The 57,671-nt window shown below is 65.3% G+C and carries 46 protein-coding genes, 1 tRNA gene and 2 pseudogenes (1 of these 49 running past the window's edge); 28 read left to right on the top strand and 21 right to left on the bottom strand.

All coding sequences use genetic code 11. The features are described 5' to 3' along the window. Nucleotides 1-1,389, top strand: the 3' portion of a protein-coding gene (locus AC5Y7D_RS23845; RefSeq protein WP_499928306.1) for a DUF6777 domain-containing protein. It extends 714 nt beyond the left edge of the window; only the last 1,389 of its 2,103 coding nucleotides appear in the window; the start codon falls outside the window, past its left edge; it ends in the stop codon at nt 1,387-1,389. 356 nt (nt 1,390-1,745) lie between these two features. After that, nucleotides 1,746-3,899 (top strand): DUF6777 domain-containing protein, encoded by a 2,154-nt coding sequence (locus tag AC5Y7D_RS23840; protein WP_499928305.1) that lies wholly within the window; start codon nt 1,746-1,748, stop codon nt 3,897-3,899. A 213-nt stretch (nt 3,900-4,112) separates the two neighbouring features. On the opposite strand, the pseudogene AC5Y7D_RS23835 reads toward AC5Y7D_RS23840, so the two are convergent. Together AC5Y7D_RS23835 and AC5Y7D_RS23830 are read right to left on the bottom strand one after the other, a co-directional pair. Then, a pseudogene (locus AC5Y7D_RS23835) lies at nt 4,113-4,330 on the bottom strand (cytochrome P450); the annotation flags it as partial. A gap of 255 nt (nt 4,331-4,585) precedes the next feature. Further along, nucleotides 4,586-4,762 carry a hypothetical protein gene (locus AC5Y7D_RS23830; RefSeq protein WP_499928304.1) on the bottom strand — a complete coding sequence of 59 codons (177 nt, stop codon included), beginning with the start codon at nt 4,760-4,762 and terminating at the stop codon, nt 4,586-4,588. A 166-nt stretch (nt 4,763-4,928) separates the two neighbouring features. On the opposite strand from AC5Y7D_RS23830, the pseudogene AC5Y7D_RS23825 reads away from it, so the two are divergent. After that, nucleotides 4,929-5,354, top strand: a pseudogene (locus tag AC5Y7D_RS23825) (integrase core domain-containing protein); the annotation flags it as partial. 496 nt (nt 5,355-5,850) lie between these two features. Continuing rightward, entirely contained in the window at nt 5,851-6,588 is a 738-nt protein-coding gene (locus AC5Y7D_RS23820) for a M15 family metallopeptidase (protein ID WP_499928320.1), read from the top strand. 5 nt (nt 6,589-6,593) lie between these two features. Here the strand turns inward: AC5Y7D_RS23820 and AC5Y7D_RS23815 are convergent, their stop codons facing one another. Then, on the bottom strand, nt 6,594-8,219 hold the full coding sequence (locus tag AC5Y7D_RS23815) for a serine/threonine-protein kinase (RefSeq protein ID WP_499928303.1): 1,626 nt from the start codon (nt 8,217-8,219) through the stop codon (nt 6,594-6,596). Nucleotides 8,220-8,539: 320 nt separating this feature from the next. Beyond that, on the bottom strand, nt 8,540-9,382 hold the full coding sequence (locus tag AC5Y7D_RS23810) for an endonuclease/exonuclease/phosphatase family protein (protein WP_499928302.1): 843 nt from the start codon (nt 9,380-9,382) through the stop codon (nt 8,540-8,542). 151 nt (nt 9,383-9,533) lie between these two features. Between AC5Y7D_RS23810 and AC5Y7D_RS23805 the strand changes: the two genes are divergently transcribed. Continuing rightward, nucleotides 9,534-10,019 carry a DUF456 domain-containing protein gene (locus tag AC5Y7D_RS23805; protein WP_499928300.1) on the top strand — a complete coding sequence of 162 codons (486 nt, stop codon included), beginning with the start codon at nt 9,534-9,536 and terminating at the stop codon, nt 10,017-10,019. Between the two features lie 29 nt (nt 10,020-10,048). Here AC5Y7D_RS23805 and AC5Y7D_RS23800 read toward each other — a convergent pair whose 3' ends face one another. Both AC5Y7D_RS23800 and AC5Y7D_RS23795 read right to left on the bottom strand, forming a co-directional pair. Continuing rightward, nucleotides 10,049-10,213 carry a hypothetical protein gene (locus AC5Y7D_RS23800; protein WP_499928298.1) on the bottom strand — a complete coding sequence of 55 codons (165 nt, stop codon included), beginning with the start codon at nt 10,211-10,213 and terminating at the stop codon, nt 10,049-10,051. Between the two features lie 435 nt (nt 10,214-10,648). Continuing rightward, nucleotides 10,649-12,058: a sensor domain-containing diguanylate cyclase gene (locus tag AC5Y7D_RS23795; RefSeq protein WP_499928296.1), complete on the bottom strand. Its 1,410-nt coding sequence runs from the start codon at nt 12,056-12,058 to the stop codon at nt 10,649-10,651. A 496-nt stretch (nt 12,059-12,554) separates the two neighbouring features. On the opposite strand from AC5Y7D_RS23795, the gene AC5Y7D_RS23790 reads away from it, so the two are divergent. Then, nucleotides 12,555-13,514: a hypothetical protein gene (locus tag AC5Y7D_RS23790; protein ID WP_499928294.1), complete on the top strand. Its 960-nt coding sequence runs from the start codon at nt 12,555-12,557 to the stop codon at nt 13,512-13,514. 56 nt (nt 13,515-13,570) lie between these two features. On the opposite strand, the gene AC5Y7D_RS23785 is transcribed toward AC5Y7D_RS23790, so the two are convergent. Both AC5Y7D_RS23785 and AC5Y7D_RS23780 read right to left on the bottom strand, forming a co-directional pair. Beyond that, a complete protein-coding gene (locus AC5Y7D_RS23785) occupies nt 13,571-13,807 on the bottom strand; it encodes a hypothetical protein (protein ID WP_499928292.1) in 237 nt (78 codons plus the stop codon). Nucleotides 13,808-13,813: 6 nt separating this feature from the next. After that, nucleotides 13,814-14,929 carry a hypothetical protein gene (locus AC5Y7D_RS23780; RefSeq protein ID WP_499928291.1) on the bottom strand — a complete coding sequence of 372 codons (1,116 nt, stop codon included), beginning with the start codon at nt 14,927-14,929 and terminating at the stop codon, nt 13,814-13,816. A 195-nt stretch (nt 14,930-15,124) separates the two neighbouring features. Here AC5Y7D_RS23780 and AC5Y7D_RS23775 point away from each other — a divergent pair, with 195 nt between their 5' ends. The 9 genes from AC5Y7D_RS23775 to AC5Y7D_RS23735 all read left to right on the top strand — a co-directional run bounded on the left by AC5Y7D_RS23775 (nt 15,125) and on the right by AC5Y7D_RS23735 (nt 23,742). After that, nucleotides 15,125-15,412, top strand: coding sequence for a hypothetical protein (locus AC5Y7D_RS23775; RefSeq protein WP_499928289.1), 288 nt, complete (start codon nt 15,125-15,127; stop codon nt 15,410-15,412). Then, nucleotides 15,409-16,074, top strand: coding sequence for a hypothetical protein (locus AC5Y7D_RS23770; protein WP_499928287.1), 666 nt, complete (start codon nt 15,409-15,411; stop codon nt 16,072-16,074). Before AC5Y7D_RS23775 ends, AC5Y7D_RS23770 begins: the two co-directional genes overlap by 4 nt. Nucleotides 16,075-16,360: 286 nt before the next feature. Beyond that, nucleotides 16,361-16,648, top strand: coding sequence for a hypothetical protein (locus AC5Y7D_RS23765; protein WP_499928286.1), 288 nt, complete (start codon nt 16,361-16,363; stop codon nt 16,646-16,648). Between the two features lie 972 nt (nt 16,649-17,620). Further along, complete coding sequence (locus AC5Y7D_RS23760) at nt 17,621-19,792, top strand: phage/plasmid primase, P4 family (RefSeq protein WP_499928284.1); 2,172 nt, start codon at nt 17,621-17,623, stop codon at nt 19,790-19,792. 315 nt (nt 19,793-20,107) lie between these two features. Further along, nucleotides 20,108-20,941, top strand: a complete 834-nt coding sequence (locus tag AC5Y7D_RS23755; RefSeq protein WP_499928282.1) for a hypothetical protein — start codon at nt 20,108-20,110, stop codon at nt 20,939-20,941. 163 nt (nt 20,942-21,104) lie between these two features. Further along, nucleotides 21,105-21,314 carry a hypothetical protein gene (locus tag AC5Y7D_RS23750; protein WP_499928281.1) on the top strand — a complete coding sequence of 70 codons (210 nt, stop codon included), beginning with the start codon at nt 21,105-21,107 and terminating at the stop codon, nt 21,312-21,314. Further along, nucleotides 21,311-22,018: a recombinase family protein gene (locus AC5Y7D_RS23745; RefSeq protein ID WP_499928279.1), complete on the top strand. Its 708-nt coding sequence runs from the start codon at nt 21,311-21,313 to the stop codon at nt 22,016-22,018. The genes AC5Y7D_RS23750 and AC5Y7D_RS23745 overlap by 4 nt, the downstream gene beginning before the upstream one ends. Next, nucleotides 22,015-22,350, top strand: coding sequence for a hypothetical protein (locus tag AC5Y7D_RS23740; RefSeq protein WP_499928277.1), 336 nt, complete (start codon nt 22,015-22,017; stop codon nt 22,348-22,350). Before AC5Y7D_RS23745 ends, AC5Y7D_RS23740 begins: the two co-directional genes overlap by 4 nt. Before the next feature lie 3 nt (nt 22,351-22,353). Next, entirely contained in the window at nt 22,354-23,742 is a 1,389-nt protein-coding gene (locus AC5Y7D_RS23735) for a tyrosine-type recombinase/integrase (RefSeq protein ID WP_499928275.1), read from the top strand. Here the strand turns inward: AC5Y7D_RS23735 and AC5Y7D_RS23730 are convergent. Both AC5Y7D_RS23730 and AC5Y7D_RS23725 read right to left on the bottom strand, forming a co-directional pair. Further along, nucleotides 23,739-24,788, bottom strand: coding sequence for a hypothetical protein (locus AC5Y7D_RS23730; protein WP_499928273.1), 1,050 nt, complete (start codon nt 24,786-24,788; stop codon nt 23,739-23,741). The genes AC5Y7D_RS23735 and AC5Y7D_RS23730 overlap by 4 nt on opposite strands. A 178-nt stretch (nt 24,789-24,966) precedes the next feature. Beyond that, nucleotides 24,967-25,040, bottom strand: a tRNA-Gly gene (locus tag AC5Y7D_RS23725). Between the two features lie 505 nt (nt 25,041-25,545). Between AC5Y7D_RS23725 and AC5Y7D_RS23720 the strand changes: the two genes are divergently transcribed. The 5 genes from AC5Y7D_RS23720 (at nt 25,546) to AC5Y7D_RS23700 (ending at nt 31,508) form a co-directional block, all read left to right on the top strand. Then, the gene (locus AC5Y7D_RS23720) at nt 25,546-26,211 is read left to right on the top strand and encodes a VldE C-terminal domain-containing protein (RefSeq protein ID WP_499928271.1); all 666 of its coding nucleotides are present in this window, start codon (nt 25,546-25,548) and stop codon (nt 26,209-26,211) included. Nucleotides 26,212-26,243: 32 nt separating this feature from the next. After that, entirely contained in the window at nt 26,244-26,816 is a 573-nt protein-coding gene (gene dcd / locus AC5Y7D_RS23715; protein ID WP_499928270.1) for a dCTP deaminase, read from the top strand. Between the two features lie 86 nt (nt 26,817-26,902). Then, nucleotides 26,903-28,495, top strand: coding sequence for a DUF7159 family protein (locus tag AC5Y7D_RS23710; protein ID WP_499928268.1), 1,593 nt, complete (start codon nt 26,903-26,905; stop codon nt 28,493-28,495). A gap of 72 nt (nt 28,496-28,567) precedes the next feature. Further along, nucleotides 28,568-30,094: a DUF7159 family protein gene (locus AC5Y7D_RS23705; protein WP_499928267.1), complete on the top strand. Its 1,527-nt coding sequence runs from the start codon at nt 28,568-28,570 to the stop codon at nt 30,092-30,094. Between the two features lie 82 nt (nt 30,095-30,176). Then, entirely contained in the window at nt 30,177-31,508 is a 1,332-nt protein-coding gene (locus AC5Y7D_RS23700) for a UDP-glucose dehydrogenase family protein (protein WP_499928265.1), read from the top strand. Here AC5Y7D_RS23700 and AC5Y7D_RS23695 read toward each other — a convergent pair. The 4 genes from AC5Y7D_RS23695 to AC5Y7D_RS23680 form a co-directional block, all read right to left on the bottom strand. Next, nucleotides 31,498-33,273 (bottom strand): N-acyl-D-amino-acid deacylase family protein, encoded by a 1,776-nt coding sequence (locus AC5Y7D_RS23695; protein ID WP_499928263.1) that lies wholly within the window; start codon nt 33,271-33,273, stop codon nt 31,498-31,500. The two genes, AC5Y7D_RS23700 and AC5Y7D_RS23695, sit on opposite strands and share 11 nt — an antisense overlap. Before the next feature lie 39 nt (nt 33,274-33,312). Further along, entirely contained in the window at nt 33,313-33,939 is a 627-nt protein-coding gene (locus AC5Y7D_RS23690) for a TetR/AcrR family transcriptional regulator (RefSeq protein ID WP_499928261.1), read from the bottom strand. Between the two features lie 191 nt (nt 33,940-34,130). Beyond that, on the bottom strand, nt 34,131-35,462 hold the full coding sequence (locus AC5Y7D_RS23685) for an RNA-dependent RNA polymerase family protein (protein WP_499928259.1): 1,332 nt from the start codon (nt 35,460-35,462) through the stop codon (nt 34,131-34,133). After that, entirely contained in the window at nt 35,455-37,545 is a 2,091-nt protein-coding gene (locus tag AC5Y7D_RS23680; protein ID WP_499928257.1) for a hypothetical protein, read from the bottom strand. Before AC5Y7D_RS23680 ends, AC5Y7D_RS23685 begins: the two co-directional genes overlap by 8 nt. Nucleotides 37,546-37,601: 56 nt before the next feature. Between AC5Y7D_RS23680 and AC5Y7D_RS23675 the strand changes: the two genes are divergently transcribed. Beyond that, nucleotides 37,602-38,378 (top strand): ribonuclease T2 family protein, encoded by a 777-nt coding sequence (locus tag AC5Y7D_RS23675; protein WP_499928256.1) that lies wholly within the window; start codon nt 37,602-37,604, stop codon nt 38,376-38,378. Nucleotides 38,379-38,578: 200 nt separating this feature from the next. Here the strand turns inward: AC5Y7D_RS23675 and AC5Y7D_RS23670 are convergent, their stop codons facing one another. Together AC5Y7D_RS23670 and AC5Y7D_RS23665 are read right to left on the bottom strand one after the other, a co-directional pair. Further along, nucleotides 38,579-40,555 (bottom strand): PE domain-containing protein, encoded by a 1,977-nt coding sequence (locus AC5Y7D_RS23670; RefSeq protein ID WP_499928255.1) that lies wholly within the window; start codon nt 40,553-40,555, stop codon nt 38,579-38,581. 130 nt (nt 40,556-40,685) lie between these two features. Next, nucleotides 40,686-41,171 (bottom strand): winged helix-turn-helix transcriptional regulator, encoded by a 486-nt coding sequence (locus tag AC5Y7D_RS23665; RefSeq protein ID WP_499928253.1) that lies wholly within the window; start codon nt 41,169-41,171, stop codon nt 40,686-40,688. Nucleotides 41,172-41,268: 97 nt separating this feature from the next. Here AC5Y7D_RS23665 and AC5Y7D_RS23660 point away from each other — a divergent pair, with 97 nt between their 5' ends. Further along, on the top strand, nt 41,269-41,970 hold the full coding sequence (locus AC5Y7D_RS23660) for an SDR family oxidoreductase (protein WP_499928251.1): 702 nt from the start codon (nt 41,269-41,271) through the stop codon (nt 41,968-41,970). An 8-nt stretch (nt 41,971-41,978) separates the two neighbouring features. Then, nucleotides 41,979-42,404: a tautomerase family protein gene (locus tag AC5Y7D_RS23655; protein ID WP_499928250.1), complete on the top strand. Its 426-nt coding sequence runs from the start codon at nt 41,979-41,981 to the stop codon at nt 42,402-42,404. Nucleotides 42,405-42,489: 85 nt separating this feature from the next. On the opposite strand, the gene AC5Y7D_RS23650 is transcribed toward AC5Y7D_RS23655, so the two are convergent. Then, nucleotides 42,490-44,472, bottom strand: coding sequence for a PE domain-containing protein (locus AC5Y7D_RS23650; RefSeq protein ID WP_499928248.1), 1,983 nt, complete (start codon nt 44,470-44,472; stop codon nt 42,490-42,492). 227 nt (nt 44,473-44,699) lie between these two features. Between AC5Y7D_RS23650 and AC5Y7D_RS23645 the strand changes: the two genes are divergently transcribed. From AC5Y7D_RS23645 to rfbA, 3 genes are read left to right on the top strand one after another with little or no spacing between them, the layout of a single operon-like run. Continuing rightward, nucleotides 44,700-45,455 carry a maleylpyruvate isomerase family mycothiol-dependent enzyme gene (locus AC5Y7D_RS23645; RefSeq protein ID WP_499928246.1) on the top strand — a complete coding sequence of 252 codons (756 nt, stop codon included), beginning with the start codon at nt 44,700-44,702 and terminating at the stop codon, nt 45,453-45,455. A gap of 11 nt (nt 45,456-45,466) precedes the next feature. Then, on the top strand, nt 45,467-45,841 hold the full coding sequence (locus tag AC5Y7D_RS23640) for a nuclear transport factor 2 family protein (RefSeq protein ID WP_499928244.1): 375 nt from the start codon (nt 45,467-45,469) through the stop codon (nt 45,839-45,841). Nucleotides 45,842-45,857: 16 nt separating this feature from the next. After that, on the top strand, nt 45,858-46,724 hold the full coding sequence (gene rfbA, locus AC5Y7D_RS23635) for a glucose-1-phosphate thymidylyltransferase RfbA (protein ID WP_499928242.1): 867 nt from the start codon (nt 45,858-45,860) through the stop codon (nt 46,722-46,724). A 24-nt stretch (nt 46,725-46,748) separates the two neighbouring features. Here rfbA and AC5Y7D_RS23630 read toward each other — a convergent pair whose 3' ends face one another. The 4 genes from AC5Y7D_RS23630 to iniR all read right to left on the bottom strand — a co-directional run bounded on the left by AC5Y7D_RS23630 (nt 46,749) and on the right by iniR (nt 55,590). Further along, a complete protein-coding gene (locus AC5Y7D_RS23630) occupies nt 46,749-48,134 on the bottom strand; it encodes a PE family protein (protein ID WP_499928241.1) in 1,386 nt (461 codons plus the stop codon). A 120-nt stretch (nt 48,135-48,254) separates the two neighbouring features. Further along, nucleotides 48,255-49,544, bottom strand: coding sequence for a pyridoxal phosphate-dependent aminotransferase (locus AC5Y7D_RS23625; RefSeq protein WP_499928239.1), 1,290 nt, complete (start codon nt 49,542-49,544; stop codon nt 48,255-48,257). 30 nt (nt 49,545-49,574) lie between these two features. Continuing rightward, nucleotides 49,575-52,586: a (Fe-S)-binding protein gene (locus tag AC5Y7D_RS23620; RefSeq protein WP_499928237.1), complete on the bottom strand. Its 3,012-nt coding sequence runs from the start codon at nt 52,584-52,586 to the stop codon at nt 49,575-49,577. 592 nt (nt 52,587-53,178) lie between these two features. Beyond that, nucleotides 53,179-55,590 (bottom strand): isoniazid response ATPase/transcriptional regulator IniR, encoded by a 2,412-nt coding sequence (gene iniR / locus AC5Y7D_RS23615; protein WP_499928235.1) that lies wholly within the window; start codon nt 55,588-55,590, stop codon nt 53,179-53,181. A gap of 252 nt (nt 55,591-55,842) precedes the next feature. Here iniR and AC5Y7D_RS23610 point away from each other — a divergent pair, with 252 nt between their 5' ends. Both AC5Y7D_RS23610 and AC5Y7D_RS23605 read left to right on the top strand, forming a co-directional pair. Beyond that, the gene (locus AC5Y7D_RS23610) at nt 55,843-56,403 is read left to right on the top strand and encodes an Rv0340 family IniB-related protein (RefSeq protein ID WP_499928233.1); all 561 of its coding nucleotides are present in this window, start codon (nt 55,843-55,845) and stop codon (nt 56,401-56,403) included. A 279-nt stretch (nt 56,404-56,682) separates the two neighbouring features. Continuing rightward, on the top strand, nt 56,683-57,671 hold a 989-nt coding region (locus AC5Y7D_RS23605), incomplete at its 3' end, for an IniB N-terminal domain-containing protein (RefSeq protein WP_499928231.1).

Here is a 57,671-nt window from a genome sequence, read left to right as displayed (position 1 = left end):
TTACCCAGCCAGACCCCCGCCGCTCGGCAGGCCGGCATCCCGGCGGGGATGGACGCGGTGATCCAGCGTGCGATGGCCAAGAACCGCGATGACCGCTACCCGAGCTGCGCCGCGCTGGCCGGCGCTGCGCAACACGCGCTGGACACGGCAGCTGACCTGACCATGCCGGCATCCCGCCCGGGCGCGCGTGGCGAGGTTTCCACCCAGTTACGGAGCGCTGATGCGGCGCGACCGGTGGCCCGCTCGAAGCGCAAGTGGTTGATCGCGTCGCTGGTGGTGCTGCTCATCGCAGCCGTGGGTGCCGGTGTGGTGCTGCTCCGTAACGTATTGTCGCCCAAGGTGACTGGCGCGGAGTTGGTTCTCACCGCGGCCACCGACCCGGGTGCGGATCCGTTCATGCCGCCCGCGGGCTCGCCGCCGCCGAGCAACACGCAGCCGCCGCCCACCCTGCCGCCCCGCGGTGACGGGACCCCGGTGGCCACCCAGCCGCTGCCCGGTGACCGCGAGGGCCTCTACGGTGGCACCCTGAACAACGCCGAGTGTGACCGCGACAAGATGATCGCGTTCCTGGGCAGCCACCCCGCTCAGGCCGCCGCGTTCGTGGCTGCACTCAACACCGACCCGAGCCTGTCCTGGAGCGGCACGCCCCCGCTGACGCCTGCCGACATCCCGACGTACCTGCGCGAACTCACCCCAATGCTGCTGCGACTCGACACCCGGGTCACCAATCACGGATTCGACGGAAGACATCCCACCACCCTGCAATCGGTCTTTCAGGCCGGCACCGGGGTGTTCGTCGACGACCACGGGGTTCCCCGCGTCCGCTGCTACTGCGGCAACCCGCTGACCGCGCCGGTCGCGTTGACCGGCGATCCGGAACCTGTCGGCGCCGCCTGGGCGGGTTATCGCCCCGCAGCCCTGGCCGCGGTCCAGCCCAGTCCGGCGACCATCACCACCTTCGTTCTCGTCGACGTCGTCACCGGCCGGGCCTTCAACCGGCCCGCCGGCACCAACGGCAGCAACGACACGCCACGCAGCCAACCCGTCCCGCCACCCCAACCCGCGCCCAGCACGCCCGGCGCCGGGCCAGGGCCGACCCAACCTGAGATCGACGGCACCTACCTCTTGCACTACCTCACCAAGTCCTGCGGACCGCTGGGCACTGACGCGACCATCACCATCACCCACCAAGGCAGCAGCCTGACCCTGGTGCCCACATCAGGGACCACCTTCACCGGCACCATCAACGCCGACGGATCGTTCGTGCTCAGCGCCGAAGGAATCACGATGCGGGGTGTCTTCGTCACCCAAGGCGGCCACACCGTCATCCGCGACGGCACCTGGCAGCACCCTGCCTGCGGCGGCACCTTCGAGGGCACCAAGCAGTGAACGGCAGCCCGGGATCGCTTCCGCAACTGCACTCTTGAGCGCGCCGTCACGCGCTCCCGCACCCCGAGCCCTCCGATGTGGAACATCGGCGCGACCGTGATTGTCCATTGCCGCGGCTCAGATCTGTTGTCTCTGAACGCCTTCCGCTCAATCGCCGGTTGCGCATTCATCACCGGAACACCGAGCCGGTATGCGGCGCCAGGCTAAAGCAACTTGTGAGCTGTGCCGGTCATATCGCGGGCCGGGCGTTCAATCGTCGGCCACGAAAAGGGGGTGCCAAAATTCTGTTGAATTGCCGATGCCGGGCGCGGCGGGTGGCAGGATGTTTGGGCAGGCCTCTCGTTGAGGTGGTGGTGATGGGGCACCAGCGGTTGCAGCCTGGTGAGATCTTCGCCGGTTACCGGGTGGAGCGGCTTCTCGGTGTCGGCGGGATGGGCGCGGTCTACCTGGCCCGCCACCCGAACCTGCCGAAGCTCGTCGCTTTGAAGTTGCTCAGCCGGGCCATGACCGACGACGACGTGCGTGCTCGTTTCCTGCGCGAGGCCGACCATGTCGCGCGTCTGGACCATCCCAATATCGTCGCCGTCTACGACCGGGGTGACCAGGACGGGCAGTTGTGGATCGCGATGCAGTACATCGACGGTTCCGACGCTGCCGAAGCGGTACGCGAGCGGCCGTTGCCCGCGGCGCGCGCCGTGCGCATCATCGCCGAGACCGCCAAGGCACTGGACTTCGCCCACAAAGCGGACGTCCTGCACCGCGACGTGAAACCCGCCAACATCCTGCTCACCCGACCCATCGCAGGCGAGCCCGAACGGGTCCTGCTCGCCGACTTCGGCATCGCCAAAGCCCTCGACGACCGTACCGGGATCACCGCGACCGGCATGTTCCACGCCAGCCTGCAGTACGCGGCGCCCGAACAACTCAACGCTTCGATCACCCTGGATGCCCGCGCCGACGTGTACGCCCTGGGCTGCACCCTTTATCACCTGCTGACCGGATCGGTGCCCTACCCGGGCCACAACCCCGAACAGCTGATATACGGACACCTGCACCTGCCTGTCCCGCTACCGAGCCGGACCCCCGCCGCTCAGCAGGCCGGCATCCCGGCGGGCATGGACGCCGTCGTCCAACGAGCGATGGCGAAAGACCGCACTCAGCGCTACCCCACCTGTGGTGCCTTGGCTGCCGCCGCACAACGCGCGCTGGACTCGACGGCGGGGGAGGCCACCGTCGCGGGCCCGCTCGGCACGCATCCGTCCGAGGGGGTTTCCACCCAGCTGCGTCAGGGTCCGCCCCCGCAGCCGAAGCCGCCCCGGGCCGCCGCCGTTTCTCCACCGGCGAGCCGGTCGAAGCGCACGTGGTTGATCCCCGCCGTGGTGATCCTGCTCATCGCAGCCGTAGGGGGCGTGGTGCTATTCCGAAACGTGTTGTCGCCCAAGCCAGCCGGCGCGGAGTTGCTGCTCACCGCGGCCACCGATCCCGGGGTTACCCCGTTCATGCCTCCCGCGGCGTCGCCGCCGCCGACCAACACCAAGCCGCCGCCCACCCTGCAACCGCACGGCGGCGGCACCCCGGTGGCCACCCAGCCGCTGCCCGGTGACCGCGAGGGCCTCTACGGCGGCACCCTGAACAACGCCGAGTGCGACCGCGACAAGATGATTGCCTTCTTGATTACCCATCCCGCCCAGGCCGGCGCTTTCGTCGAAGCGCTCAATACCGATGCCAGCCTGTCTTGGACCGGCGGACGCCCCCTGACCGCCGCCGACATCCCCACCTACCTGCGCGAACTCACCCCAATGCTGCTGCGACTGGACACCCGGGTCACCAATCACGGATTCGACGGAACACGTCCCACCACCCTGCAATCGGTCTTTCAGGCGGGCACCGGTGTGTTCGTCGACGCCCACGGGGTTCCCCGTGCCCGTTGCTACTGCGGCAATCCCCTGACCGCGCCGGTCACGTTGACCGGCGATCCGGAGCCCGTCGGCGCCGCCTGGGCCGGCTACAACCCCGCAGCCCTGGCGGCGGTCCAGCCCAGTTCGGCGACCATCACCAACTTCGTTCTCGTCGACGTCGTCACCGGGCAAGGCTTCAACCGGCCCGCCGGCACCGCCGGCGCCGACGACACGGTCCGCGCCCAGCCCGTACCACCACCTGAACCGGCACCCACTGCCGGGCAAGGGGCGCCAGCGGCGATCGAAGGCACCTACCTGTTGCACTCCCTCACGACCTCGTGCGGCCAGATGCCCCCTGACGAAACCTTCGCCGTGGCCCGTCAAGGCAACACGCTGACCTTGGGTCCATTCAAACTTGGGGCCGTTTACACCGGCCCCCTTAACGCCGACGGATCATTCTCGACCCGCAGCAGCTGGGGCGGAAGCTCGATCGGGGGTGTCTTCGCCACCGAGGGCGGCCGCACCATGATCCGTGACGGGACATATGACGCCGACCCGACAACCGAGAATCCCAGGGGCTGCCGCGTCACCTTTGAGGCCACCAGGCAGTGATCTCGTCGAGCACGCTTGCGGCAGCCCGGGACTTCGCCCAGTTGTGATGATGAAGGGCCGCGCGATACAGGTGACGTCTTCAGCGCACAGGTCTCTGCTTGCCCGGGCGCGGTGAACACCCCGGCACCTCCGCTGCGAATGCGACCGTCTGCAGCGGAGGCCGGGACGTCGCACCCGCACCCAGTCGTGGCGCGACTCCCTCACTACTCGTTATCAGGCGCCGTTGGTGCCTTCAAGCTTCCCAGGTGTGAAGGTGACCGGGATCGACGTCAGTCATTCGAGAAATTCGATGTCAGACGTGTGACAGGCCCCGCAATCTGCATATCGGGCATCCGGAGCATCAATTCTTCGAACAGGACCCGCAATTCGAGCCGGGCAAGGGGGTTGCCGAGGCAGAAGTGCGCTCCGCCGCCTCCGAATGCCCCATGCGGAGGCTTCACTCCCTCTTCGAGCTGCACGACTGCTGATCGCGTTGCGGCGCAAGAATTCCGCAAGAATTGCGCGAACCTCCGGCAAGTGACCGCTCGTAGAACTAACAACATGTTGCGATTAACAATTTTGGGTCTGACCACGGTTGGCTCTCTGTTCATCGGTTCGGAACTGGCTGCAGGTAGCGCTCAAGCTGATCCCGCTCCGATGGTCTGCCAGGATGGAAGCACGTTAGCCACCCCGACCAACAGCTGCACCTACCAATGGTGCCCAGGCTCACCGATCCTGAAGAACATGCCCAATTGGGACATGAACGTCTGCCACCCTTGGTATTTCGACGAGAACAGCCCGCTGACCAACTCGACCATCATTGAAGGATTTCCGCCGCCGTATCCGCCAGCGCCGCCATGCATACCCCTTGTCACAAGACTCATTTGCGAGTGACTGTAGGTGCGGCCGCTAGCTCTTGCGCGATCGCGCCGGATTCCACAACTCACTGCGCGTCACGGTGTCTGACTGTTGTCGCGCGGGCGCAGCTCCGGGGCAATAGGCACCACGTCCTGCAGCGTGCGCAGCTCAGGAACCCGTGGCGGCGTGAGAGAGGGCCCGCGGGTCCCGCAGCGCCGTAAGGAGAGACGCGTGACCGGTATCGGTGTCGCTATGGGGGCGATATCACCGATTCGTCCGAACGTGATCTGGGCGATGGACTTCCAGTTCGGCACCACCGCCGATGGCCGCACCTTGAAGATGCTGAACGTGATCGACGAGTTCACTCGATTCAACAGCGCCGGTACACTTTTCATCGATCCCGGTTCGCCCTGGCAGAATGCATGGATCGAGTCGTTTAATGGCAGGCCAGGCGATAAACTGCTCAACTACTTGCGGTTTGACTCGCTGCTGGAAGCCCGCATGAACATCGAGGACTGGCGCTGCGACTACAACGCCAACCGACCACACCGATACCTGCCCCAACAAGCCAACCCCGCCACCACCTACACCGCACGACCCAAAGCCAGACCAGGCTAACGCCTCGATACCCACCACCGCGTAGGCACCGATCGCATCGACCAATACGAAAAACTCACCCTGCGCCACGCCGGCCGCCTAGACAACCTCGGCATCGGCCGAACCCACGTACTGGTCCTCGTCCAAGACCTCAACATCAGAATCATCAACGCCACCACCGGCGAACTCCTCCGCCAGCTAACACTCGACCCCGCCAGGGACTACCGACCACGCGGCACCCCCACCGGTCGCCCAAAAAAACGAGGGTTCGGACTATGCCGATGTCTTGATACATCACTTGAAGCCGATAACGGGAATAGGACCCGCGTACTCACGCTTGGGAAGTATCTCGCTGTGCGAATATGCGAGCGGAAACGGCTGGTAGACGGGCTGCTGGGACACCGCGAAAATCGGCAATACCTGCGACAACGTGCGCGGCTCGCTTCGCGATCGTGATTGACCGCTCGACGAGGCTGATCGAGGATGGGTGATCGTGCGTCGGCTCGCTATCGTCCTGATGACCGTGGCTTGCAGCGCGGGCTGCGGGTCGCCAGGGGGTGGTCCCGCGGCGCCGGGTTCGACAACCGTCACCCCAGCTTCTGGTGCGATCGCGACCGGCTCCACTCCTGCATCCCCGACCAACGGGGTGCCCCCGGTTTCCCCAGAGGCGCGCGCGGTGGGTTTCGTCGACGTTCGGACGGCCGTTCCCAATGCGATCATTGATCTCCGCTACGCCACGTCAAACAATTTCGTACACGCGCCCTTGTATCCCGCCGATGCCCGGTGCCTGGTGCACGAATCCATGGCGCCGGGTCTGGCTGCGGCGGCGGGGGCTTTGCATCAGGGAGAAGCGTTGGTCTTCTGGGACTGCTACCGGCCGCACGACGTGCAGGTCCGGCAGTTCCAGGCGGTGCCCGATCCAAATTGGGTGGCCCGCCCGGGCCAGTTTTCGCGCAGCCACGAGGCGGGGCGCTCGGTTGACCTAACGATCGCGAACGCCCAAGAACAGTGCCCGCCAGGAAACCGCGTGGGCGGTCTGTGCCTGACCGACATGGGCACAGACTTCGACGAATTTTCTTCTCGTGCAAATGCCTTCGCAACCCAGGGGGTCAGTGAAACCGAGCAGGCCAACCGCGCCCGGCTGCGCGAAGCCATGGGCATCGGTGGGCTGACCCCATACTCAGGCGAGTGGTGGCACTTCGACGGTCCCGACGCGAACGTCGGGCGCCCGATTATCAACGTTCCCGTGAACTGAGCCGGTTATCGGATCGCCGAACGGCGCATGGTCGCGTAAATCGTGAAGGTCCGGTGTTGCGACGCCGAGTAGTAAGTGGATGTATAGGAAAGCGTGCCATCGTCGCGCGGGGTGAGAGTGACCTCCGCTGGCACACAGCTGCCGCGCGTGATCCGTTCGGAGATCAACCGCATCCCGTTGTCTCCGACGCCATGCTGGGTCCATGTGCCCGCGCAGCCGATTTGGGGATAGCTGACGGTGCCGGTGAGCTGTGCACCGTCAACGATGTCGGCGTTCACGTCGAAGCCGGTTTGGTCGCCGGAGACGGGTCCGGACCAATCGCCGCTCAGCGACGTAGTGGCCTCGGTCGGCTTGGTGGAGGATGACGTGGGAGACGTGGCCGCGGGAGGGTTGGAGACGGACGACGTTGGAGCGGAGCCCGGCGTTGATGCCCCATCGCCGGAGTGCTCGCTGGCGCCGTTACGTCCCGCAAAGACGGCGGCGGTCACAATCACGGCGGCCAGCACCGCGGCAGCCCCGAGGCCGATCGCAACCTTGCCGCGCGTCGAAAACCCGCGGCCTCGAGCACCTGCTGGCGGTGCCGGACCTTCCGCAGGCCGCACCGGCGGGCTCGGGTGGCTCGGCGCGCTTGGGCTGCCCAAATAGGTGGGCGCGGCGGCCCACACCGTATCCGCGTGCCCGGCGTCGCCGACTACCCCAGCAGGCGGGCGCTGCAACTCGGTGTTCAGCTCGGCGTGCGGCGCGGCCATGGTCGGCGCTGCCGGGGACGGGATGGGCCGCGGCACTGGGGTGGTGATGGCGTCTTGGGCGGCGCTCGCCAACTCCAGGGTGGTGGCGTAGCGCTGGCCGGGGTCTTTGGCCATGCCGGTGGCGATCACCTGGTCGAGCAGTGGCGGCAGGCCCGCGTGCATCATCGATGGCCGCGGCGGCGGCATGGTCAGATGAGCGGTGATCTGTTGCTCGATGCTTTTGCCGGGAAAGGGCTTCGACCCGGTCAGGCACTCGTACAGCACGCAGGCCAAGGCGTAGATGTCGCCGCGGGGATCGTTCTGGCCGCTGCTGATGCGCTCGGGGGCCATGTAGGCCCAGGTGCCGATCACTGTGCCGGCGCTGGTCAGCGAGGTTTCGCCGACGGCGCGGGCGATGCCGAAGTCGATCAGGTAGGCGAAGTCGTGCTCGGCGACAAGGATGTTCGACGGCTTGACGTCGCGGTGCACCAACCCGATCCGGTGCGCCGCGTGTAGCGCCGAGGCGATCTGGTCGATGATCGCTAGTGCCCGTGCCGGCGGCAGGGGGCCGTCGGCCAGCATGCTGTGCAGGTCGCGGCCCCTGATCAGCCGCATGGTCACAAACAGGCGTCCCTCGATTTCCCCGAAGTCATAGATCGGCACCACATGGGGCTCGTCGAGTCCGGCGGCGGCGTGAGCCTCCCGGCGAAACCGCTCCTGATAGACATCGTCGTCGGCGAATTCTTCCGGTAACACCTTGAGCGCCACGGTCCGATCCATCACGGTGTCATAAGCTCGCCACACCGCGCCCATGCCGCCGCGGCCCAGCAACTCGATCAACCGGTAGCGTCCGAATGGCGTGCCCTCAGCCAAGGGCCCCGGCGGTGTCTGCGTAGTGTCCATCCGCTCGCCCCATTCGACGGAGTTCCCTTGGTCTGGCCGCACGCCGGTGAGCGCCATGACCGACGTCAGGATCGCCTGTCTCGTTGTTGCCCGTGCCTGTAATTCTTTCGCGGCATGGCGGATGGGTGTAGGGCCGATTGTCCCTCGGTGCGGTGACCATTTTGGTGCGAGCCGGTGCAACCATCGACCCGACCAGGGACTACCAGGAGCGCCCTGCGGCCGCCCAGTGAAAAAGCCCTGAACCCCAAATGCAGGTTCAGAGCTATTCCACTGTCCTGAAACATCACATGGAGCCGATGACGGGAAGCGGACCCGCGTATTCAGCTTGGGAACGTTTCTAGCGGTCTCTCGGACGCGACTTCGTTCTGCAAGGGGGCAGGGCACGCTAATTGGGCGACGACACCGAAATGATCGCTGGGCCAGACACCGCGGCGCGGCGCGTCGCACACGACGGCCGCGTCGAGCACCTCGCCCGCGCCGTCAGCGGTGCCCACGCCTACGAAGATGTAGTCGATGCGCTGATCCGGTGTCGGGTCCTGCGCCGTGTACGGGTTGGTGTTGTTCCAGGTGAAGCCAAGCTCACCAGGATGGGCCACCTCGAAGGCGTCAAACAGCTGAAAGCTGCGACCGTCCAATGCGTGCGGGCCGCCAATGAATAGCACCTCGGGAGATTGCGGGTGGGCGTTGAAGTCGCCACAGACAATCGGGGGGAAATCGCTAGAGCCCGTTCCGACGAAATCGGCGAGTTGACGGACCTGCCTCTCGCGCACCCAGCCCTCGTCCAACCGGTAAGACAAGTGCGTTGAGGTGACCGACACCAGACGGTTGCGAACGCGGACATCCACGGTCAGCGCGCCGCGAGGCTCGATATTTGAGGCCCCCGCCAGGGTCAGCTGGAGCGACCGCGAGTCGACGATCGGCCAGCGGCTCAGGACCGCGTTGCCGAAATCGCTGCGGCCGGAGCGGACGTATGCGGCGGCGTACACCGCGTTCATCCCGATCTGCTCGGCCAGCCACGTCGCCTGACACAATTCCGGTGACCGAGTCACCTCCTGCAACGCGACCACATCAGGGCGAATCTCGGTGAACCAGTCGACGAGCGCGTGCTTGCGCTCCTCCCAAAGGTGATCGCCCCAAATGTTCAACGTCAGCACCGTCAGCACATCGTCCTGATCGGGTGACGTCACCCCTCGACCCTATGTGGCACGACCTCTACGCGGAGATGTTGGCGCCCCGGCAACGATCAGCGCCTGGCTGGGCATAGACCCGTAGTGATGATCCCCTGGCAGCGGCCACTAGAGATACGTTGAGAACATGAGTGCTGCCGGCATCGTCCTCGTAGCACTCGCGATCGCCGTCGGAATCATCGGCATCGTGGTGCCGCTATTGCCGGGCACGCTGCTGGTGTTCGGCGCGATCGTGGTGTGGGCCGTCGTCGAGAACAACATCACCGCGTGGGTGACGCTCGGCGTGGTGGCCGCGCTGCTCGGTGTGGCGACATTGATCAAATACACCTGGCCGGTGAAGCGGATGCGGGCCGCCGACGTGCGCACGCTGAGTCTGATGGCGGGCGCGGTTGTGGGCCTCGTTGGTTTCTTCGTAATACCGGTGATCGGCCTGGTGATCGGCTTCGTGCTGGGTGTCTACGTGGCGGAGCTGGCCGCCCGCGGAGACCAGCGGGTGGCATGGACCTCGACGAAGCACGCTGTGAAAGGTGTCGCGTTGTCGATGGGTGTCGAGTTGGCTGCCGCACTGCTCGCCACCGTCGCGTGGGTGGCTGGGGTGTACCTAACTCAGTAGGCGCCTGGCTGACCAGGGCGTTGGCGTAGCTACCCCGAACTGAAGGCCGTGTATTCGGCGTTGGGGATGGGGCCGTGGATGGTCTCGTCGGAGATGCACGCCGGCATCAGGGCGCTCGGAATGAATTCGTAGTTCGGAAGTGTTGCGCCGCTGCGGTATTCGACACCCGCCTTCCATACTGAGATGGCGGCCAAGTCGAAGTCGATGGGTTCACGATCAACACCAACTGAACGGCGGGGCGGGTGCCGCAGCCGTGCTCCAGGAGGTTTCGGATCGTGCCCTCCAGGTCGGCGGCGTCGAGAACTGTTGAACCGCTGACGAGGTAGTGAGTGCGTTGCCATCAAACAATTTCCGAGATATGCCGGGGGCGCCATGCCGTCGGAATTCCATAAGCCGTAACAAATGTGACTCCACTCATTGAGTTGTGTTGCGGGGTCGAGCAATCGACGCAGTACATTCCCAGTTGTGGGCTTGTTGTCTGCCTCGAACACGCGGGTGACTGGGGCCGTGATCTGCTCGGCGGTCGCCTCGCGCAGGATTTTCCAGGTGGCTGCGACGCTCGGTGCGCTGTCGGCCCCGGCGCAGAGTCCCAGCTACGACAACGCTGCCTATGCGGCGAGGTTCGGAGGTTACAGAGGCCCGGCGACACGCCCTCGGCCTTCTTGTTTGGCTTGGTACATGGCTCCGTCGGCCCGTCGCAGTGCGTCCTTCGTTTGACCGGGGGCGATCATGGCGATTCCGATGCAGACGCTGCCAGCGGTGTTGGCTTTGACTATTTCGTTCACAGTCTGGGCAATTTTCTTGGCCTGGCCGGTGGAGGTGTGCGGCAATAGGACAGCGAATTCGTCACCGCCGATGCGGGCGAAGATATCAATGAGGCGCAGTCTTCGGCTGATTGTCCGGGCAATGGTTTTCAGGTATTCATCGCCAACGGCATGCCCGCCATCGTCGTTAACCTGCTTGAGGCCGTCGACGTCGATCACGAATACTGCCGCCTCGTCCTCGTAGCCGTGGCGGCGGGCCAGCGCCTCGTATCGGGCAAGTTCTTCCTCGAACCGGGCGCGGTTGAACACCCCGGTCAACTTGTCGCGGGTTGCCTGCCGTCTGAGTAGCTCCTCATCGCGCTTACGGGCGGAGATGTCCTCGATATGGGCTATGAAGTGCATCGGATGACCAGCCGCGTCACGCACGATGGAACCCGCGAGATGGACCCAGATGAGGTGACCGTCTTTGGCGTAGTAGCGCTTGTCCATCTGATAGCTGCTGATCTCGCCATTCAGCAACCGGGTCGCCTCGCTCACGTCCGTGTCGAGATCATCAGGATGGGTGATGTCCTGAAATGTCAACTCGGTCAGTTCATGCTCTTGGTAGCCGGTGATATCGCAAAGCGCCTGATTGACCCGCTGAAAGCTACCGTCCAGACCGACGACGGCAATCCCGATCGGCGCGTTGGCGAACACCGCCTCGAAGGTGGCCTCACTGCCGTACTGGGCAACTCGCGCCGCAGAAAGCGCCGTCATATCGCGAACGAAGACATGGAAGGTCAACTGCGGTCCGGAGCCGACTGCGCTCACGAGCGCCTCGACCGGCAGTTCGGTGCCGTCTTTGTGGCACAACTGGTGTGCGGAAACTTGACCGACCACCGGGGAGAGGCCGGCTTCCGCATAGCTCTGGATGTCCCGGGAGACCCACTCCTGCTGATCGGGGGTGATGACCAATTCCGTCAGCAGCCGACCGATTGCTTCGTCCCGGGTCCAGCCGAACATCTGGACCGCCGCCCTATTCCACTCCAGGACATGACCGCTCGCATCAAGCGCCCAATAGGCATCCACCGAGGAGTCCAGCACAGCGCGAAGGAGGTCGTCCCGTTGCGATGAAGTCCCCAGTTCGCCGTTTGCGACGAGACCTGATCGACGCGAGCCACTCTCGCATCCATAAAACTCTTCGGGCCTTCGACCAGGGACGAGCGCCACAGCCCCATCATCCAACCTGTGTCGATATCCGCCCAACGAAATAGAAAAGTTCGTGACATTGGTCATCTGCGCGGAGGTGCCCTCCGGCCTACCACTGATGAAGAGAAGTCCTATTGTCCGTAATCGCGATGCGAGAGTCGACTGCGCGGCCTGGCCTCGCCTCCGCCAAGCAGCCGCATTTACATATACGCGCCCACACCTGTGTCTCTTGCTCGGTGGCGTCGCGCGGTTACGGGACCGTTAGGGGACCAGCGGGCCGCGAGCGCGGCGGCAAGGCGCATATGCCCTGATAGATGTGGAGCCGATGACGGGAATCGAACCCGCGTATTCAGCTTGGGAAGCCCTTTCTACGCCCGAACGGGTGAGCGAAAGCCGCTGGTAGACGGGCTGCAGACGCCGGGTCGAAACTGCGGCGACCTGCGCGTTTGGCGGCTTCGGGTAGGGGCCGAGTTGTCGCCGAGTAGGCGGGCAGTTGGGTCTGGTCGGGGGTACGGACGGGGTACCGAAGACACGCACGCTGACACGCCCAGTTATGTCGGTAGCCGCTGGGAGAATGCTGGATATGAGCGCGGTCTCCGACTTCCTGACCCAGCCGGGTTTCTGGTGGGGTGTGCCTCTGGGCGCGGTCGTGACCGGAGTCGTCGCCCCGATCATCACGGCCCGGTCGGTCCGCGCCAGCGACAAGCGGAAGGCCAACCAAGAACGCGAGATGGACGACCGAAAGGCCGAACGGGAGGACTTACGGTCAAACCGGCAGATACTCCGCGAGGCGGCGAACGCGTTCAGCGAGGTCTGCTCGTCGGTATTTGAGAAGGCCATCGACTCCAAGGGTGTGTTCAACACGGTCATGGATTTCGTGCAGAACATGAACGAGATTCCCGACACGAAGGTGATGGACAAACTGGAGTACGCCGTGGACCTGATGGATGAGACCAAACGGATCACCACTGCTTACAACCACCTCCGCGTTGTCGCGCCGGTGGCTGTTCTTGAGAAGGCGAGCGCACTTAACGTCGCGGTGATCGCTCTCTGCAAAGCCACCACCGTCCCACTCGCCAAGCCGCCGTTGATGCAGCAGGCAGGAAAGGCGATGGAGGACTTCACGAATGCGGTGCGTGCTGAGCTAGGGCTTGATCCGTTCACCGCCGAGGACGTGAACCGTGTGGGCACGACGTACATGGAAGTGCTCACAAAGCAGATGAACGACTACATTAAAGAGACGCAAGACGAGGCTCGCCGCCATGGCTTCCTGGAGCCTGGGTCCGTTGAGGTTACGACCCTCACAGCGGGCGACCTCAACGAAGATCATGTTGGGAAGTTCTTGGGCTTCCACGAGCCGCGTACGGGCGTCAACTACGGCGCAAAGATTCTTGAAGTGACGCGCGATGAATCTCATCGGAATCCTGGAATATTGTTGAAGATTCGTCACTCTGCGATACCGGGCGTTTCTGGATCGCGTGATGAACGGATGAGGCTGAAATTCGATCAGCCAGTGCAGCTTGTCGACGTACCGACCGAGTAAACCGCTGGGTCAGCCGGTCGCGGGCGACGGGCCAGCGAAACCCGCGACCGGCCTGCTCATTGGGCGATCACATCGCCGGGGTTCCCCCGCGCCTCACTGCGGCGAGCGCGACGCGGCGGGTCGACCATGCTGGGAGCCTTGGGCCGGTATGCGCCGACGTCTGCCGGGGTCGCGTACTCCGCGCCTGGCGGCACCGGCCCCGGCCCCCATGAGAACTCGGTGGCACCAGTGTCCTCGGCACCGCGAGCATGCGGATGTGTGCGGTCGCCGTACCAACCCTTCTTGAAACCCATGACCGTTTAACGGTGCGCGACGATCACGGGCGCAGTGTAGTTCGCGTTATTGGTGATCTGGATCGCGACGGCTGCGCCCCGGTGCCGAACGCCGGTGCCGAAGCTGCGGACGTAGAAGTGTTCAGTGATGGGGTAGGGGCCGACGCCGGGGATGACTCGCAATCCGTCGTAGGCGCTGTTCCGATGGACGCGGAAGCCGACCGGGTTGTCGTTGGAGTTGGCTCCACCCGTGGCGGCAATGATGACGTAGCCCTGGGGAATGAAATAGGACTCGATGAGCAGCGCGCTACCGTACGAGCCGGTGACAGGCTGGCCCGCGTAATCCGGTGGCGGGGTTGCGCCCTCGACGTGCTCGTTGGTGAGCCGTGCGGGTGCGTTGCTGCTGACGACGAAGTCGAACTTCGGCAGCGGGCCGCCAGTCCGGTACTCCACCCCGGCGCGCCACGACGTGATCTTGGACGCGACAACATCGTCGGGATGCATCAGGAGCAGGAACCGGCCCGACTGCGCGCCGTAGCCGTGCTCCTTGACGTGGGAGATGCCGGACTCGACATGGAGGCTGTCGAGCGCCGTTCCCAGTGTGGTGAGGTAGTGCTTGTGGTCGGCGGTGAACTTCTTGCCGAGGTAGTCGGGCGGCTGCATGTCGCCGTTGTACAAGCCGTAAACCGTTTGGCCCCAATCATTCACGCGCACTGCGGGATCGAGTAGCCGCTGCACAATCGACCCGTTCACCAGCTGGTTGTCGCCGGCCAAGATACGGGCGACGCGGTTGACTACCTGCTCGGAGTCGGCCTCACGCAAGTAGCGCCACGACATACGGCTGGCGATGTCGAAGTCCTTGAAGCTGAACCCCAGTGAGAGGTACGACGGATCTGCAATACCAACGGGCACACCAAATTCCGTGGCCTCTTCGAACAGAGGCAGTTCGGCGCTCTGGGGAACAACGTCCGCAACGTTGGTGGTCTTGAACGACAGCAGGCCCGCCAAGGCCGACTTCTGTTCGTTGTACGCCGTCAGCGCGTCGGTGATCTCGTCCCAGATGTCATCGAGCCCAACACCATCGTTGAGTTCGTTTACCAGAACGTCTCCGCGAGTGGCGGTTCCGCGGCGATTGCCTGCCATAGCTACTCCTGTGGTCGTTGCTTGATCCGAGCGTAGACCTGAAACACGTTGCCGCGCTGGGGCTAACTGGAGCTATCGGGTAACACGGGTTAGTAGCGGCGCGTACCGGGTGATTCGGGGTAGGGTCGGTTCATAAGAGCTGTGTCGCAGGTGATTAGCGCGATGTAACCGAACGCCGTTGAAACGGGCAAGCAAATGCAAACCAAGTACCAACCGCCACCGGGCGTTGTGTTGTCGAACCTGCTCACGATCCGGGGGCGCGAGGCAGCACACCGGTGGCTTACCGATGTGGTGGGCGCGACGGTGCCGCTGGACACGGTTCGCAAGGCCGCCAGCGGTCGCAGGATCAAGTGCGTACAACGTGGACGCGCTCTCTACTTCTCAACTCAGGACTTGTTCGATTGGTTCGCCGAGAACTACACGACGTCCCCAACCGAAGATGCAGAAGCGACACAACCCCAACAGAAATGGTATGAGCGATGATCCACCCGAAGCGGGCGGCGACCTTGCGCCGCAAGTACGGCATGAATGAGCCACCCCAGAAGGACAACTCGGTTGTGGACCGCATCCTCGCGGGAGACCGACTGCGCGGGCGTGTGTTTACTCGCGACAGCGCCGAACTGTTCGACCCGGTTCGCAGTCCTCGGATGCACGAGAGGGCTGTGGCGGCGCTGCGTGATCTGCATATGGGTATTGCCGACGGCACGATCCGTCGCGATAGCCACGATCCTGACTCATACGGGGCCGACCGCCTCGGCAGAGCGTTCAATGCCAATGACCCAGAGTTGCTTGTGCACATCGTCGGCAGCGATACGGCGATGGTTGTGCGCGGGGAGAAGCAGCTGGGCGCGTTCGACCGGGCCACGCGGGACCACCAACCGAAGCGCCGAGGCGTGGGCTACTACACCGGGATGTACCAGGTGATGACGTCGCTCCACGACGACTTCTGGGAGACGCCGTGCAACGTCAATGTGGCGCGGAAGTGCGTCGGAGCGCCGCAGCTCATGCCGTTCATGGCCGGGACAGCGCTGCTGGTTTTCGCCGTCTGCGATCCGTGCCTGACCTACGCCGAGGCGTCGGCTGCGACCGGATACGAGTTGAGCGTCATGGAGGCCCACGCTCGCGTCGGGCTGCCGTTTCCGTAGCCGGGGTGGCCGAGGGCGTGTGCGCGAGCATGGGGCGGTAGACGGCGCTGAACATGCCGTGGCAGTCGGGTCTAAGAGACTTCTGAGCGTTTCGGGAATCGCCGAAAACTGACCGTGTATCCCCATGCGCGCCAATATTTCCCAATTCGTCTGACGGCGACTCAGGGCCGCGTGTTTACACGAACACACGACGTGTAAAGCGAGCGCTGATCGACGCAGCCGCGTACTTGTGGTGGCACGACCGCAGGAACGGCTTGTGGGCGAGACGCCAAGGAGGCAAAAGTAGATGGCGAAGATGAGGATGGCCGACGAGCGATGGGCGGCGCGAGTGCGCGAACAAGTGTCGACACCGTTACTGGAGGCCGAGCAAGAGTTGATTGATGCTGCTGAGGGCTATGAATGCAATCAGGTGAGGGTCAACCTGAAGCCTATGGGGCCTAAGCGAATCTGCAGGGGCAGTGTACGGGGCTATCTGCCGCTAGCAAACGCCGTGGAGCAGCTGTTGGCGTTAGCACCCTACCTTGACGACGAGTGCTGGGATGAGATCGACATCGTGGTGCGACGGTCTGCATAGTCGGGACGCGCGTAATCGCCTGCCGCACTTCGTGTTCGATTCGGACACACACAGGCGGGAAGCCACGGAGGTGGCGTAGAGTCGATTAACGGAGACGACGAAAGCGCGTCCCGTACAACGGAATATGAGTGACCTTGGCGGGCGCGCTCTTACCTATGGACTAACTGCATCGGCGCGGTGCAGGGGTAAGAGCGCGCCCGTTTGCGTTGTGTATACGGGCCGGACTTGAGAGGTGTCAGGTGCGACCTGATCCTGATGACGTCCCGACCTTGCGAGGCAACGACGGCATTTTGAGCTATTGCCATGAGCTCGGTGCAGTTGGCGTTACGCCGTGGCGAGTGAAGCGGGCGGTAATCGACCGTGAAATCTCACCTCACCAAATCGGGCGCCAGAATTGGTTCTCCCGCAATGCGGTTCACCGCTGGCTCGATTCCCTCGTGGCGCCAGAGCCAAGAATTTTCATGGGTGTGCATGCAGGTCGAGCGGCGAACGACACTGCAAATCAACCCTAATCAAGAGTTCACCCCCGGCGACCTGGCGGGCGCAACCGGGGGCGGACTAACGACCATCAAGCCTGGCAAACCGAAGGACGTGCCCTCGATGATACCCGCCGACAACACAGGCCGGAAAGCACTACAGCGCGAGAGAACCCGCGCCGCGAAGCGGACTGCGCGTAACCCGATGCACTTGGCCATCGCGCCGTCTGGGTCGTCGGAGTCTGTTGGGGAACTGTCACTTTCGAGTTTGCTGCTCGATGTTCTCGGATACGGCCCCGACGAGTTCGTATCTATTGCCCATAAGGGCCGCCAATCTGGCGATGAGTTCACGACGACGGTGACAGTCCCATCGCGTGCTGAGGCTGTCTTATCAAACTTATCGAGCGAACAGTGCGATGTGTGGTTTGGAGTAAATCCGACGAGCGGGCCTGAGCGTGTTGGTGCCGGTCGTGGCAAGTCCGACGACATCACACGTGTGGCAGCGTTGGTGGCCGATCTGGACGCGAAGGGTGACGCCGACGGTGCGGTGTGTGCTGCGATCGTTGATGAGTTGTCCGACGTACTTGGCACCCGACCCTCAGCAGTAGTCGAGAGCGGCAATGGGGGTCTGCATCCGTACTGGCCGATTGCGGATGGAGAGATTGCCGACACCCCGGCGATGGCGGCGTTCGTGAAGCGGTGGGGCAGGCTCGTCAAGGCTGTCGCACGAAGGCACGGGGCAGCAGCAGATTCGGTGTTCGACTTGCCGAGGGTGATGCGTGCGCCGGGGACCACGAACTGGAAGCACGGTGGCGACGGCCAACCTGCGGTCTGCCGGGCGGATTCTGGGCGAGCGCTGTCGGTGGTCGAGGTCGTGGCCCGCCTGGATGAGTGCGGCGTGTTGGAAGAGGACGGCGACCGGGGCGCGATGGAACCCCTGAGCGACCCAAACGAGTGGGAACCCGCCGAGGACACCTGCAACTATGTGGCGGCGATCCTGGACGGTATCCCCGATGACGGTCCGATAGACGGCGGTCGCCACCAATGGCTGGGGAGCTTGGCGGTGCGGCTTGGCTGCGCGGCAATGTTGGGCTGCATCACCGAACCCGACTACCACCATGCCGCCGAACTTGCGCATGACCGGATGGTGGAGTTGCGCGCCGAGACCGGGGAACCAGTACCGCCATGGGAAGTGCCTGCGACGTTCGCGTGGGGGATCGACAGGGCCGCAACAAAGACGCTTGATGAGGCGCGAGCTGAGCTGAAGAACCACCAACACCTGTGGCCGTCGCCGGATGCACCGCGTGATGTCGCGGTGCGCGTCGTCGCGGAGGCGAAGCGCGGAGGCCGGCCATGGTGCTACTGGAACGGCATGTGGTTCGTGTGGGGCGGTAAGCACTACGAGACCGCGACACCGGACAGCCTGCGGGACTGGCTGTATGGGCTGCTGGGGGATGCCCAGTACCAGGGCGCAAACGGTGCGTTGCGGTGGAAGCCGAATCCCCGAAAGCTCAACGAGGTCATCGACGCGGCACGCGGCCTGGTACGGCTGCCTGAGGGGGTCGGCGCGTCGGGATGGATCGACGGCCGCAAGGAGCAGGTGATCCCGTGCGCGAATGGGTTGCTGCGGGTGGCCGACCGGATGTTGTTGGAGCACACGCCCGAACACTTCAGCATCATGTCGTTGCCCTACAGCTACGACGCAAGCGCTGGGTGCCCGCGGTGGATGCAGTTTCTTGGGGAGGTGTTCGGCGAGGACGTCGAGTCTGTGGCGTTGCTTCAGCAGTGGTTCGGTTACGTGCTCTCGGGCCGGTCGGACCTGCAGAAGATGGTCATGTGGCTGGGCCCGATGCGCGGCGGCAAGGGCACCGTGGCTCGGCTGTTGAAGCGGTTGGTCGGTGAGCGCGCCTATGCCGGGGTGAATGTGGCCGATCTGCGGAACGGCTTTGCGTTGCAGCCATTGATCGACAAGTCGCTGGTGGTGTTCCCTGATGAGCGTCAAGTCGGCGCACCCGACGGCAAGAAGCTCGTACAGTTCGTCTTGCAGGCGACCGGCGAGGACGACCTGACGGTGCCGCGCAAGTACAAGGACGCGTGGAGCGGTCGGCTACCCATGCGGCTCATGTACTTCGGTAACGAGTTGCCGGTGCTGCCGGATAGCTCGGGCGCGGTGCAGAACCGCATTCTGACGATTGAAACGGTGGCGTCGTTCGCGGGCCGGGAGGACCGGGGCCTGGACGGCGACCTGGCAGCTGAGTTACCCGGCATCTTGAACTGGGCGCTGGACGGGCTGGAGACGCTGCAGGAGTGCGGTGAGTTCGTCCAGCCCGAATCGGGTCGTGCTGCGGCGCAGGATGTTGATGACTTCAGCAACCACGTTCGGCGGTATCTGATGAGTGGGCGGTGCCGGTTCTCCGACGAGGCGAAGACGGAATGCACCCAACTGTGGCACGACTTCGAGGCCTGGTGCCAACGGAATGGCATAGAGACCAACGCGAACGCTGTGTGGTTTGGGCGGCAACTTCGGCCCGCCATACGAAACCTCGCGCCCGGCATCAAATTTGAGCGAACGCGCAACCAGGCCGAGTTGGACAGACCGTACTACTACACCGGCATCGCACTAGTACCGCAGCCGAACCATATTGGAGCGCAGCAGAAATGGCCGTAAAACCTAGTAACACCCTAGTAAAACCCTGGTATGGGAGAGCTGAAAGCCGCTGGTCCGCGCCTTTAACCCTAGTAACCCTAGTAAAAGCTGAAAAACATTTCTCTATAGGGGATTTAGAGGGGGCACAAGAGGGCCGAGACGCCTATACCCGAGAAGAGTTTTTTGCTGCTTTTACCGGGGTTACTAGGGTTACACCTGGTGTCCGGCCTGGTAGGGCCACATTTTCACACCGCGTCGGTACCAGGGTTCTTACCGCGGTTTATAGAGGTGCGCGGACATGAGCACCGTCTTCACCCCACCAGAGGTGCCCTACATGTGGGCACCCCAAAATCGCTCGCGCCGTGGTCATCCGACGCGACCGCGAAGAAATCCAAGGATGTCACCAAGACCACCAGAGACCTGGAGACCAGGCGAACGATAAATGGAGACAACATGATCGACCCTACGAATAACGAACCCGTCGAAAGGCTGAGCGAGGCATGGTGGGCTGCGCGGAGTCCTGAAATCCGCGCCCGCCGCTGCTCTGCCCATCGTCGGAACGGCGATCAGTGCGCCAAAGTCGCCATGGAGGCGCAGAAGGTATGTGGCACCCACGGCGGTCGTGCCCCACAGGCGAAAGCCAAAGCGCGCCAACGCCTTGATGAGGCAGCAGACCGGATGGCACGCGAATTGCTCAAGATTGCAACAACTTCTGAGAGCGAGTCGGTGAAGCTCTCGGCGGTCCGCGATGCACTCGACCGCGCAGGCCTGAAGCCGCCCACAACGGTTGAAGTCGGCCCGAAGCAACCGGAACCGTGGGAGGAACTGCTGGGCGACGTTGCCCACATCACGCGGGCTCAGCACGAAGCCATGAAGCGCGGCGAGTACATCCCTGCCCCGCCGACCCAGCAGCCCGCGCTGCCTCCGCGCCCTGACGACATCGTGGATGCCGAAGTCGTAGACGCACCCGCTCCGCACCCCGAGCACGATCCTCGTGGTGCGGACGGCACGAGGCAGGGAGATGTGCCCGGTAATCGGCCGTCGTGGGCCGAGGACGCACCTACCCGCCCGCCGTCCCGCGAACTCGTCACCCTCGAAGAGGCCGCAGCGGAGGTGGCCCAAGCAAACCGGGCAGCGGGAGTTCACCAGAAGGGGCGTAGACGCAGGTGAGAGCCTGTGCGCCGTGTAGCTAAACCGCAGGTCGCTGGCGTAGAAACGGGGTAGCAGCGCCGCTTTATCTAGGGACAACGCGGCGTCGCTGGTCGCCCCAGGTGGCCTGTCCCCGACGAGAGGAACCGAAGTGAGCAGATACCACCCCGGCGACCGCGTACGCGTGGTTTCAGTGACGCCAGAGGCGGGCCACGCGCCGATTACCGACCAGAACCACCCGGACGCGCTCGATTGGTACGGCAATCCGCTGATCGGCAAGACCGGCACTGTGCTGGACGTGTTTGGAGACCGGCACGCCCGCAACAATATTCGCCTTGATCACCTCGCGGAGGCTGTGGCGTTCCCCAACGCCGACTTGGAGGTCGAAGCATGAAACTCGTTGCCTATGTGCGTGTCTCGTCGGCCCACCAACAGGAGGCGTTCGGGCCGACTATCCAGCGAGCCGCGATCACCAAGTGGGCGAAGTCAGCCGGCCACAAGATCGTGGCGTGGCAGGAGGACACGATCAGCGGCGCGTCGGAACTACGCAACCGGGTCGGCTGGTGCGAGGCCGCAGCCCTGGTGAAGGCCGGGAAGGCGGCGGGGATCGTGGTTGCGCGGCTAGACCGGCTCGCCCGCGACGTCATGGTGCAGGAGTTGTTGCTACGCAAGCTGTCCGACCTCGGCGGCATCGTGTTGTCCACCCGCGATGGAGAGAACGAACTACTTACTGGCACGTCAAACGACCCGTCGCGCAAATTCATTCGCGTAATTCTCGGTGCCGTCTCCGAGTACGACCGCGAGATGACCGTGGATCGGCTCGCCGCAGGCCGGGCTGCCAAGGCCGCTCGCGGCGGTTACGCACACGGCGCGCTGCCCTACGGCTATCGCACGGTCAAGGGTGCTCTTGTCCCTGAGCCCGCCGAGCAGGCCGCGTTGGCCCGCATGCGCGAGCTACAGGCCGTGGGCTACTCGACCCGCGAGATAGCGCGGGTACTTGCGGACGAGGGCCACCCAACCAAGCGCGGCGGCCAGTGGAGTTCGCCCACAGTGGCACGAATCCTCAGCCGCGCCAATAGCGAGGGCAGCGCCGCATGAGGCCGCTCGTCAAGCGCACACAAGACGGTCGCCCGTACTCGGTGCCGAGCGCGCCCCCGTCCCCGGTGCCGCCCGTGGCCGCGCAGTCCCTGGACGACACGGACGGCGGGCCGGAACCCACACCCCGGCCGCAGGAGGGCCACGGTATGGGGCGGGCCAAGCTCACCGACGACGAGGTGCGGGCAATCCGTGCCGACTACGCGGCGGGCAAGTGGACCCGCAAGGACTTGGCGTACATCTACGACATCAGTGTGGGCGCGATCAACAGCGTGCTAGGCGGCCGCAGCTACACGCATGTAACCACCGGACCCACTGCAAGACAGGAGAACTGACCAATGGCACGGACGCAGAAGCGCGTAACAGTCAGCGGCGCAACAAGATATGTGGCGAAGTGGCGCGATCCAGATGGCACCGACCACAGCAAGGGCGGCTTTGCCAACAAGAAGGCTGCGGCGGACTACGCCCGCAACGCCGAGAGCGCAGCGGCACAAGGGATCGTGTTCGACCCAGCCAAGGGCAAGATGCTGTTCCGCGACGCGGCGGTGATCTGGTTGGAGTCTCGCAAGGCCGACACCCGCAACAACGCCGAGAACCACCGCTACGCCCTCGCCCCGGCCGCAACCCGACGCGGTGACCTCAAGAAGCTCGGCATTGACGCGGTGTTCGGCGGTTACCCGCTCAACAAGATCACCCGCGAGTACATCCAGGCGTGGGTGAACCGGCTCACCGAGGCAGGCAAGAAGCCGTCTACGGTGCGGCACGCGTTCTGGACCGTCCGCATGGTCCTGGAGCAGGCCGTCGTGGATGGCCGGCTGGCGAAGAACCCCGCCGAACACGTCAAGCTGCCGAAGGAGCGCGGTGCAAAGGGCGCGAAGGTGGGCGTCGTGGACCGGGCGCAGTTCCTCACCGCTGCACAGGTTTCTGCGTTAGTTGAGGCGACGCCTTGGCCGTACAACGTCATGGTGAATCTGGCGGCGTGGCCGGGTCTGCGCGCTGCGGAACTCGGCGGGCTGCAAATCCAAGACATCGAGGTCTCGCCGAACGGAGGCATGAAGATACATGTTGAGCGGACCGCTGCCGCCCACGGGCTCACCAAGACAGACGGCTCAATGCGAGTCGTGCCGGTGCCGGGGCCGACAGCAAGTCTGGTCCGGGACTACCGCACCGAGCACCCGCGTCGGCAAGAGGCTGGCGCGCCCCTGTTCCCCGGTATGCGACTGACGACGCCCCGGCCTACGGGAGTGCGGGCCGACACCGCCGCACCAGGAGCGGCGACTACGGGTGTGAAAGACGCAGCCCCGAGCGCGTCGGCGAAGGACCGCGCTCGACGGCAGGCAGACGCACTCGCCGAACTCACCGTGGAGGACGCGGAGAAGCGATTGGTGCTCGACTGGACGACTCCGCTACGCCACCCGAGCTTCTACAAAGCGGTGTTCCGGCCCGCTGTGCTCCGGGCCAACCGGACGGCGGGCAACGCGGTGCTCCCGGCGGGATTGCGGTTCCACTCGCTCCGACACACCTACGCGAGCCTGTGCGCGGCGGTCCCCAGCATCTCGGTGCGGCAGGTGGCCGAATGGATGGGGCACGCGAATCCGACGACAACCGAACTCGTCTACACGCACCTCTACGCGAAGGCCGACCACGACGACGAAATGGCGGCACTTGGCGCACTGGCTGCTACCCCGAAGTACCACGGCGACAACGTGATAACGCTACACGGCTAGTCGTCGCGCGGCGGATTAACGTGAAAGTAGAAGAGAGCACCATCGTCCCATGAGGAGTGACGATGGAACCGCCCGGTATGGGCTAGCGTGAATTGGACTGCGTGCTTTTCGCCGACGTCTGATTCACTGACCGTCCACGTTACCTCGACTCGATTTCCCGAAACCGTTGCGAAGGAAGGTATTCCGCCGTACGGCACGGAGCTTTGCGACTGATCCGAAGGGATGCTGTAGCCCGTCCACTGCACTTCGCGGCCCCGAGGGTCTGTTGCCTCTAAGTAAAAGGCCACGGTGTCCCCGACTTCAAGGCGGGGTGCATCGCGAGGGTCGTCACCGAGACCCCACAGCCCGTCGCCGTTGATGTAGGCGTTGCGTCCGCTCTCATCGCGTGCGGAGTCGATTGACGGATAGTGCCTCTGCGGGCCGTCCGCGCGAGTTCGGTAGACGGCAAGTTGATTCCGAATCTGCCGCGCCGCCCCGGCCAGCAGGAGTCGCTCGGCAGCGTAGATGGGCCGGGAATGGCCGATAGTGTTCCGAATGTCGCCGATGATGCCGAGGTAGACCTCTGTTCGCTTCTTGTCATCCAGGACCGCCTGTACGTCCGGGTTCCAGTGCTTGTTGATCGTCTTCTCAAGCTGGTAAATCTCGACGTAGTCAAGCAGGTCCTGGCTGACGGTGATCCCGTCCCGACGCTTGTCCTCCTCGGCGCGCTTCTCCTTCAGCCTGGCCACCTCTTCGGGTGTGAGGTCATCGATCCAGTTGGGTACCGCGAGCCTGATGACTTCACGGAGCGCGGTCTCAGCGGAGACGAGGTCCGCGTATCCGTCGAGGTCCGAAACGTCGAGCGGCGTATGCCCGACCGCTTGTGGCTCGGGCTTGTCTGGGACGTCGAGGGTGAAATGACGGCCAACCTCAGCGAGTGCGTCGTCGTCGGCGTCCTCCGCGAGGATGTGGAACAAGTAGTCGGGTCCGCGCTCGGACTCGATGCCGAACTGAAGAAGCACCGTCTTGTACTGCCCCAGCGAGAACTGATTCTCGAACTCAGCCACCAATTGAGACACAAGCCGTACGCGGTCACTCGGGGGAAGCCATTTCGACACCGCCGCAGTATCCCACTGGTGTGCGACGGGTTCGTTCAGCAACGCCTAGTACGACAAACTCGGGGTACAGGCGGGGTATGGGACCTCCGACGAGGCAGGGGCCGAAGCACGTTTGCGCTGGTAAAACTGGAGCCGATGACGGGAATCGAACCCGCGTATTCAGCTTGGGAAGCTGATGTTCTGCCATTGAACTACATCGGCGCTGTCGCCCAGAAAGGCTAGCACCGGTCGATGCTCGCCGGTGGGCGGGTCGCGACATTACCGAGCCGTCCCCCGTCACGTCTGAACAGGGCGTTCCGGGAGATCGTATGCCCGACATATTCCACCTCCGGCACCGACCGATCCTCCGATACCGGCAGCGCTCCGCCCCAACACCGACGACGGCAACGGAACCGTCGTTCAGGCCAATCGCTTACCGGTCTCGGCTGACTTCCTCTGCTCCCCGTCCGGACCGGCACTCGAATCACGCTGCGCTACAACATATTTCCGCGACAGTGCCTGTCCCGTCCGCACCACCAACCGTAGATGGTTGTTTGCGCCAGAAGCTCGAGGAACTGTCCAACGGGCTGGTCGACTGAGCGAACCCCGACCCCGGGAATCACCCTGGCGTAATTCACAATGTGAATAAACCCCAACTCATTGCGAATCCTAAAAATGTGACGTTTACCCTTTCGTTATCATCTGTAACCTCGTATTGTGACCATCCGTGGGCAGGCACCAGTTAGCTAGGAAGCCGCGGAAATCGCCCGCAGCGCTGGCTGCGGGCCTCGCCTCGGCTGCTGTGTACTTCGCGGTGAGCGGCGACGTCAGCCCGATCAGTGCCGCCCGCGCGGAAGTCAAGCCTGCCGAGACCCCGTGCTGCGTCGAGCTCGCGGCGACCCCGGTCTCGGCGAGCATCGACACCTCCCACTGGAGATTCAGCATCGAGGAGATGGCGCCGGCCGAGCGGCCTCGAGCTGACCGGTCGCGGGCCGTTGCGGGATCCCGCGTGCTGCCCGTCGGCGTCGCGCCGGAAGCGGGCCTGCAAGTCAAGACCATCCTGGTCGAACGTGCCATCAGCGCGCTGTTCCCGGAGATCCACCAGATCGGCGGCGTCCGACCGGACGCGCTGCGGTGGCATCCCGAAGGCTTGGCGCTTGATGTGATGATCCCGAATCCGAGTTCCGACGAGGGAATCGAGCTGGGCAACGCGATCGTCACCTTCGTGCTGCAGAACGCCGAGCGTTTCGGCATCCAGGACGCCATCTGGCGCGGTGTCTACTACACGCCCGGCGGCGGTGCTCAATCCGGTGGCTACGGCCACTACGACCACGTCCACGTCACCACCACCGGCGGCGGCTACCCCAGCGGCGACGAAATCTACGTCCGCTAACCCGCGTCAACGCCGGCGGTTACGCTCGTCGGGTGCTGCTCTCCGACCGCGACCTCAGGGCTGAAATCGCCGCAGGTCGATTGGGCCTCGATCCATTCGACGACGCCCTGGTTCAGCCGTCGAGCATCGACGTCCGCCTCGACTCGTTGTTCCGGGTCTTCAACAACACGCGCTACACCCACATCGATCCTGCTCGGCAACAGGACGAGCTGACCAGCTTGGTCGAACCCGCTGAGGGGGAGCCGTTCGTCCTGCACCCCGGAGAATTCGTGCTCGGCTCGACGCTGGAAGTCTGCACACTGCCCGATGACCTGGCTGGACGGCTGGAAGGCAAGTCGTCGCTGGGTCGGCTGGGCTTGCTGACGCACTCCACCGCGGGCTTCATCGACCCTGGCTTCAGCGGCCACATCACGCTGGAACTGTCTAATGTGGCCAACCTGCCAATCACCCTGTGGCCGGGGATGAAAATCGGGCAGTTATGTATTTTGCGACTGACCAGCCCATCTGAACACCCTTACGGCAGTTCGCAAGTAGGCTCCAAGTACCAGGGTCAGCGGGGCCCGACACCGTCGCGGTCGTATCAGAACTTCATCCGGTCCACCTAGCAGGCGCATAGTCCCAGGGGCCACAATCGAATTCGGCGATCCGCGCCGTGCTTCCCTCCGCAGACCGGTACGCCTTGGGAGGGGTCATGGACGTAGTACTCGGGGTTTCGATGGCACCCTCGGCCGTCCGCATCGCGCTGGTCGAGGGTGAGGACGCCGACGGTGCCATCGTCGAAGAGGACAGCTTCCGGCTGGCCGGCGACACAGCTGTCACCTGCGCATCCGAGAGGGTGATGGCGGCCATCCTCGGCACCCGCGAGGGCGCCTCTGAAGCAGGTCTGCGGTTGTCCTCGATAGGTGTCAGCTGGACCGACCAGGAACAGGCGACCGCCCTGCGCGATGCACTGGCCGCCCACAAAGTCGAGAACGTGATGCTGGTGTCCGCTTTCCTGGCGGCGGTCGCGATGGGTCAATCCGTCGGCGCCTCGGTGGGCTACGAGCGGACCGGCGTGCTGTTCGTCGAACCCGACAGCGCGACCCTTGCCGTGGTGGACACCCGGGACGGCTCGCTTTGCGACGTGCGCCGCCAGCTGCTGGCCGAAGACGACGACGCCGCCGTGGCCGAGCTGGTGCAAATGGTATCGAGCGCCGAGTCGTTGCGCGCCCGTCCGGACGGAATCTATGTAGTGGGCTCGGGGGTCGACGTGCCCATGATCAAGCCGGCATTAGACGCGGCCACGGCGCTGACTGTCAGCGTGCCCGAGGAACCCGAAATGGCGCTGGCCCGCGGCGCTGCGCTGGCTTCGGGCAGTTCCCCATTGTTCGCGTCGACCACCGCCGCCATGGCTTATGCGCAGGATCCTGGGGACTTCGACTACCTGGGCGACGACGAGTTCGTGGACGGCGCCCGGGAGCATCCGGACAAGCGAAAACGGGCCTTGCTGCTCGGCAGCGGCCTCGCCGTGGCTGCGATTGTTGCCGTGGTGGCGCTGGAGGTCGCTTTGGCGATCAACATCCGTCCCACCGTCGCGTTGCAGCCCAAGCCGAATGAGAACCACTTCGTCGCTCCCGCGGCCGCACCCCCGGCGCCCACCGAAATCGCCGCGCCGGAGCACAAGATCGATCTGCCCGCGCCGCCGCAGCTAGTGCCGCGCGCCGCACCCCCGCGGCTTCCCGTCGAGATCCCGGCCGCGTCGGTCCCCGCTGCGCCGGCACCGGTCGTCCCCGCGTTGCCGGCTCCGGCCGCGCCCAATTTGCCGGCGCCCAGGGTCCCCGATCCCGTTGTGGTGCCGCCGGTGATTCCCATCCTGGTGCCGCCGGTGCAGGTGCCCGGCCCGGAGACGTTCCTGCGTCCGCCCCTAGCCCAGGCTCCGGTGCAGGTACCGCGGCAGCAACCTCAGCTGCCGGCGCCCCGCGCCCCGATTCCCGCGTCACCGCCGCGCCCCCGAAATCCCGTCCCGAAGGCGCCGGCCATCCAGATCCCCAAGGCGCCGGCACCCAACCCGGGCCGGGGGCCTTTCGGCGGTGGAGGTCCCGGTAACGGCGGCCGTGGTCCCTTCGGTGGCGGACCCGGCAGCCACGGCCCGTTCGGCGGAGGCGGCGGGCACGGTCCGTTCGGCGGTGGAGGTGGGCACGGTCCGTTCGGCGGTGGGGGCGGGCACGGTCCGTTCGGCGGAGGCGGTGGGCACGGTCCGTTCGGCGGAGGCGGCGGGTTCGGCGGCGGCCGCGGCCACCGGTAGCCCCAGCGTCAGGGCTGTGAGCTGCCGTACAAAGCAAACTCAAATGGGTATGAAACCGGTGCGCGGGTAACGTTGTACACCAGGAGTTGGGGAACTCGTCGCACTCAATTTGGGGGAGCTTTGGACACCGTACTTGGCGTGTCGATGGCACCAACCGCCGTCCGAATGGTGCTGGTCGAAGGCGAAAACGGGGACGGCGCCCTGGTCGAGGAAGACAGCATCGACATCGGGGACGACGCGCCCACGTTCAATGCCGCCGATCAGGTCATCTCGGCCATACTCGGGACCCGTGAAGGGGCGGCGGAGGGTGGCTACCAGCTGACGTCGACGGGCGTGACCTGGCGGGACCCGGCCCAGGCGGCCGCGCTGCGTGACGCACTGGCCACCCGCAAGATCGAGAACGTCATGTTGGTGTCGGCGTTCCTCGCCGCGGCGGCGCTCGCCCACTCCGTCGGCAACGAAACCAACTACGCGCACACGGCGCTGTTGTTCATCGAACCCGATACCGCGACGTTGGCCGTGGTCGACAGCGGCGATGGATCGATCGCCGACATGCAGACCCAGGCGCTGCCCGCCGATGACGATGCGGCGGTGGCCCGATTGGCCGAGCTGGTCTCGGCAGCCGAACGACTGGAGACGCGTCCCGACGCCGTATTCGTTGTCGGCTCGGGTGTCGACGTGCCCATGATCAAGCCCGCCCTCGAGGCCGCAACCACGCTGCCCGTGACGTTGCCGGAAGAGCCCGAGACGGCACTTGCCTGGGGAGCGGCGCTGGCGTCGGCGAACACCCCCCTGTTGTCATCGTCCACAGCAGCTCGTGCCTACGCCCAGGACCCCGGCACCGGCGCCTACGAGCCGTTCGTGCTGCACCCCGCGTACTTCGAGAATGTGGACGCAGCCGACGGCGCGCTGGCCTACAGCGCTGTGGACGGCGAGCACGACGACCGAAATCCGGACGAGCGAGGGCCAATCGGGTTGCTGGGCAGCGTGCTGCTGTCGATCTTCGTCATCGGGGTGGCTTCGCTGGTCGTCTCGCTGGCCGTCAGCATCCGCAGCACGTCGAGCAGTCGGCCCGATCCGGGGCAAGCCCTCGTCGTTCCCACTCAGGTGCCGCGGGCCCCGGCTTCGGCGCCGCAGGCTCCGGCGGCGGTACCTGAGCAGGCTCCCGCCCCGGTGCCACAGGCTCCCGCGCCGGTGCCGCAGGCGCCCGTGCCGCAGATTCCCGAGCAGGCTCCGGCGCCAGTGCCGCAGGCTCCCCAAGTGCCGGTGGAAGTTCCGCAAGCGCCGGTGCCGGTTCCTGTTCCGGTCCCCCAGGCGCCTGCTCCGGCTCCTGTCCCGGTTCCGGCCGCACCCGCGCCCGCACCGGTTCCCGTCCCTGTTCCCGTTCCGCAGTTGCCGCAGATCTTCACCCCGCAGTTCCCCTTCGGTCCGGGTGGCGGCGGCCGCGGCGGCGGCGACGACGCTAAGCCGCCGGGCATCGGGAAGGCTCCCACCCCCAAACTGCCCGGCGGTGGTCCCGGCAGAGGCGGCGGCAAAGGCGGCAAGGGCGGAGGCGGCGGCCGCGGCGGTTTCAACATCCCCGGCATCCCAGGCATCTGAGCTGAATTTCGCCGGGTAGCCGTCATCTGCCGTTCAGCGTGGCGATGCGGTTCGCTCATCGCGGCCACCTACACACGGTGGTATGCGCTGCACCGTTTTTGGTACCGGTTACCTCGGTGCCACCCACGCTGTCGGAATGGCGGAGCTGGGACACGAGGTCGTCGGGGTTGATATCGACCCGGGCAAGGTCGCCAAGCTCGCCGGCGGCGACATTCCCTTCTACGAGCCTGGCTTGCGAAAGCTGTTGACGGCCAACCTTGCTGCGGGTCGACTGCAGTTCACCACCGACTACGACATGGCGGCCGAGTTCGCCGATGTCCATTTCCTGGGAGTCGGCACGCCGCAGAAGAAGGGCGAATACGGCGCAGATATCCGGCACGTGCACGCCGTCATCGACGCACTGGTGCCCCGATTGACCAGGTCATCCATCCTGGTCGGCAAATCAACCGTACCGGTGGGCACCGCGGCCGAGCTGAGCCAACGTGCCGCCGCGCTGGCACCGGCGGGCGTTGACGTCGAAATCGCCTGGAACCCGGAGTTCCTCCGCGAGGGCTACGCCGTACACGACACGTTGCATCCGGATCGGATTGTGCTTGGCGTGCAACAGGACTCCGTGCGGGCTGAGGCTGCGGTGCGCGAGCTGTACGAGCCGCTGCTCGGCGCGGGCGTGCCGTTCCTGGTGACCGACCTGCAGACCGCGGAACTCGTGAAGGTGTCCGCGAATGCGTTTCTGGCGACCAAGATCTCCTTCATCAACGCGATATCCGAGGTGTGCGAGGCGGCGGGCGCCGACGTCAGCCTGCTGGCCGATGCCCTCGGGTACGACCCGCGCATCGGACGCCAATGTCTCAATGCCGGATTGGGTTTCGGTGGTGGGTGCCTGCCCAAGGACATCCGGGCGTTCATGGCTCGAGCGGGCGAACTGGGCGCCGATCAGGCGCTGACCTTCCTGCGCGAAGTCGACAGCATCAATATGCGGCGGCGGACCAGGATGGTCGAACTGGCCACCCTCGCCTGCGGTGGGTCTCTGCTGGGTGCCAATATCGCGGTACTGGGCGCGGCTTTCAAGCCGGAGTCCGACGACGTGCGGGACTCGCCCGCGCTCAACGTCGCCGGGCAGTTGCAGCTCAACGGCGCCGCCGTCAACGTCTACGACCCCAAGGCGCTGGACAACGCCAACCGGCTCTTTCCCACCCTGAACTATGCGGTGTCGATCCAAGAGGCTTGTGAGCGTGCTGATGCCGTGCTGGTGCTCACGGAGTGGCGGGAGTTCGTCGACCTCGATCCGGCCAGCCTCGCCCAGCGGGTGCGGGCCCGGGTTGTCGTCGACGGCCGCAACTGCCTCGACGTGGCGCGGTGGGAGCGGGCCGGCTGGCAGGTGTTTCGGCTGGGAGCGCGGCGCGCTACGCGCTGACCCGCTGCGGCACGTTGCGTGGCCGCCCGTCGGCGCGCAGGAAGCCGCCGGTGCGCTCGCGTCCGAGGATCTCGCTGGGCTGCCCGTGGCGAAACACCTGTCGGCCGGAGACGAAGACGGCTTCCACGGTGGCGTCGTTGCGGTTCACCATGCGTGAAAGTCCGCCGTAGGCTTCGACATTGGCCTCATGGTAGGCGTCCAGCGAGTCGTCGAGCCGTTGCGGGTCGATGACCACCAGGTCGGCCCAGTCGCCCACCCGCAGATGACCGGCGTCCACTCCATACCAGTCGGCGAGTTCACCAGTGAGCCGGTGTACCGCCTGCTCGATCGACAGGAACGGACGGCCCTGCAGTTCCGCGTCGCGCACATGCCGCAGCAGACGCAACCCGCTGTTGTAGAACGCCATGTTGCGCAGGTGAGCACCGGCGTCCGAGAATCCCACCTGCAGGCCGTGCATCCGGGCCAAGCGGCGCAGCACCTTGGGCCGGTGATTGGAAATCGTTGTGCGCCAACGGATCGCCGTCCCATGTTCGAGCACCAGGTCGAGGAACGCGTCGACGGGGTGCAGACCGCCGCGTTCTACGCCGACCTGACCGAACGACTTGCCCACCACCGACTCGTCGGGGCAGGAGACGATTTCGGCGTCGAAGAAGTCGCGATGCCAGGCGCGCGGGCCGAACTTGGTGTCGTAGTCCTTGCGGAACTGCCTGCGGTACTCCTCGTCACGCATCAGCTCGTTGCGCTCGAGTTCGTCCTTGAGGTGCAGTGCGGCAGCGCCCGCGCCGAACTCCTCGAACACCACGAGGTCGATCCCGTCGGCGTACACCTCGAAGGGCACCGGCAGGTGCTGGAAGCGGAAATCGCCGCCGAGCCGGTTCACCAGGGCGGCCAACCCGCTGGTCAGCCAGATGGTGCCGGGTGCCGACTTCATGTCGGCGGCCGCTAGGAGGCTTGTTTTGAGGTGCGGCCGACGGATCCCCAGCGACTGCAGCGCCTGCGAGACGATGTTCTGCGGATGACTGATGTCAGGTCCGGACTGCAGAGCGCGGCCGGTGCGACGCAACAACGACTTGAGCCGGCGCAACTCGCGGCCTTTGGCATAGGTGGACGGCAGGGTGCGGGACCGGCAGGTGTCGCCGTCGATCTTGTCGAAAAGCAGTTGCTGCGAGGACATTCCAAGGAATCCCGCGTCGAGTGCGTCGCTCAGCATCTGTTCCATCCGCGCCTGCTCGGCGGGGGTGGGCTTGACGTCCTTGCGGGTCGCCCGATCCAGACCCATCACGGATGTCCGCATGTCGGAGTGACCGATGAAAGCCGTCACGTTGGGGCCCAGCGGCAACGACTCCAGCGCGTCGATGTACTCCCGCGCGTTTGTCCACGACTTGTGCTCTCCGACAATGCGCACCACGTGCTCATGCGGGATCGCTTCCACCCGTCCGAACAGGTCGGCGGCTTCGCCGGCATTGACGTGCACGGTAGACAGCGAGCACGACCCCATCACGATCGTGGTGACACCGTGCCGCACGGATTCCGACAGCTCCGGCGCGGCCAGCACCTCGGCGTCGTAGTGGGTATGAATGTCGATGATGCCCGGCATCACCCACTTACCTTCGGCTGCAATGACATTCGGGCAGCCTTCGGTGTCCAGCGGGCCGGCGGAGACGGCGGCCACCCGGCCGCCGCGAATCCCGATGTTGCGGATTGCCGACGGGCCTCCGGTGCCGTCGAACCACCGGCCGTTCACGATCACTGCGTCGAAAGTCATGGTGATCACCTCACTCGAGTGGACAGCTTACCGAGATCGTCAATTCAGGGAGCTGGCCGCCCCCTTGAGGGCGATGTCAGCGGTCAGCACCGGCGCGACCCAGCGGCGCAGGTAGGTGCGCAACACCTCGCCGGTACGCGGGGGTCGGCCGGGGTCGATGGTGAAGGACTGCAGGATTCGCAGCGTGTACTCCGCAAGATCGTCCAGATCGGCGTCGGCGAGCCCGAGCTCGGCCCAATCGACGTCCAACCCGGCCAGAATGCCGTGGCTGAACTTGATCCCGACATCCGAAGTGATCCCGGCCGATGCCTTGCTGAAGTCGTTTACCAGCATCAACTGGATGTGCTTGTCGCTGGGCAACCATTCCAGGGTGTAAGCCAGGCTCTCCACCAGCGCCTCGACCGGGTCGCTGATACCGGACAGGTGCTCGGCCAGCTTCGTGCAGAACCGCTCGCCGGATCGGGTGGCAGCGGCCTCGATGAGGGTGTTGGTTCCCGGGAAATAGTTGTAGACGGTCTGCCGGGAGACGCCCAGCGTTCGTGCCACGTCGGCGATCCGCATGTCACCGCCGCGCTGCTCGATCGCTTCGCTGGCGGCGTCCAGGATGCGCTCGATCGCCTCGTGGTCGGTTGCCGGCCTCGCACCGCTCCACCCATGGGTGCGCATGCTTAGAGGTTACGGTTTGCGGGGGACTAACCCGCACCTTGACGAGGAAACCGCACCTTGACGACGAAAAGAAGGGCGCGGGATGAAACACACAAGTGAGGGACCGAAAGCCGCAACCTCTGTGGTCCCCCGGAACGACCGCACAAAGGCGGGGTCCGCGCCCTCGAGAACAACTAATCACGTAGCGGTGGTCACCGCAAATTCCGCAGGTGTACCAGCGACACCAACCCCATGTCACGCCGCAGTACGGCGGGCGGCAACACATGGAAGCCGCGCACGCCCGGCCGTCCGGTGGCGACTTGCACGATCTTGCGTACGATGCGGAAATCCAAGTCTTTGAGGACTCCCCGGTCGGTTGTCGTGTCGAGGAGGCTGGCCAGGCCAGGAACCGCAAACGGGTTCGTCGCGTCCAGCATCACGTTGGTGGCTGCCACGAGTTGACGCGCTCGCTCGCTGGCCGGGCGCGACACCAGGGCGGCTGCGGCGGCATCGATCCGGGTCGCAATGTGTCCGATGAAGCGGCGCAGTCGAGGTGGCGCCAGGGCAATCGTGCCGGCATGGCTGACCGACAGTCCAAGGCAGTCGATCCGGTCGCGGCCTCGGTAGGCATGATCCTCCGCGCCGGGTTGGCCGTTGCCGCCGAGGGCCGTGCGGAACTCTTTCGCGAGTTTGCGTTTGACGCCCAAGTCGTCGAGCAGGGCGTCGATCCGGGCATCCGCCTCGTGAAGTGCGGCAAGGTCCGGATGCGCCACGATGAAGTCATCGTTGTACCGCGCGTAAAAGATGCCATCGATCGCAACGATTGCGGCGTCCATGGGTACAACCGCCAAATTCCCGAGAACCGGTACCAGAGGGGTTCCCATCGCCGTGCCGTGCAGCCGGGTGAACTGCGTACCGTCCCGATCCCGCACGACGGGGCGTGCCAGGCGGGTGATGAGATCCCAGACATCCGCCCCGAGTTCGCCGCGCGGGCTACCGAGTGTCGCAACTTCTCGCAGGATGCGCCACAGCGCCGCGTCGGGACCAACGGGGAGATCGTCGCCGTAGTGCTCGAAATCGGACTGCAGGACATACAGCGGCGGACCCTTGAGCCCCACCCGTTTGCGGTGAGCGCGAACAAATTCGGCAAGGGCCCGCGTTGCTGCCACGTTCGTTAACCCGGGCAGGTAGGAGTAGACGCCGGGCAGGCCATGGCAGCGCGCGTTATGGGATAGAAGCTGGAAGAGCGCCGAACCAACCACGTGGTCGGTGAAGGTGGGTAGATGGACGGCGCGACACTTACCCTTGTATTCAAGAAAGCTGAGGTCTACGGGCTGCGGGCGGTATTCGCCCCGGGAGACACTGTGGGCGATTGCTCGGGAAAGCGCCCGCCGCTCGGTTGCGGTGCTGAAATAAGTGACGCCCCCACCAGCCTCACTGAAAGCTAATCCACGCTGCCTTCTTTTCGCGAAAATCCGCATGATGGCTTCTTCATACGTTCTCGGCTCGGCCAGGCGTTTCTCGATGTCGACCGGTTCAGGCATCTCGAGCGCATTCCGCCGCCGCGGCGCTGCCCCGGCGGACATGCCAATCCTTGATGATCCGCATCCAGCTTTCGAAGAGCCCAGCCTCGGGATCATGCGGCAACAGAAACAGCAAGCGCAACTTTCCATGATGGAAGACCGGTGTCAGGAGGCGCCCAGACAACGCGACGACGCTGACACCGTCTTCAAGGCAATGGACTGCCGTCGGCAGCGCCCTGACCAGCACACTCAGTTCCAGGTTGCGCATGTCCGGGGTTCCCTCGAGCGTTTCCAGGTCGAAGACTATGCCGTCGGCAAAAAGCGTGCGAAATTTCCGAGTCAGGCTAGCTGGCCCGTCCGGCCCCGGCGATAGCTCATCAGCGGGCTGTATCCATTTCTCGGTGAGGAGCCGGGCCAATGCATCGCGTCCATTTGCCCCGGGCGTGTGCAATGATTTTCCACGGTTTACGGCGCCGCCCGTGGTCGCTTGCAGCGCCAGGTGGGGCTGCTGATCGGTATCGCCATTCGATGTTCGCTGGTAGTAGAAAACTGTCGTCGGTGAACCAAACGCACAGTATCCCTTGCCGTCAAATGTCTTCTGCATCAATGTGACCGCCGCGGATCTCTGCTGCGCCGGGATCCACTCTGGGACCGTGATTTTGCCGACAAGCACGGGCCCCGACTCGCGGGTGAGCTCTTGTATCCAATCGCCCAATGCCAGCAGGGTGGGCAGCGGCAGGGGCTGGCGGTCTCGGAAATGCTGCAGGTTGATGAGAACGATGAGAACCGTGATCATGGCGGCCGTGAGCTCAAGGAGATCAGAGACGGGATGGGGGTCGAGCCATACGAGCCAGAGCAACGCGACCCACAGCGCGACGGTTGCGATGAGTGTGCCGAAATAGCCTTCGGCAAAAAGCCGCGTCTGGTAGATGCCTATCACGCTGCGAACGATAAACAGGGGAAGGAGCGCGAGCAGGAAGGTGATCGGTATCTCGCGCAGGACAAACAGCCCCAGCGCGGCCGCGAGTGACCAAAAGAAAAGTGAGATGAACGGCGTCGTCAAGAGCAGCCTGCGAAAGAACGAGAGTTGAAAGTCGCGAAGCGCCGGGATTCGCCGCAGACGGACAAAGTCGAAATAGAACAGACCGGTGCCCTCGTAGGCGCCACGGAATAGCGGCAGAATCAGGTAGAAAAACTGAAAGGTGTCGACATGCCGCCAGGCCGCTACGCCCGCGAGCAGGTCAAAGGCCCGGTCGTTGGTCCGGTACATGCCCAGTATCGTGAGAACGACAAGGGCGTCCAGGCGCAGACCGAGTCCCGCCAGCGTTGCCTTGAACGCCGGCCATGGCGGGATCCGCGGGAGCGCTCGCCAAAGTTCGTGAGCCGTCCCGAATTTCGGCCAAAGTCCCATCAACCGGTAAATCCTTAGCGTGTAGCGGACCGTGATCCAGATGCCGACCGCATTCGACGTAATGATTGCGACGATGATTGCCGCAGCCGGGTACAAATAGAAGCCAACACTGAGCACCGCCAGCTGCACGACGGTCGGCGCGAGCAACGACCAAAAGGGTCGGTAAATGCGCCGAGTGGCGTATATACCGGAATGAAGCACCCGAACCGAAAAACGCACCGCAGTCTCCAAAACGACCAGAAACGCGTAGAGGAGTCCGACCGGATCCCGGCCCGACGGAAGCTGGGCCGCCAGTGCAACACCGCCAACGATCGTCAAAGCCGCTCCCGCGATCATCGAAAGGACGAGCCAGCAGCCAATCTCGTGCTCGGCCGCATCGCGATCTCCAGACCGGGAGAACACTCTGAGCCGCTCCCGCATGACCTCAAGAAACCCCCACCAGCCGCCGCTGACGACCAGGCTGCCGACGCGTAACACGACAATCGTGAACGCCGCCAGTCTGCCCAGGCTTGCAAGGAGGATTAGAAACTCGATGACGTGGACGAGGAATCGCGCCGTATCAAGCAGTAGTGCGTAGCGCAGACGGTAGCGGAGGTACGCGAAGATCCTGCCGGTGAGAAGGCTCGCGAAAAGCGAGACCATGTGGTCTTGCCGGCGCGCCGTCCGGTCAAACCAACGGTCGATGTCGTTCACCGGAGCGCACCCTTCGAGCGAGGCAATTCGAATGGCTATTTTGAGAAGATTGCAGCATGAAGCGAGGCGATGTAGCCGTATTCTCGGTATCGGCCGGCTTGGCGGCGGTGGTCGTCGCGGTCGTTGTCTTCAGGCTTCTCGGCACCGATCGCTCGCCCGGTTCGTTGCCTGGCGACTCCGGCAGCAGCACCTCGAGCCTGCTTGTTGTGACGTGGGCACCCAGTCTCTGCAAAGTGGAGTCGTCCAGCCCGGGCTGCGCAAACGGTCACGTGAGCAAGTTGGGCCGCACCTTGCTTCTCCACGGACTTTGGCCCCAGCCGGCTAGCGAGCAGTTCTGCGGCGTGCCAACGGCCGTCGCCGGCCGGCCCCGCGGTCTACATGATGCCGATTTGCCGGCGGTGATTCTGCCTGAGGACGTCCAGACGAAGTTGCAGTCGATGGTGTCTGACGTCACGGTCATGGCTCCCTATGAGTGGACCCGGCATGGGACGTGTTCAGGTGTCACGCCTGCTGCATATTTTAGAAATGCCGTATCGCTCACCGAACAGGTCAGGAAAACCCTCGATCCGGTGTTCGGGGCGGCTGTGGGCGGGGGTTTATCCGCCAGCGCGGTGCGTGACCGATTCGATGCCGAATTTGGAAAGGGGGCGGGCAAGCGTGTTGGCCTTGAATGTCGCAGCGTTGATGGGGAAGGCCTCATTGTTTACGAGGTGCGCCTGTCGTTTCCTCCGGTTGTCGATCTCGGCGCCGATCGGGCAACGGTGTCGCTGAGGGACTTACTCGTCAAAGGCCCAACCGTATCCGCCGGTTGTCGGTACGGGCGCGTGCCGTGAAGAACTACTGACGTCTTGGTGAGTGCCGTTCCCTCGGGTCCGCGATCTCGTCTCCATCAGTGTGTCGGGGTTGTGAAGTCATAGCGCGTTCGGCAAGGGCCCACCGGCCAGGAATCACTGACGCCCAGAAGCGCGAACTGGTCCCGGATCGCCGACCGCTACCTCTTGGCGCCAAGGCTTGGAAGCAAAGGTCGAATTAGCTAGGGCAGAAAGGGATTTAGAACCGGCGGGATGATCTGGTTGCCGGTCACGCCGGTGAGCCGGACCCAGATCTGTGCGGGGATGTTGAGCGTTTGGTAGACGCCGGCCCCGATCCAGGAGACCGGTACCTGCAGGAAGTCGGGCACCGAGTGGACGACGTTGGCGATCGGGTCGTACGCCAGGTAGGGAATCGAGGTCGCGAGGGTTCGCGACACGAGAGTCGCATTGGTCACGGGATCGGGGTAACCCTGTGCGGCGAAGTCGGCGCTGAGCACGCTGAACAGGTTGCTCGGGCCGGGATTGACGTAGGTGCCGTTGAAGACGGCGGATGTCAGGGGCGCACCCTGCATATAGGGCAGCGGTGGAATGTCGAAGGCATCCATGATCGTCGGCGTCGTACTGACAATCTGCCATGAGTTGTTGATGAAGCCGTCTTGGGTATCGGTGTAGGCCTGATCGAAGATCAGGAATGTCGCTGTCTCGCGGGGTGATTGGAAGCCATGTCCACGGCCGAACTGGTCGGGCCCGATGTGCCCGTGGTCGGTGACCACCAGGGTGGTCCATTGCTCGCCGTTGTTCATCGCGTTGGCTTCCCAGTCGGCTACCGCGCCCAGCACGCCCCCACCGCCGACGGTTTGGGATCCGAGGTTGGCGTCCAGGTTCCGAAGAGCCAGCGCGTACTGCGGCGAGTCGCCACCGTAGTCATGCCCGACGTGATCAACACCTGCGAAGTACGAGAAAATGAGATTGCCCTTGTCCGGATCGGCCAGGGCAATGGCGGTTCGGGTCTTCTGGGCGACCAGGTCCTGCGTCGCCAGCCACTCCGTGTCGCCCGGGACCTGCGGAACGAACTCGATGTTGTCGGCGGGATGCGAGCCGGCAGCGGCCATTTCGGCTATGCCCCCCGTGCCGTTAGCGATGACCGTGGTGTTGACGTTGTCGCCGTAGGCTGCCTCGAGCTGGTTGTAGACGGTCGGCCAGTCGTCATACGTCCAGGGGGTGAAGACGTTGTTGCTCACACCGGCTGTTTCGCCCCACACCCCGGTCTGAATGGTCGTCCAGGAGGGGTTGGAGAAGCTGGTGTGCCCGATGATCGTCGACGCCGAGGTGACGCTCTGCGTCATCAGCGCGTGGAAGTTCGGGGTGCCCAGGGGATCGGCCAGGATCTTGGCCAGGTTGGTGCCGTCGGTGCCTATCAGCAGGAAGTTCACGTCCGGTGCGGTCATCATCAGCAGGGCGGCTTCTTGTGGAGTCACCACGTTCAGTACTGTGCCGGCCTGGCCGGTCGCGCCCGCGGCGCCGAATAGGGACCAGGCCCGGCCGCCGATCCCGCCCACCCCGGCGGGGACGGTCAGTCCGCCAACCCCGCCGGTGCCGCCGGTTCCGCCATTGCCCCACAACAATCCGCCCATGCCGCCGGCGCCGCCGGCCCCGCCGCGAAAGCCCCCGGTGCCGCCGATCCCCCCGTTGCCGATCAACCCGGCGTTGCCGCCGCGGCCCCCCGTTGCGCCCATCAGCCCGGCCGAGCCGCCGTTACCGCCGTTGCCCCACAGGATCCCGCCGTCGCCGCCGGCTTGCCCAGTACCGGGGGTGCCGTTGACCCCGTCGCCGATCAACGGGCGCCCCAGCAGCAAGTTCGTGGGTGCATTGATCGCACCCAGGACGTTGTCGGCCACGGCCTGCAGCGGGCCGGCATTGGCCGCCTCGGCGACGCCGTAGGCCGCGCCGGCGGCGCGCACCGCCTGGGCGAACTGGTCTTGCAACGCCGCGATCTGCGCACCGAGCGCCTGGTAGTCGCGGGCGTAGCCGGAGAACAGCGAGGCGATCGCCGCCGATACCTCGTCACCGGCCGCAGCCGCCACCGTGCCGGTCGGGGCCAACGCCGCCAGGTTGGCCGTCCGCAGCGCGGAGCTGATACCCGCCACGTCCGCCGCGGCGGCCGTCAACCGCTCAGTTGCAGCGACGAGATATGACATGGTGGGTCCTCCCGCCCGGTAGCTTCTTGGCGCATCGAGGGACGTGACGGCGCCCACAATCTATCCGATCCGGCATGTCGCCTGGTACTCCCGTTAACCGACACCTCGCCAACCGCGGCGACCCGGTGTCCTACCGCTGTCTGGTCGTGGAGTTGACCCGGATCTCGATGTCGTCGGGATCCGTTGCTATGAGGCCGGATTCGTCGGTGACCCGCACGCCCAGGGTCCGGCCTGTTTCGGGGTCGACGAACCTGAGCGGGCCCCGGCCTTTTTGCAGGTGCTTGTCCCCCCACTGCACCAGCGACAGGAACACCGGGAACAGGTCTTTGCCCGCCGGGGTCAGGCGGTACTCGTCGCGAACCCGCCTGCCCGGTTCCTGATACGGAACTCGCGTGATGATGCCGGCCGCCTCCAACTGCTTCATCGCTCGCGACACCGCCGGCGCGGAGGTGCCGATCCGTTCCACGAAGTCCTCGAACCGCGTTGTGCCGTAGAAGCATTCACGCAGCACCAGGAACGTGGTTTTGGTGCTCAGTAGGTCGAGGGCTTTGGCCATCGAGCATCCGTCGCCGATCGACCATTTCTTCCGGTCGCGCAGCTTCTTTTCGAACTCCATGGCGCACCTTACATAACTAACGATTGCGTTATCCAGCATAGCGTGCTTGTATCTAGATAACGAAAACATTAGTCAGATAGCCGGAAGGAAACCCGAGATGGTTGCAGTAGCCGACAAGGTGGTTGTGGTGACAGGAGGCCGACGCGGACTCGGTGCCGCGCTGGTCGACGAGGTGCTGGCCCGCGGGGCCCGCAAGGTCTACTCGACAGCGAGAAGCCCGTTCACCGATGACCGCCCGCAGGTGGTCACCCGCGAACTCGAGGTCCGCGACGCGGACTCGGTCGACGCGCTGGCCCGCATCGCGGGTGACGCCGACATCGTGATCAACAACGCCGGCATTCTCATCCCCGACTCGCTACTGACGGGAAGCTTCGACGACGTCACGGAAACCTTTGACATCAACGTCTTTGGCCCGCTGAGAGTCACACGGGCCTTTGCGCCGATCTTGGCGGCCAATGGCGGCGGCGCGGTGGTCAATGTGCATTCGGTGCTGTCCTGGCTCGCCGGCAGCGGAGCCTACGGCGCTTCCAAAGCCGCGATCTGGTCGGTGACCAACTCGCTGCGTCTTGAGTTGGCGTCGCAGAAAACCCAGGTCGTCGGTGTGCACGCCGGATTCATCGACACCGACATGGTCGCTGACATTCCGATGGCGAAGTCGACACCGGCAGAGGTGGCCAGGCGCATTCTAGACGGGTTGGAATCCGGGGCCGTCGAGGTTCTCACCGACGACGTCACCGTCAACGTCAAAGCTGCACTCTCGGGCCCGGTGGAAAACCTGGCCTTCGCGCTGGCGCATTAGGAATCGTCATGCCACTGTGGACAATTCATCACACGCCGGGCGTCTTCACCGACGCCGAGAAGCACGAGTTGGCGACCCGGATCACCGACCACTACGAGAAGGCCGGCCTGCCGAGGTTCTACGTGATCACCTTGTTCAAGGAGACCAGGACCGAGGACTTCTACGTCGGCGGTGAGCCGACTCCCGTCGGTGTCCGGGTCGTCATCGATCACATCGCCCGGCATTCGCGCAACACGGGCGACCGTCAGCGGATCGCGCGCTGGATCAACGACATCCTGACTCCGTTGGCCGAAGTGAAACCCGGTCTGCACTGGGAGTTTCACGTCGATGAAACCAGCGAGGAACTCTGGATGATCAACGGACTTGTTCCGCCGCCGGGTGGCTCAGCGGCCGAAAAGGCGTGGGCGCAATCCAACACCGCAGCTGTCTACTGACATCGCGAGAAGCCGGTTCGCCCGGCCTGACCCGCGAGCAAATGTTCGGCACATTGGCCGCTTTGACCGCCGGCCGCGCAGATCCCTAGGTGAGGAATGGATTGAGGATCGGCGGGATGATCTTGTTGCCGTTCACGCCGGTGAGCCGGACCCAGATCTGTGCTGGGATGTTGAGCGTTTGGTAGACACCGGCCCCGATCCAGGAGACCGGTACCTGCAGGAAGTCGGGCACTGAGTGGACGACGTTGGCTATCGGCTCGTATGCCAGGTAGGGAATCGAGGCCACCAGCGTGCGCGACACCAGAATTCCATTGGTCACGGGATCGGGGTAACCCTGTGCTCCGAAGTCCGCGCTGAGCACGCTGAACAGGTTGGTCGGGCCGGGATTGACGTAGGTGGCGTCGAAGACGGACGACGTCAGGGGCGCACCCTGCATGTACGGCAGCGGTGGAATGTCGAATGCATCCATGATCGTCGGTGTCGTACTGACGATCTGCCACGAGTTGTTGATGTACCCGTCGTACGCGTTGTTGTAGGCCTGATCGAAGATCAGGAATGTTGCTGTCTCCAAAGGAGATTGGAAACCGTGAGTGATGCCGCCAATCTGTGGCGGTCCTAGTTCGCCATGGTCGGTGACCACCAGTGTGGTCCATTCCTCGCCGTTGTTCATCGGGTTGGCCTCCCAGTCGGCTACCGCGCCCAACAGGCCCCCGCCGCCGACGGTTTGGGATCCGAGGTTGGCGTCCATGTTCCGAAGGGCCAGCGCGTACTGCGGCGAGTCGCCGCCGTATGCATGCGCGTTGACGTCTGGGCCCGTGAAGTACGAGAAGATGAGATTGCCCTCGTTTGGGTCAGCGGCCAGAATGGCGGTCCGGGCTGTCTGGCCGACCAGATTCGACGTCGCCAACCAATCTGTGTCGCCCGGGACCTGCGGGATGAATTGGATGTTGTCGGCCGGGTTGGAGCCGGCGCCGGCGATGTCGGTGATGACATCCCAGTCCGCGATGACCGTGGTGTTGACGTTGTCGCCGTAGGTGGCCTCGAGCTGGTTGTAGACGGTCGGCCAGTCGTCATACGTCCAGGGGGTGAAGACGTTGTTGGCCACACCGGCGGTTTCGCCCCACACCCCGGTCTGAATCGCCGTCCAGGAGGGGTTGGAGATGGTGGTGTGCCCGATGATCGTTGACGCCGAGGTGACGCTCTGCTGCATCAACGCGTGGAAGTTCGGCGTGCCCAGGGGATCGGCCAGGATTCTGCTCAGGTTGGTGCCGTCGGTGCCGATCAGCAGGAAGTTCGCATCCGGTACGGCCAGGAGCAGCAGGGCCGCCTCCTCGGGAGAGGCGAACATCACGTCCGGGTAGTAGGTCCCGGCGTTGCCGGTCGCGCCCGGGGCGCCGAACAACGACCACGCCCGGCCGCCGATTCCGCCGGCCCCGGCGGCGATGGTGCCGCCGCCGACACCGCCGATGCCGCCGGCCCCACCGCTGCCCCACAACAATCCGCCCATGCCGCCGGCGCCGCCCGCCCCGCCGCGGATACCGCCGGTGCCGCCCACACCCCCGTTACCGATCAACCCGGCATTGCCGCCGCGGCCACCGGCTTGCCCCAGTCCGGCGGAGGCGCCCGCGCCGCCGTTGCCCCACAGGATCCCGCCGTCGCCGCCGGCTTGCCCGGTGCCGGGGGTGCCGTTGACCCCGTCGCCGATCAACGGGCGTCCCAGCAGCAAGTTCGTGGGTGCATTGATCGCTCCCAGGACGTTGTCGGCCACGGCCTGCAGCGGGCCGGCATTGGCCGCCTCGGCGACGCCGTAGGCCGCGCCGGCGGCGCGCACCGCCTGGGCGAACTGGTCTTGCAACGCCGCGATCTGCGCACCGAGCGCCTGGTAGTCGCGGGCGTAGCCGGAGAACAGCGAGGCGATCGCCGCCGACACCTCGTCACCGGCCGCAGCCGCCACCGTGCCGGTCGGGGCCAACGCCGCCAGGTTGGCCGTCCGCAGCGCGGAACTGATACCCGCCGCGTCCGCCGCGGCGGCCGCGATCAACTCCGGTGCAGCGACGAGATACGACATGGTGGTCCTCCAAACAGCTGCTCGACCCATCGGAAGATGTGACGGAGATCATAATCCACCGGACGACTGCACCTTTAGGGCCACGTGTCAGCAGGACCCTGTACCCACGCCGAGTCTTTGAATGACCAGCCGGATCAACGACATTGGACTCCGGTCAGCGTGAAACCGGCAGGTGTATCAATGCCACGCCGCGTCCGCCTACTGACAACGCGAGTAGCGTGATCCCGGTGGATTACTCGTCGGCTTACCTCGAAGAAACCCGCGCTTTCGGCGAGCTGATCCGCGGCGCCGACCAAACGACGCCGGTGCCGACCTGCCCGGGCTGGACCCTTGAGCAACTGTTCCGCCACGTTGGTCGCGGCGACCGCTGGGCCGCGCAGATCGTGCGGGACCGGATGGACAGTTTCCTGGATTTCCGCAGTGTCGAAGGCGGCAAGCCCCCACCTGGTCTCGACGACGCCATTTCGTGGTTGAACGGTGGTGCGCAGCGGCTGGTCGATGCGGTACAGGCAACCGGAGCCGAAACTCCGGTCTGGACGTTCCTCGGACCTCGACCCGCCAACTGGTGGATCCGCCGCCGGCTTCATGAGAACGCGGTGCATCGAGCCGACGCCGCGCTGGCCGTCGGCTCCGACTTCGCCCTGAATGTCGAGGTGGCCGTCGACGGGATCGACGAGTTCCTGGAACGGATCGTGATCCGGGCGGGGAAGGACGGCGCCGAGCTGCCACTGGACGGCGGTGACACACTCCACCTGCACGCCACCGATCCTGGGTTGGGTGCAGCCGGCGAATGGACGGTAGCCGTCGAGAACGACGTGGTGACTTGGTCGCACGAACACGGCAAAGGCACTGTGGCGCTTCGGGGTAGCGCCGCCGAGCTGCTGCTGGCGATGACCCGTCGAGTCTCGCTCGCCGACACCGGTATCGAGCTGTTCGGCGATAAGGCCGTATGGCAAAGATGGCTGGACCGCACCCCTCTCTAGACTTGCAAGCCATGACCACATCGGAGATCGCCACCGTCCTGGCATGGCACGACGCCCTCAATAGCTCCGACATCGACACCTTGGTTTCTTTGTCCAGCGACGACATCGATATCGGTGACGCGCACGGAGCGGTCCAGGGGCACGACGCTCTGCGCAGGTGGGTCAGTTCCCTGACGGCCAGGGCAGAGCTGGGCCGGATGTACGTGCATGACGGCATCGTTGTCGTCGAACAGCAGATCAGCGATCGCAACAGGCCCTTCACCGCGTCGACCGCCGCGTCGGCATTCCGGGTGGTTCGCGACCACGTCACATCGGTGTTCCGTCACGCGGACCTGGCCTCAGCTCTGGCGGCGACTGAGCTCACCGAGGACGACCGGGTCGACTGAGGCTGAGGAGCCGGCAATGCGAGGCATCATCTTGGCGGGCGGTTCGGGCACCCGGCTGTACCCGATCACGATGGGTATCAGTAAGCAGCTGCTGCCGGTCTACGACAAGCCGATGATCTACTATCCGTTGACCACGCTGATGATGGCCGGTATTCGCGACATCCTGATGATCACGACCCCGCACGACGCACCCGGCTTTCACCGACTCCTCGGTGACGGAAGTCAATTCGGCATCAACCTGACCTATGCGGTCCAGGAACGACCGGATGGACTGGCCCAGGCCTTCGTGGTCGGCGCCGATCACATCGGCAGTGACTCCGTGGCACTGATATTGGGAGACAACATCTTCTACGGTCCAGGACTGGGCACCAGGCTGAGCCGGTTCCAATCCGTCGACGGCGGAGCGGTTTTCGCCTACTGGGTCGCCAACCCGTCGGCTTATGGGGTGGTGGAGTTCGACGCCGGCGGCATGGCGGTGTCGCTGGAGGAGAAGCCGGCCACTCCGAAATCGCACTACGCGGTTCCCGGCTTGTACTTCTACGACAACGACGTGGTCGAGATCGCCAAGGGGTTGAAGAAGTCCGCGCGCGGTGAATACGAGATCACCGAGGTCAACCAGATCTACCTGAATCAGGGCAGGCTGGCGGTTGAGGTACTGGCTCGCGGCACCGCCTGGCTGGACACCGGTACGTTCGACTCCCTGCTCGACGCAGCGGATTTCGTTCGGACGCTGGAACTGCGTCAAGGGCTGAAGGTGAGCGTTCCCGAGGAAGTCGCCTGGCGGCGCGGCTGGATCGACGACGAACAGCTAACGCACCGTGCCCGCAGTCTGGTCAAGTCCGGGTATGGCGACTACCTACTGCACCTGTTGGAACGGAGCTGATTTCGCCGGAACGCGCCTCCACGGCTATGGCAACCCGTCCAATCCGCTGAAGCCGATCAGTGCGGTGCCGCCTATGCCGGGGCTGCCCGGAGTCGGACCAAGCCCTGCGTTGCCGCCGTTGCCGCCGATACCGAACAGCGCAGCGTTGCCGCCCCTTCCGCCGGGCCCACCGATCACCCCGCCGGCGCCGCCGGCCCCACCGTTGCCGCCGATGCCGAACAGCTGGGAGACGCCGCCCCTTTCGCCGTTGCCGCCGATGTTGCCGCCGTAGCCGCCGGTCCCGCCGGCGCCGCCGTCGACAAAGCCGTTGCCGCCCACTCCGCCGTACCCACCGTTCCAGGTGGTACTGGCACCGCCGTTCCCGCCGGCCCCGCCATTACTGAACCACCCGTTACCGCCGACCCCGCCGCCACCACCAACGCCGGTAGCGCCATTGGCGGAACCGCCGGTGCCGCCGGCCCCGCCGGTGTTGAATAGCCCATCGCCGCCCCGTCCACCGGACCCGCCCATACCTAGGGGTCCGGTGGCCGCCCCGCCGGTACCGCCGTTGCCGCCGGGGCCGAACAGTCCGCCGACGCCCCCTTGGCCGCCGCCGCCGCCGACTGGCCCGGTCCCGCCGGTGCCGCCGGTGCCTCCGGGACTGCCAAATATCCCGCCGTCCCCACCGGCTCCGCCAGCGCCGCCGGTGGCGACCGATGATGCCCCGCCGACGCCGCCTGTGCCGCCGGCGCCCCACAGCAGCCCGCGCCCTCCAGCGCCGCCGGGCCCGCCGTTGGCGAATGAGGAGGGCCCGCCGGCGCCGCCAGCGCCGGCGTTGCCCCACAGAAATCCGCCGATCCCCCCGGTCCCGCCGGCCCCACCATTGCCGACTGTTGAGGCTCCGCCGGCGCCGCCGGCGCCGCCGTTACCGAACAGGATCGAGCCGGCTCCGCCAGTGCCGCCGTTTTGGCCGATGCCGCCGGACGCGCCGGACCCGCCGGCCCCACCGTTACCGAGCAGGATCCCACCGTCGCCGCCGTTTGCCCCGGTGCCGGGGGCCCCGTTTGCCCCGTTGCCAATCAGCGGGCGCCCTAACAGCGCCATGGTGGGCGCATTGATGAAGTCGAGGAGTGGTTGCAGAGGTGACGCAGCGGCGGCTTCCGCACTGGCATACGCATTCGCGCCCGCGGTCAAGGTGGCCTCGAACTGGGCCTGGAAAGCTGCCGCCTGTGCGCTGAGCACCTGGTAGGCCTGCCCGTGTGTCGTGAACAACGCCGCGATGGCCGCCGACACTTCGTCGGCGCCGGCCGCCAGTACCCCCATCGTGGGGGCAGCGGCGGCCACACTGGCTTCGCTGAGCGACGTACCGATATTCGCCAGATCTGTTGCTGCCGCTGCCACCATCTCCGGTGGCACCACTACGTACGACATCGCGTCCTCCCGACCAGGTCAATATCGACACAGGGAGAAGAGCGTCGCGCATCGGTGTCACGGCCCACTAGGGCATTTCGCCTCTACTTGGCGGTACCTTCGACTCGCGCAGCCGCGGACCTACTGGCGGTAACCGGCGAGGAAGTTGCCGAGGCGCTCGATAGCCTTGGCCAGGTCACGCGCCCACGGCAAGGTGACGATGCGCAGGTGATCGGGCTCGGGCCAGTTGAATCCCGTGCCCTGGGTGACGAGGATCTTCTCCTGCAGCAGCAGGTCGAGGACGAGTTGTTCGTCGTCGGCGATGTCGTAGACCTCGGGGTCCAGCCGGGGGAAGGCATACAGCGCGCCTTCGGGTTTGGTACAGGAGACCCCTGGTATCTCGTTGAGTTTGGTCCAGGCGACATCGCGCTGTTCGAGCAGGCGCCCACCGGGAAGCACCAGGTCCTCGATGCTCTGGTGGCCGCCGAGGGCAACCTGAATTGCGTGCTGCGCCGGGACATTCGGGCACAGCCGCATGTTGGCCAGCAGACTGATGCCCTCGATGAAACTGCTCGCATGGTCCTTGGGGCCGGTGATCGCCAACCAGCCGGCCCGGTAACCGGCGACCCGGTAGGCCTTGGACAGCCCGTTGAAGGTCAGGCACAGCATGTCCGGAGCCAGCGATGCCACGTTGATGTGCTTGGCGTCGTCGTAAAGGATTTTGTCGTAGATCTCGTCGGCAAGCAGCAGCAGTTGGTGCTTACGCGCCAAAGCGACCATCTCGGTGAGGATTTCGCGGCTGTACACCGCCCCGGTCGGGTTGTTCGGGTTGATCACCACCAACGCTTTGGTGCGCTCGGTGATCTTGGATTCCAGATCGGCGATGTCGGGCTGCCAGCCCTGGGTCTCGTCGCACAAATAGTGCACCGGCGTGCCGCCCGCCAGGGAGGTCGACGCCGTCCACAGCGGGTAGTCCGGCGCGGGTATCAATACCTGGTCACCATTGTCCAGCAGAGCCTGCAGGGTCATGGTGATCAGCTCGGAAACCCCGTTGCCCAAATAGACGTCGTCGACGTCGAACCGCGGGAAGCCGTCGACGAGTTCGTAGCGGGTGACCACCGCGCGACGTGCGGGCAGGATGCCCTTGGAGTCCGAGTACCCCTGGGCATGAGGCAGCGCCTGGATCATGTCGCGCATGATCACGTCCGGCGCCTCGAAGCCGAACGGCGCCGGGTTGCCGATGTTCAGTTTGAGGATGCGGTGCCCCTCGGCCTCCAGCCGCGCCGCGTGCTGGTGCACGGGTCCGCGAATTTCATACAGGACGTCCTGCAGCTTGGACGACTGCGCGAACACCCGCTGCCGGTGATGGCCGGAGGTGTGCGCGGGCAGCTGGTGAGTAGTCACGTCAGCCATCGTCCCATCGCTGTCCACCGATATTTGCTGATCGCTGTAAAACCGTGATCAGCGCTTGCCCGGCGGGCGCGCACCCTTGGCCAGTCCCAGGCCCTTGACCGGCGCGGCCGGCGCAGTCGAGTCCCCGTTGGACTCTGCGGACGGCGCCGGCTCCGACTTAGCCTCCGGTTCGGCCTCGGCCTCCGCTTTCGGCTCGGCAGGCGCGACGGGTGCAGCAGCTGGTGCAGGTGCTGCAGGCGCGCTCTTCTTCGCGCCCGGGCGCTTGGCGCCGGCCGCAATTCCCAGCCCCTTCACCGGCACTTCCGGCTTGGCCGGCTCTGCCGGAGCTTCGGCGGGCGCCTCGGCTTCGGCCTGCGCCTCCGCCTTCACCGGCTCGGCCTGGGCCGGTTCAGCCGCTGCCGGTGCGGTTTTCTTGGCGCCGGGTCGCTTTGCGCCGGCGGCCATCCCGAGGCCCTTCACCGGGGTGGCGGGTTCGGCCGGCGCGGCGGCCGTGGGTGCCTCCGTAGCCTTGCCGGCCTCGGCGGCGGGAGCCGCCTTCTTGGCCCCGGGGCGCTTGGCTCCGGCGGCCACACCCAGCCCCTTGACGGGTGCGGCGGAAGGAGGAGCTTCCTCGGCTGCGGGTGTTGCGGCCGCTGCCGGGGCCTTCTTGGCGCCGGGTCGCTTCGCGCCGCCAGCCAGGCCCAGACCCTTCGCAGGAGCGGCGGGCGACGCGGCTGCGGGCTTCTCGGCAGGCTCGGCCGGCTTCTCGGCCGGTGCTTCGGCGGGCGCCTCCGCGGGAGCCGCCGCAGCGGCCTTGGGCTTGGCCTTGGCCACTTTGGCGGCCCGCTCTTCGGCTTCCTTGGCGGCGGTGCCCTTCTCCGGAAGCTTCACACTGTCGCGGTCGAGCGACTCGAGCAGCACCTGCGCGACGTCGAGCACCTCGACACCGCTGCGGCCGGCCTCCTCCTGGCGGTCGTTGACACCGTCGGTCACCATCACCCGGCAGAACGGGCACGCCACTGCGACGGTGGTGGCGTTGGTTGCCAGTGCCTCGTCGACGCGTTCGTGGTTGATGCGCTTGCCGATGTGCTCTTCCATCCACATCCGAGCGCCGCCCGCACCGCAGCAGAAGCTGCGCTCCGCGTGGCGCGGCATCTCGGTGAGGTTGGCGCCCGCCGCGCCGATCAGCTCACGCGGCGCCTCGTACACCTTGTTGTGGCGACCCAGGTAGCACGGGTCGTGGTAGGTGATGTCCTGGGAGACGGAATTCACCGGGACCAGCTTGTTGTCGCGGACAAGGCGGTTCAGCAACTGGGTGTGGTGCAGCACGGAGTAGTTGCTGCCGAGCTGGCGGTATTCCTTGCCCAGGGTGTTGAAGCAGTGCGGGCAGGTGACGACGACCTTGCGGTCCACGGTCTCCACACCTTCGAACAGCCCGTCCAGCGTTTCGACGGCCTGCTGGGCGAGTTGCTGGAACAGGAACTCGTTGCCCGAGCGCCGCGCGGAGTCGCCGTTACAGGTTTCGCCCGTGCCCAGCACCAGGTACTTGACTCCGGCGATGGACAGCAGTTCGGCGACAGCCTTTGTGGTCTTCTTGGCCTTGTCGTCGTAGGCGCCGGCGCAGCCCACCCAGAACAGGTACTCGAAGCCCTCGAAGCTCTCGACGTCCTCGCCGTACACCGGGACGTCGAAGTCGACCTCGTCGATCCAGGCGGTGCGGTCCGAGGCGTTCTGACCCCACGGGTTGCCCTTGTTCTCCAGGTTCTTGAACAGCACCGAAAGTTCGGAGGGGAACTCCGACTCCATCATCACCTGGTAGCGGCGCATGTCGACGATGTGATCGACGTGCTCGATGTCCACGGGGCATTGCTCTACGCAGGCGCCACAGGTCACACAGGACCACAAGACATCGGGGTCGATAACGCCGCCCTGTTCGGCGGTGCCGACCAGTGGGCGGGTGGCCTGCTCAGGCCCGTGCCCGGGCACCCGGCCGAAACCCGACTCGGGCACATGATGGCCCTCTTCGTGGACGGTTTCGAGGTCCAGACCTTCCAGCGGCTCCGCCTTCTTCTCGCCCAGGATGTAGGGCGCTTTGGCCATCCAGTGATCGCGGAGGTCCATGATGACGAGCTTGGGCGACAGTGGCTTGCCGGTGTTCCATGCAGGGCATTGCGATTGGCACCGCCCGCACTCGGTACAGGTTGCGAAGTCGAGCATGCCCTTCCAGGTGAAGTCTTCGATCTTGCCGCGGCCGAAAACCGCATCGTCCGGCGGGTTTTCGAAGTCGATCGGCTTCCCGTCAGCTTCCACCGGCAGCAGCGGGCCCAGTCCGTCGGGCAGGCGCTTGAAGGTGACGTTGATCGGCGCCAGGAAGATGTGCAGGTGCTTGGAGTGCAGCACGATCAGCAGGAAGACGAGCGCCACAGCGATATGGGCCAGCAGCGCGATCGTCTCGATCCACTCGTTGGCCGTCGTACCCAGCGGGCTCATGAGCGTGCCCATGGCGTGGGAGAAGAATGCGCCGCCGCCGTAGGGGAGGGTTCCGGTGTTCGCCGAGGCGCCTCGGAATATCGCGAAAGTGAAGATGACCATAAAGATCATGAACAGGATCAGCCACGCGCCCCCGGTGTGCGAGCCGTAGAACCGTGACTGGCGGCCGTATTCCTTGGGCTCGGAGCGCAACCGGATGATCGCAAACGTGACAATGCCGAACACCACGCTGAGAGCGATGAAGTCCTGCAGGAATCCCAGTGCGTCCCAACGGCCGACGATCGGGATGTGGAAATTGGACTGGAAGAGGGTGCCGTAGGCCTCGATGTAAACCGTGACGAGGATGAAGAAGCCCCACATCGTGAAAAAGTGCGCCAGCCCGGGGATCGACCACTTGAGAAGTTTGCGCTGCCCGAAGACCTCGGAGATCTGCGCCCAGACGCGGGTGCCGACGTCGTCAGTGCGTCCTGAGACCGGTTGGCCGGACATGACGAGCTTGTACAACCACCAGACGCGCTTGAGCGCCAGCGCGCCCACCACCGCGGTCATGCCCAGGCCAACGATCAGCCGGATGAGGGTCTGCGTGGTCACTGAAGGCCACCTCGATTCATCGTCATTCAGAAGCCGTGGGGCGCGGATGCGCTTTTGCTAGTCAACCTGCCCATACTGACATCTTCGCCGCATTCGCCGCGAGGTAGGCAAACCTAAGTTTTCGCAGATCACCAGCCCAGCCGGGCGCGGTGTGATCAGGCGTACACCAGCGACACTTCGAGCGATCGCGCAGTGACACGGTGACCAGAGTCTGCCCCCGATCGTCGGCCCGGACGGTGTCTTCACGACCGGGGGTAGGCCGCGGCGCTTCACAGCGGCCCCGTCCGCTGCGCCCGCCGCCAGGGCGAGGACACCGCTGATCCCGTCGATACACCGGCGAGCTTTCCTGCCCCGGCTTCGGAGTGCTCGGTGGAACCGCGGTGACCGTCCCGCTGGCAGTGTCGACGCGTGGCACGATCCGCCGGAGTGGACTGCTCACGGAATCGTTGATGTCATCGCGGCGACTCAATGCCGTTGCGGCGGCTGCCGGCGATCTGACGACCGGTTGGGTGATCGGCACCGCCCCGGGATATGTTGAGGGACAACGCTATGGCGAGCAGAGCCACCGTGACGATGGCCAGGCTATGGCGGCTCAGTTTTGCGGAGCAAGCATCGCCCGCAGCATTGACAGCATCTCCGAGCGTGAGCCGGCACCGAGCCGGCGGCGGATTCGGGCGACGTGATGCTCGACGGTTTTCGCCGAAATGAACAGCTGGCCTCCGATGTCGCGGTAGGGCATGCCCAGCAGGAGTAGTTCGGCGACTTCGCGTTCGCGGTCGGACAGCGTATTGCCCGAAGGCGGTTGACGTGTAGTTGCCGTGCCGGCTTCCGGTTGTCCGTCTCCGCTGGGCGCCTCGGCAAAACCTATGCCGATCTTGAGATCGCGGGCCAGCTGCAGCATGGCACCGGATACTCGGGCATCGGGCGTCTGCAATGCTGCCTGACCGGCAAGACGGGTGGCGTCGGATGTCAGCCCGACGTGCGCCAACGACCGTGCCGCGACGGCGACTTCGTTGGCGTCCACCTGGCCGGCCAGTACCCGCAGCCAGGTCCGGCCGGCTACCGAAAGGGTCTGTGCGAGAGTGCTTTGCGTGGCTGCGGCACTCAGCGCCTGTCCGTGTGGCGCTACGGCCTCCGGTGAATTGGTGAGGATGCCGGCGTGTACGCCCGACCAGTGCAGCGGATTCGACCACAGTGGTGGATTTCCCAGTGAACTGAGCAGCGCGAAGGCCTGGTCCACGGTGTGTTGGAGCTGGTCCACCTGACGCATGCGGGCCGCGGCGACCCAAAGCTCGCCCAATGGCAGCAGCGCGAACAGGTCCAGCGAGTACTCGGCGAGTACTTCGACCGCCGCGTACCAATGCTTCTGCAACGCGCCGGCATCGCCGCTACGACGAGCGATCGCAGTTTGCAGGGCGGCCGCCCACAGCGCGTCGCGCCGATGGAGACTCGCGCCGGAAACGGCGGCGACGTCGGCACTGGCCGAGGGCAGTTGGCCGTCCTGCATTTTGATCCAGCCACACAGGAGCCGGTGCCGGTCGGTGAACAACGCGCTGCCGTCCGCGCGCACCGCGCGGCCGATCACGCTGTGAGCACGGACGGGGTCTCCGCCGTGTAGTGCGGCCAGGGTGATTAGTGCTGCCGGGCTGTCTGGGAAGGCTTCGCCGATCGGGTGTTCGACCGCGACGGCCTGGCTGAGCCTCGCCATGGCGGTCGGATAGGGCTGCTCCATACTCTGCAGCAGGCCTTCGGCCAGGTTGCGTGACGCACGTGCCGAAATCGTTGGCGGACCGGTGTCCTTGAGCCGCAGGGCGGCATGTGCGGTGGCGAGGTCGCCCGTCGCGGCCAACACGATGGCACCGGCCGAGCCCACCACGGAATCCGGATACGGACCCAGCCAGGTGAACAGTTCGGCTGCGTGAGCGTAGTTGCCGTCGTGAGCTGCGACGCTGGCGGCAATTCGCACCGCCGCGGCACGTTCGATGAAGTCGGGGGAGGCCAGCAGGCTGTCGGCCAGTGCTGCGGCCGCAACACAATCGCCGCTGAGGGCAAGGGCGTCGGCCAGGCGCGGTTTCAGACCGCTGGCGCCGGTGTGGATCGCTGCCCGGTACAAGCGGGCGGCTTCGCCTGCAACGCCATGGATTTCGGTCGCGTGCCGGGACAGAATAGCGGCCAATCGATCGTCGCGAAGGCCGTGTTCGGCCAGACGCAGCGCCAACGACGGCGACACGGTTGACATGTCGAGTTGTGAACGCAACAGCGCGGTTTCGACTTCGTGGTGGCGTGCGTTGCCGACAACCTGAGCGACGGCATCATGCACGAGCTGCAAGAAAGCCGGGGGATAGGACGGCTCGACCAACCCGCTGGCATGTGCCCGATCGACCAGCCGCCTGGCTTCGGTGGTCGAAATACCCAGTGCCGCAGCCACATCGGCAGCGCCCAGTTCGTGCGAAAGGGACATCAGAAGGAAGGCATCGAGGTCGGCTTCGCCGACCCGGCGCAACCGCTCGACGAGAGCGATCTTGGCAGCCTGCGGCGGATCGCACTGGGATGCGGCGCCTAGTAGAAACGGCAGACCTGCGGTGCATTGGAGTTCGGGTTCGGCCACAGGCAGCGCACCCAGCTTCACCCGCGGTCTTTCCCGGGCGATAGCCGTCATCAGCGAACGCAGTGCCGCCCGCTGCTCGTGGGCTTCGGCGGCGGCGATGACGGTGGCGCGGGCATCGCCCACGCGTTCAGCGAGGCGATCCAGCTCGGAGTCGGTAAGCAGATGGGCGTCATCGACGACGAAAGCCACCTCCGGCGGATCCTCGGTTCGCGGCGGGCGGGTCACGACCGACACGCCGGCGCGAAGCAGACGGTCCCGGGCAGCGGCCAGGAGAGCAGTCTTGCCGGTCCCGATGCCACCGACGATCAGCACCTTGACCGGCAACGTCGCCGCATCGGCGAGATCGTCGATGACGGCCCGCGCGGCCTGGGGGATCTCGGTCGGGCAAACCGTCATGGGCGCCTTGCCGCCGGCGGCCTGCGCGGCGAGTCGCTCACTGTCGCGTACCCCCTATGCTCCGCTGGCGGTCAGCAGCGGCTTCTCCACGGTAGCCGTCCCTGCCCCAAAGCCCTAACATTCCCCTAACGCGTCACCCCCTAATAGAGGCCGGGGGTGGGCGGGGTTCGCACCGAACACGGTCACCGGCCCAGCGGATAGCATCTTGCTAGTGCTGGGTGTGTGCGGGCGTGAGTCGTACGGAGGTGGGTGATGGCTAACTCCTTGCTGGACTTCGTCATCGCGCTGGTGCGCGATCCCGAGGCCGCTGCACGGTACGCCGCCAACCCTGCCCAGGCTATCGCTGACGCGCACCTTACCGACGTGACCAGCATCGATGTGAACAATCTGATTCCGATGGTGTCCGATTCGCTGTCGATGGCCGGCCCCGCCGCCGCGGTTAGCGGCATGCCCGTTGCCGATCACGGCAATGTCTGGGCAAGTGGCGCGGCGACGGCGGCGTTTGACGCGTTCACGCCGCAGACGCCCCCCGCTGCGGTGCCCCAGCACAACGCGATCGGTGGCGTGATCAATGAGCCGACCGCTGCTGTGCTGGGTGACGTGCACGCCAGTCCAGCGCCTGTACAGACCGGTCACTATGAGCCCTCGCCGCCGTTCGCAGGTGGCGGAGTGCCTGAAATGGCATTCGACCAGGGCAGTTTCCCGGCCCATGACCCGAGCCTCTGGGACCATGCTGCGATGCATTCGGACGCCGACCCGCAGGATGGGCCGCCGGATCACCATGGCCTGGGCATCCACGGCCTGCACGGCTGAGGTTCATTCGTAGCCGATCAGTCTGGCGGCTGTGACGCCTGGCGAGTAGTGTTTGACGTGCATAAATGCTGTAAACGGGGGTGGTTTCAGCACATTTATGGGGGCACCTGCGATTCCCCTAATCCCCTAACGAGGTAGCCCCGGCTATCCCGATAGGTGTTTCCCCCACCGGGGGAATCGACCCCGATTTGGGGGAGCGGCGAAGTCCATACGGTTTATGACAGAGCGCCGGTCACTTCGGCGAACAACTTCACGGTTTCAATTTGAAGGGAAATGAAGATGACCTCGCTTGTGGACTACATCCTGAGCCTTTTTCGCAGTCAAGAGGCGGCGCAGTCTTTCGTCGCCGCGCCCGGTCAGGCCATGACCAATGCGGGATTGGTCAACGTCTCGCCCGCCGAGGTGTCTTCGGCGATGGCCAGTGCAGTTCCGGGTGTTGTGCTGTCCTCTGACGACCCGATCGTCGGGCTGCAGCAGGCGGTGGCTGAGCAGCATGGCCTGCCGATTACGACGTCGGACGCAAGTGTCGTGTCCAACTTCGTCGCGCAAAACGCCGGACCGGTCATCGGCAACGCCGGGCTGGCGGCGAGCGACGCAGGCCTCGTCGCCACCGATGCGGGTCTGATCGCCGCGGACGCGGGCGCCGGATTGGCAGGCGCGGTCGCGACGGACGTCGGCGCAGGATTGGCGACTGGCCTCAACGCTGGGCTGGCGACTGGCGTTGATGCCGGACTCGTCGGTCAGAGCGGTTTGGGCTTGCAGACCGGTGTCGCCGGATCCGCGCCCGGCTTGGCTTTCGTCGAGCCAACGGGTGGTTTCGGTGCGGGAGTAGGTGTCGGCGCGCAGGCTGGGCTGGAGGTCGGTTTCGGTGTGCAAGCCGGAATCGGTGCACAGGTTGGTGGCGGACTCGGCGCCGGCGTCGGCACCGGAGTGGGTGCGCAAGCGGGCGTTGGTTTCGGTGTCCAGGCCGGGGTTAGCGCGCAGGCAGGTGTAGTCGGCGGGATTGGCGGCCAGGTCGGCGGAGTCGTTGGTGGCGGGGTCGGTGCCGGTGGTCAGGTTGGTGCTGGCGTCGGTGGTGCCGTTGGTGTCGGTGGGCAGGTTGGCGGCGCGGTTGGTGGTCAAGTTGGTGGGGCCATCGGTGGTGGCCTTGGCGGCGGTATCAATGCCGGCGGTCAAGTTGGTGGCGCGGTTGGTGCTGGTGGTCAGGTTGGTGGTGCGATCGGCGGTCAGGCCGGCGGTGCGATCGGTGGTCAGGCCGGTGGGGTGAT

Source organism: Mycobacterium sp. NGS49 (assembly GCF_059812565.1).
Note: the sequence above shows the minus strand (reverse complement) of the source record. Positions and strands in the feature narration are given on the sequence as shown.

Coding starts and splice junctions, on each gene's coding strand:
- AC5Y7D_RS23840 (WP_499928305.1), top strand. CDS start 1,746: ATGGGGCACCAGCGGTTGCAGCCTGGTGAGATCTTCGCCGGTTACCGG.
- AC5Y7D_RS23830 (WP_499928304.1), bottom strand. CDS start 4,762: ATGAGTCTTGTGACAAGGGGTATGCATGGCGGCGCTGGCGGATACGGC.
- AC5Y7D_RS23820 (WP_499928320.1), top strand. CDS start 5,851: ATGACCGTGGCTTGCAGCGCGGGCTGCGGGTCGCCAGGGGGTGGTCCC.
- AC5Y7D_RS23815 (WP_499928303.1), bottom strand. CDS start 8,219: ATGGACACTACGCAGACACCGCCGGGGCCCTTGGCTGAGGGCACGCCA.
- AC5Y7D_RS23805 (WP_499928300.1), top strand. CDS start 9,534: ATGAGTGCTGCCGGCATCGTCCTCGTAGCACTCGCGATCGCCGTCGGA.
- AC5Y7D_RS23795 (WP_499928296.1), bottom strand. CDS start 12,058: ATGACCAATGTCACGAACTTTTCTATTTCGTTGGGCGGATATCGACAC.
- AC5Y7D_RS23790 (WP_499928294.1), top strand. CDS start 12,555: ATGAGCGCGGTCTCCGACTTCCTGACCCAGCCGGGTTTCTGGTGGGGT.
- AC5Y7D_RS23785 (WP_499928292.1), bottom strand. CDS start 13,807: ATGGGTTTCAAGAAGGGTTGGTACGGCGACCGCACACATCCGCATGCT.
- AC5Y7D_RS23780 (WP_499928291.1), bottom strand. CDS start 14,929: ATGGCAGGCAATCGCCGCGGAACCGCCACTCGCGGAGACGTTCTGGTA.
- AC5Y7D_RS23775 (WP_499928289.1), top strand. CDS start 15,125: ATGCAAACCAAGTACCAACCGCCACCGGGCGTTGTGTTGTCGAACCTG.
- AC5Y7D_RS23770 (WP_499928287.1), top strand. CDS start 15,409: ATGATCCACCCGAAGCGGGCGGCGACCTTGCGCCGCAAGTACGGCATG.
- AC5Y7D_RS23765 (WP_499928286.1), top strand. CDS start 16,361: ATGGCGAAGATGAGGATGGCCGACGAGCGATGGGCGGCGCGAGTGCGC.
- AC5Y7D_RS23745 (WP_499928279.1), top strand. CDS start 21,311: ATGAAACTCGTTGCCTATGTGCGTGTCTCGTCGGCCCACCAACAGGAG.
- AC5Y7D_RS23740 (WP_499928277.1), top strand. CDS start 22,015: ATGAGGCCGCTCGTCAAGCGCACACAAGACGGTCGCCCGTACTCGGTG.
- AC5Y7D_RS23735 (WP_499928275.1), top strand. CDS start 22,354: ATGGCACGGACGCAGAAGCGCGTAACAGTCAGCGGCGCAACAAGATAT.
- AC5Y7D_RS23710 (WP_499928268.1), top strand. CDS start 26,903: ATGGACGTAGTACTCGGGGTTTCGATGGCACCCTCGGCCGTCCGCATC.
- AC5Y7D_RS23700 (WP_499928265.1), top strand. CDS start 30,177: ATGCGCTGCACCGTTTTTGGTACCGGTTACCTCGGTGCCACCCACGCT.
- AC5Y7D_RS23695 (WP_499928263.1), bottom strand. CDS start 33,273: ATGACTTTCGACGCAGTGATCGTGAACGGCCGGTGGTTCGACGGCACC.
- AC5Y7D_RS23690 (WP_499928261.1), bottom strand. CDS start 33,939: ATGCGCACCCATGGGTGGAGCGGTGCGAGGCCGGCAACCGACCACGAG.
- AC5Y7D_RS23685 (WP_499928259.1), bottom strand. CDS start 35,462: ATGCCTGAACCGGTCGACATCGAGAAACGCCTGGCCGAGCCGAGAACG.
- AC5Y7D_RS23675 (WP_499928256.1), top strand. CDS start 37,602: ATGAAGCGAGGCGATGTAGCCGTATTCTCGGTATCGGCCGGCTTGGCG.
- AC5Y7D_RS23670 (WP_499928255.1), bottom strand. CDS start 40,555: ATGTCATATCTCGTCGCTGCAACTGAGCGGTTGACGGCCGCCGCGGCG.
- AC5Y7D_RS23665 (WP_499928253.1), bottom strand. CDS start 41,171: ATGGAGTTCGAAAAGAAGCTGCGCGACCGGAAGAAATGGTCGATCGGC.
- AC5Y7D_RS23660 (WP_499928251.1), top strand. CDS start 41,269: ATGGTTGCAGTAGCCGACAAGGTGGTTGTGGTGACAGGAGGCCGACGC.
- AC5Y7D_RS23655 (WP_499928250.1), top strand. CDS start 41,979: ATGCCACTGTGGACAATTCATCACACGCCGGGCGTCTTCACCGACGCC.
- AC5Y7D_RS23650 (WP_499928248.1), bottom strand. CDS start 44,472: ATGTCGTATCTCGTCGCTGCACCGGAGTTGATCGCGGCCGCCGCGGCG.
- AC5Y7D_RS23640 (WP_499928244.1), top strand. CDS start 45,467: ATGACCACATCGGAGATCGCCACCGTCCTGGCATGGCACGACGCCCTC.
- rfbA (WP_499928242.1), top strand. CDS start 45,858: ATGCGAGGCATCATCTTGGCGGGCGGTTCGGGCACCCGGCTGTACCCG.
- AC5Y7D_RS23630 (WP_499928241.1), bottom strand. CDS start 48,134: ATGTCGTACGTAGTGGTGCCACCGGAGATGGTGGCAGCGGCAGCAACA.
- iniR (WP_499928235.1), bottom strand. CDS start 55,590: ATGACGGTTTGCCCGACCGAGATCCCCCAGGCCGCGCGGGCCGTCATC.
- AC5Y7D_RS23610 (WP_499928233.1), top strand. CDS start 55,843: ATGGCTAACTCCTTGCTGGACTTCGTCATCGCGCTGGTGCGCGATCCC.